The organism is Salinicola halimionae, assembly GCF_003206065.1.
GTDB classification, from domain to species: Bacteria; Pseudomonadota; Gammaproteobacteria; order Pseudomonadales; family Halomonadaceae; genus Salinicola; species Salinicola halimionae.
Genome location: NZ_PZJQ01000003.1, coordinates 1 through 57,671, shown reverse-complemented (window position 1 = coordinate 57,671; position 57,671 = coordinate 1). Strand labels below are relative to the sequence as shown.

The 57,671-nt window shown below is 60.5% G+C and carries 50 protein-coding genes and 1 other RNA gene (1 of these 51 running past the window's edge); 40 read left to right on the top strand and 11 right to left on the bottom strand.

The genetic code is table 11. The features are described 5' to 3' along the window. The 10 genes from truA to DOM27_RS05035 all read left to right on the top strand — a co-directional run. Positions 1–891, top strand: partial view of a tRNA pseudouridine(38-40) synthase TruA gene (truA, locus tag DOM27_RS05080; RefSeq protein WP_110654996.1) — the 3' portion only. The gene continues 75 nt to the left of window position 1, outside the view; the window shows 891 of its 966 coding nt (coding positions 76–966); its start codon lies off the left edge, out of view; its stop codon occupies positions 889–891. Further along, entirely contained in the window at positions 888–1,580 is a 693-nt protein-coding gene (locus tag DOM27_RS05075) for a phosphoribosylanthranilate isomerase (RefSeq protein WP_110654995.1), read from the top strand. The genes truA and DOM27_RS05075 overlap by 4 nt, the downstream gene beginning before the upstream one ends. 10 nt (positions 1,581–1,590) lie before the next feature. Next, positions 1,591–2,805: a tryptophan synthase subunit beta gene (gene trpB, locus DOM27_RS05070; protein WP_110654994.1), complete on the top strand. Its 1,215-nt coding sequence runs from the start codon at positions 1,591–1,593 to the stop codon at positions 2,803–2,805. 11 nt (positions 2,806–2,816) lie between these two features. Continuing rightward, positions 2,817–3,662: a tryptophan synthase subunit alpha gene (gene trpA, locus DOM27_RS05065; protein ID WP_110654993.1), complete on the top strand. Its 846-nt coding sequence runs from the start codon at positions 2,817–2,819 to the stop codon at positions 3,660–3,662. Positions 3,663–3,774: 112 nt separating this feature from the next. Further along, positions 3,775–4,710, top strand: a complete 936-nt coding sequence (accD, locus tag DOM27_RS05060; protein ID WP_110654992.1) for an acetyl-CoA carboxylase, carboxyltransferase subunit beta — start codon at positions 3,775–3,777, stop codon at positions 4,708–4,710. 14 nt (positions 4,711–4,724) lie between these two features. Continuing rightward, entirely contained in the window at positions 4,725–6,011 is a 1,287-nt protein-coding gene (locus DOM27_RS05055) for a bifunctional folylpolyglutamate synthase/dihydrofolate synthase (RefSeq protein WP_110654991.1), read from the top strand. Between the two features lie 58 nt (positions 6,012–6,069). Further along, positions 6,070–6,819, top strand: a complete 750-nt coding sequence (locus tag DOM27_RS05050) for an SPOR domain-containing protein (protein WP_110654990.1) — start codon at positions 6,070–6,072, stop codon at positions 6,817–6,819. Next, positions 6,819–7,454: a CvpA family protein gene (locus DOM27_RS05045; RefSeq protein ID WP_110654989.1), complete on the top strand. Its 636-nt coding sequence runs from the start codon at positions 6,819–6,821 to the stop codon at positions 7,452–7,454. The genes DOM27_RS05050 and DOM27_RS05045 overlap by 1 nt, the downstream gene beginning before the upstream one ends. 30 nt (positions 7,455–7,484) lie before the next feature. After that, positions 7,485–8,999: an amidophosphoribosyltransferase gene (purF, locus tag DOM27_RS05040; RefSeq protein WP_110654988.1), complete on the top strand. Its 1,515-nt coding sequence runs from the start codon at positions 7,485–7,487 to the stop codon at positions 8,997–8,999. Between the two features lie 86 nt (positions 9,000–9,085). Further along, entirely contained in the window at positions 9,086–10,288 is a 1,203-nt protein-coding gene (locus tag DOM27_RS05035; protein WP_110654987.1) for an O-succinylhomoserine sulfhydrylase, read from the top strand. A 736-nt stretch (positions 10,289–11,024) separates the two neighbouring features. Here the strand turns inward: DOM27_RS05035 and DOM27_RS05030 are convergent. Then, on the bottom strand, positions 11,025–12,014 hold the full coding sequence (locus DOM27_RS05030; protein WP_110654986.1) for a GGDEF domain-containing protein: 990 nt from the start codon (positions 12,012–12,014) through the stop codon (positions 11,025–11,027). Positions 12,015–12,665: 651 nt separating this feature from the next. Between DOM27_RS05030 and DOM27_RS05025 the strand changes: the two genes are divergently transcribed. Both DOM27_RS05025 and DOM27_RS05020 read left to right on the top strand, forming a co-directional pair. After that, a complete protein-coding gene (locus DOM27_RS05025) occupies positions 12,666–13,220 on the top strand; it encodes a cytochrome b (RefSeq protein WP_110655149.1) in 555 nt (184 codons plus the stop codon). 91 nt (positions 13,221–13,311) lie between these two features. After that, entirely contained in the window at positions 13,312–13,899 is a 588-nt protein-coding gene (locus DOM27_RS05020) for a YceI family protein (protein ID WP_110654985.1), read from the top strand. Positions 13,900–14,036: 137 nt separating this feature from the next. Here the strand turns inward: DOM27_RS05020 and DOM27_RS05015 are convergent, their stop codons facing one another. Further along, on the bottom strand, positions 14,037–15,242 hold the full coding sequence (locus DOM27_RS05015; protein ID WP_110654984.1) for an NAD(P)/FAD-dependent oxidoreductase: 1,206 nt from the start codon (positions 15,240–15,242) through the stop codon (positions 14,037–14,039). Between the two features lie 135 nt (positions 15,243–15,377). On the opposite strand from DOM27_RS05015, the gene dkgB reads away from it, so the two are divergent. After that, the gene (gene dkgB / locus DOM27_RS05010) at positions 15,378–16,190 is read left to right on the top strand and encodes a 2,5-didehydrogluconate reductase DkgB (RefSeq protein WP_110654983.1); all 813 of its coding nucleotides are present in this window, start codon (positions 15,378–15,380) and stop codon (positions 16,188–16,190) included. 202 nt (positions 16,191–16,392) lie between these two features. Continuing rightward, positions 16,393–16,809: an EF-hand domain-containing protein gene (locus DOM27_RS05005; protein WP_110654982.1), complete on the top strand. Its 417-nt coding sequence runs from the start codon at positions 16,393–16,395 to the stop codon at positions 16,807–16,809. Positions 16,810–16,949: 140 nt separating this feature from the next. Here the strand turns inward: DOM27_RS05005 and DOM27_RS05000 are convergent, their stop codons facing one another. The 3 genes from DOM27_RS05000 to DOM27_RS04990 all read right to left on the bottom strand — a co-directional run bounded on the left by DOM27_RS05000 (position 16,950) and on the right by DOM27_RS04990 (position 19,561). Next, positions 16,950–18,140 (bottom strand): amino acid aminotransferase, encoded by a 1,191-nt coding sequence (locus DOM27_RS05000; protein ID WP_110654981.1) that lies wholly within the window; start codon positions 18,138–18,140, stop codon positions 16,950–16,952. Beyond that, positions 18,133–18,480, bottom strand: a complete 348-nt coding sequence (locus DOM27_RS04995) for a 4a-hydroxytetrahydrobiopterin dehydratase (protein WP_110654980.1) — start codon at positions 18,478–18,480, stop codon at positions 18,133–18,135. Before DOM27_RS04995 ends, DOM27_RS05000 begins: the two co-directional genes overlap by 8 nt. Before the next feature lie 94 nt (positions 18,481–18,574). After that, positions 18,575–19,561, bottom strand: a complete 987-nt coding sequence (locus DOM27_RS04990; RefSeq protein WP_110654979.1) for an aldo/keto reductase — start codon at positions 19,559–19,561, stop codon at positions 18,575–18,577. A gap of 218 nt (positions 19,562–19,779) precedes the next feature. Here DOM27_RS04990 and ffs point away from each other — a divergent pair. The 7 genes from ffs to DOM27_RS04955 all read left to right on the top strand — a co-directional run bounded on the left by ffs (position 19,780) and on the right by DOM27_RS04955 (position 25,373). Beyond that, positions 19,780–19,876, top strand: an RNA gene (gene ffs, locus DOM27_RS04985) — signal recognition particle sRNA small type. Positions 19,877–20,113: 237 nt separating this feature from the next. After that, complete coding sequence (dnaX, locus tag DOM27_RS04980) at positions 20,114–22,342, top strand: DNA polymerase III subunit gamma/tau (protein ID WP_110654978.1); 2,229 nt, start codon at positions 20,114–20,116, stop codon at positions 22,340–22,342. Between the two features lie 39 nt (positions 22,343–22,381). Then, positions 22,382–22,708, top strand: a complete 327-nt coding sequence (locus DOM27_RS04975; RefSeq protein WP_075561717.1) for a YbaB/EbfC family nucleoid-associated protein — start codon at positions 22,382–22,384, stop codon at positions 22,706–22,708. Further along, complete coding sequence (recR, locus tag DOM27_RS04970; RefSeq protein WP_110654977.1) at positions 22,708–23,313, top strand: recombination mediator RecR; 606 nt, start codon at positions 22,708–22,710, stop codon at positions 23,311–23,313. The genes DOM27_RS04975 and recR overlap by 1 nt, the downstream gene beginning before the upstream one ends. An 85-nt stretch (positions 23,314–23,398) precedes the next feature. Further along, entirely contained in the window at positions 23,399–24,523 is a 1,125-nt protein-coding gene (rnd, locus tag DOM27_RS04965; RefSeq protein WP_110654976.1) for a ribonuclease D, read from the top strand. A gap of 17 nt (positions 24,524–24,540) precedes the next feature. Further along, positions 24,541–24,852 carry a YcgL domain-containing protein gene (locus DOM27_RS04960; protein WP_110654975.1) on the top strand — a complete coding sequence of 104 codons (312 nt, stop codon included), beginning with the start codon at positions 24,541–24,543 and terminating at the stop codon, positions 24,850–24,852. 65 nt (positions 24,853–24,917) lie between these two features. After that, a complete protein-coding gene (locus DOM27_RS04955) occupies positions 24,918–25,373 on the top strand; it encodes a YcgN family cysteine cluster protein (protein ID WP_110654974.1) in 456 nt (151 codons plus the stop codon). Positions 25,374–25,427: 54 nt separating this feature from the next. On the opposite strand, the gene DOM27_RS04950 is transcribed toward DOM27_RS04955, so the two are convergent. Next, complete coding sequence (locus tag DOM27_RS04950) at positions 25,428–27,566, bottom strand: S9 family peptidase (RefSeq protein WP_110654973.1); 2,139 nt, start codon at positions 27,564–27,566, stop codon at positions 25,428–25,430. Between the two features lie 277 nt (positions 27,567–27,843). Between DOM27_RS04950 and DOM27_RS04945 the strand changes: the two genes are divergently transcribed. The 14 genes from DOM27_RS04945 to DOM27_RS04880 all read left to right on the top strand — a co-directional run bounded on the left by DOM27_RS04945 (position 27,844) and on the right by DOM27_RS04880 (position 46,814). Further along, a complete protein-coding gene (locus DOM27_RS04945; RefSeq protein WP_110654972.1) occupies positions 27,844–28,350 on the top strand; it encodes a hypothetical protein in 507 nt (168 codons plus the stop codon). A 74-nt stretch (positions 28,351–28,424) separates the two neighbouring features. Further along, positions 28,425–30,227: a VWA domain-containing protein gene (locus DOM27_RS04940; RefSeq protein WP_110654971.1), complete on the top strand. Its 1,803-nt coding sequence runs from the start codon at positions 28,425–28,427 to the stop codon at positions 30,225–30,227. Positions 30,228–30,418: 191 nt separating this feature from the next. Further along, the gene (locus DOM27_RS04935) at positions 30,419–32,227 is read left to right on the top strand and encodes an AMP-binding protein (protein ID WP_110654970.1); all 1,809 of its coding nucleotides are present in this window, start codon (positions 30,419–30,421) and stop codon (positions 32,225–32,227) included. Positions 32,228–32,324: 97 nt separating this feature from the next. Then, entirely contained in the window at positions 32,325–36,386 is a 4,062-nt protein-coding gene (gene hrpA, locus DOM27_RS04930; protein ID WP_245392608.1) for an ATP-dependent RNA helicase HrpA, read from the top strand. An 85-nt stretch (positions 36,387–36,471) separates the two neighbouring features. Beyond that, positions 36,472–37,602 carry a beta-ketoacyl-ACP synthase III gene (locus DOM27_RS04925; protein ID WP_110654968.1) on the top strand — a complete coding sequence of 377 codons (1,131 nt, stop codon included), beginning with the start codon at positions 36,472–36,474 and terminating at the stop codon, positions 37,600–37,602. Then, positions 37,602–38,348 (top strand): MlaA family lipoprotein, encoded by a 747-nt coding sequence (locus tag DOM27_RS04920; protein ID WP_110654967.1) that lies wholly within the window; start codon positions 37,602–37,604, stop codon positions 38,346–38,348. The genes DOM27_RS04925 and DOM27_RS04920 overlap by 1 nt, the downstream gene beginning before the upstream one ends. A 4-nt stretch (positions 38,349–38,352) precedes the next feature. After that, positions 38,353–39,504, top strand: coding sequence for a PP2C family protein-serine/threonine phosphatase (locus DOM27_RS04915; RefSeq protein WP_245392591.1), 1,152 nt, complete (start codon positions 38,353–38,355; stop codon positions 39,502–39,504). Further along, the gene (locus DOM27_RS04910; protein ID WP_110654966.1) at positions 39,497–40,003 is read left to right on the top strand and encodes an STAS domain-containing protein; all 507 of its coding nucleotides are present in this window, start codon (positions 39,497–39,499) and stop codon (positions 40,001–40,003) included. Before DOM27_RS04915 ends, DOM27_RS04910 begins: the two co-directional genes overlap by 8 nt. 152 nt (positions 40,004–40,155) lie before the next feature. Continuing rightward, positions 40,156–41,370 (top strand): Bcr/CflA family multidrug efflux MFS transporter, encoded by a 1,215-nt coding sequence (locus tag DOM27_RS04905; protein ID WP_110654965.1) that lies wholly within the window; start codon positions 40,156–40,158, stop codon positions 41,368–41,370. Positions 41,371–41,688: 318 nt separating this feature from the next. Continuing rightward, a complete protein-coding gene (pstS, locus tag DOM27_RS04900) occupies positions 41,689–42,732 on the top strand; it encodes a phosphate ABC transporter substrate-binding protein PstS (protein ID WP_110654964.1) in 1,044 nt (347 codons plus the stop codon). 105 nt (positions 42,733–42,837) lie between these two features. After that, entirely contained in the window at positions 42,838–43,776 is a 939-nt protein-coding gene (gene pstC / locus DOM27_RS04895) for a phosphate ABC transporter permease subunit PstC (protein ID WP_188113686.1), read from the top strand. A gap of 16 nt (positions 43,777–43,792) precedes the next feature. Beyond that, positions 43,793–44,644, top strand: coding sequence for a phosphate ABC transporter permease PstA (gene pstA / locus DOM27_RS04890; RefSeq protein WP_110654962.1), 852 nt, complete (start codon positions 43,793–43,795; stop codon positions 44,642–44,644). Positions 44,645–44,664: 20 nt separating this feature from the next. Next, a complete protein-coding gene (gene pstB, locus DOM27_RS04885; protein WP_110654961.1) occupies positions 44,665–45,489 on the top strand; it encodes a phosphate ABC transporter ATP-binding protein PstB in 825 nt (274 codons plus the stop codon). Between the two features lie 215 nt (positions 45,490–45,704). Next, entirely contained in the window at positions 45,705–46,814 is a 1,110-nt protein-coding gene (locus DOM27_RS04880; protein ID WP_110654960.1) for an AI-2E family transporter, read from the top strand. Positions 46,815–46,897: 83 nt separating this feature from the next. On the opposite strand, the gene trxA is transcribed toward DOM27_RS04880, so the two are convergent. Beyond that, complete coding sequence (gene trxA, locus DOM27_RS04875) at positions 46,898–47,221, bottom strand: thioredoxin (RefSeq protein ID WP_075561732.1); 324 nt, start codon at positions 47,219–47,221, stop codon at positions 46,898–46,900. A gap of 240 nt (positions 47,222–47,461) precedes the next feature. Here trxA and cysB point away from each other — a divergent pair, with 240 nt between their 5' ends. Further along, the gene (gene cysB, locus DOM27_RS04870) at positions 47,462–48,430 is read left to right on the top strand and encodes an HTH-type transcriptional regulator CysB (protein ID WP_110654959.1); all 969 of its coding nucleotides are present in this window, start codon (positions 47,462–47,464) and stop codon (positions 48,428–48,430) included. A 134-nt stretch (positions 48,431–48,564) separates the two neighbouring features. Here the strand turns inward: cysB and DOM27_RS04865 are convergent, their stop codons facing one another. The 4 genes from DOM27_RS04865 to pabB form a co-directional block, all read right to left on the bottom strand. After that, positions 48,565–49,185, bottom strand: coding sequence for a phosphoadenosine phosphosulfate reductase domain-containing protein (locus DOM27_RS04865; protein WP_110654958.1), 621 nt, complete (start codon positions 49,183–49,185; stop codon positions 48,565–48,567). A gap of 167 nt (positions 49,186–49,352) precedes the next feature. Further along, positions 49,353–50,135, bottom strand: a complete 783-nt coding sequence (locus DOM27_RS04860; RefSeq protein WP_110654957.1) for an ABC transporter ATP-binding protein — start codon at positions 50,133–50,135, stop codon at positions 49,353–49,355. Continuing rightward, entirely contained in the window at positions 50,132–51,211 is a 1,080-nt protein-coding gene (locus DOM27_RS04855; RefSeq protein ID WP_110654956.1) for a FecCD family ABC transporter permease, read from the bottom strand. The genes DOM27_RS04860 and DOM27_RS04855 overlap by 4 nt, the downstream gene beginning before the upstream one ends. Before the next feature lie 52 nt (positions 51,212–51,263). Continuing rightward, complete coding sequence (gene pabB, locus DOM27_RS04850; RefSeq protein ID WP_110654955.1) at positions 51,264–52,679, bottom strand: aminodeoxychorismate synthase component I; 1,416 nt, start codon at positions 52,677–52,679, stop codon at positions 51,264–51,266. Between the two features lie 334 nt (positions 52,680–53,013). Here pabB and DOM27_RS04845 point away from each other — a divergent pair, with 334 nt between their 5' ends. The 4 genes from DOM27_RS04845 (at position 53,014) to prpD (ending at position 57,405) form a co-directional block, all read left to right on the top strand. Beyond that, a complete protein-coding gene (locus DOM27_RS04845; RefSeq protein ID WP_110654954.1) occupies positions 53,014–53,760 on the top strand; it encodes a GntR family transcriptional regulator in 747 nt (248 codons plus the stop codon). Continuing rightward, the gene (gene prpB, locus DOM27_RS04840; protein ID WP_110654953.1) at positions 53,757–54,656 is read left to right on the top strand and encodes a methylisocitrate lyase; all 900 of its coding nucleotides are present in this window, start codon (positions 53,757–53,759) and stop codon (positions 54,654–54,656) included. Before DOM27_RS04845 ends, prpB begins: the two co-directional genes overlap by 4 nt. Positions 54,657–54,693: 37 nt before the next feature. Further along, positions 54,694–55,815: a bifunctional 2-methylcitrate synthase/citrate synthase gene (gene prpC / locus DOM27_RS04835; protein WP_110654952.1), complete on the top strand. Its 1,122-nt coding sequence runs from the start codon at positions 54,694–54,696 to the stop codon at positions 55,813–55,815. A 105-nt stretch (positions 55,816–55,920) separates the two neighbouring features. Further along, positions 55,921–57,405: a 2-methylcitrate dehydratase gene (gene prpD / locus DOM27_RS04830; protein WP_110654951.1), complete on the top strand. Its 1,485-nt coding sequence runs from the start codon at positions 55,921–55,923 to the stop codon at positions 57,403–57,405. Positions 57,406–57,671: the final 266 nt, after the last annotated feature.

Here is a 57,671-nt window from a genome sequence, read left to right as displayed (position 1 = left end):
ACCCATTACTGCGGTTGGCAGCGCTTGCGGCACGCAGCCTCGGTGCAGGGAGCGCTCGAGACCGCATTGAGCAAGATCGCCGCCGCGCCCGTCCGAGTGCTCTGCAGCGGGCGTACCGATAGTGGCGTTCACGCCACGCGCCAGATCGTTCACTTCGACGCGCCTGTCCTGCGGTCCCAAAAAGCATGGCTTTACGGCGCCAACGCCAAGTTGCCGCGGGACATTGCCGTGCGTTGGCTGACGCCGGTCGCCGACGATTTCCATTCCCGTTTTTCCGCGTTGGCCAGACGCTACCGCTACATCATCCTCAATCAGCCGACGCGTCCGGTCATGGAACGCCACAACGTGACCTGGTGTCGTGAGCCGCTGGATGCCGAACGCATGCATCGAGCGGCCCAGGCACTGATCGGCGAGCACGATTTCTCGAGCTACCGGGCGGCCAGCTGTCAGTCGAACGTTCCGATCCGTCATCTCCATTTCATCGACGTCCGTCGATTCGGGCCACTGGTGATGATCGACGTCCAGGCTAACGCATTTCTTCATCACATGATTCGTAACCTCGCCGGGGTATTGGTGGCGGTCGGGCGTGGCGATCAGGACGAAGAGTATCCGGCGCGTCTGTTGGCACTCAAGGATCGTAAGCGTGGCAATGTCACCGCTCCGGCCTGTGGGCTGCATTTCGTCGATGTGCGTTACGATGAGCGCTTCGATCTGCCGGAAGAGCCGGTGGGACCGAATCTACTGGCCTTCCTGGGTGACTGGACCGGCGAGCGTGGCGAGATTCCGGATACGCCGCTGATGCGTCGCCGTCGTGTATGGCCAAAATGGATCGACGATCAGGGACAAGTCGTCGATCACCACCCGCAGGCTGACCTGGAGGTCCCATCATGAACCCGGTCAGAATCAAGATATGTGGCATGACCCGCCGTGAAGACATCGCGGCGGCCGTTGCCAGTGGGGCGGATGCGCTGGGTTTCGTGATGTGGTCCGGTAGCGCGCGGGCGATCAGTGCCGACACGCTGGCTGCGCTGAGTGTCACGGTTTCGCCATTCGTGACGCGCGTGGGCCTGTTCGTCGAGCCTAGCGTGGCGGATGTCGAGATCTGTCTGCCTTATCTCGACCTGCTACAGTTTCATGGTGATGAATCGCCCGAGTTCTGCGCGCGCTTCGGCAAGCCCTGGATCAAGGCACTTCGCATGCATGACGATATCGATATCGAGGCTGCGGTCGACATTTACGCCGGCGCCGGCGCGTTGCTGCTCGATGCCTATCGCCCGGGCGTGCCCGGTGGCACGGGAGAGACGTTCGATTGGCAGCGCATCCCGAGAGATCTGAGGAAACCTGTTATTCTCGCGGGAGGCCTGACGCCGGATAACGTCGCCGACGCGGTGGCGAAGGTTCGGCCTTATGCGGTAGACGTCTCCGGTGGCGTCGAGGTGATACCCGCCGCGGGCGACGAGGGCAGCCGTAAAGGCATCAAGGATCCCCGGCGCATCCGTGCTTTCTGCGAACGTGTGCACGCATCCAATATCGCACTCGCGGTGTCCGCTGACGCCCACTCATCCACTGCCACATCATGAGGGTCCCTTCGTGAGCCGATTCCACGATTTGACGCAACTGCCGGACGCTCGCGGCCATTTCGGTCCTTACGGTGGCCGCTTCGTCTCCGAGACCTTGAGTTTTGCGCTCGAAGAGCTCGAGAACATTTATGCGAGTCTCAAGAACGATCCCGAATTCCAGGCCGAGTTCGACCGTGATCTGACGCACTACGTCGGTCGGCCTTCGCCGCTCTATCACGCCGAGCGCTGGTCGCGAGAAATCGGTGGTGCCCAGATCTGGCTCAAGCGCGAGGATCTGAATCATACCGGCGCGCACAAGGTGAACAACACCATTGGTCAGGCGTTACTGGCCAAGAAGTCCGGCAAGCCGCGGGTGATCGCCGAAACCGGCGCTGGCCAGCACGGCGTTGCCACGGCAACCGTCGCTGCGCGGCTGGGGCTGAAGTGCGAAATCTACATGGGCGCCGAAGACGTCGAGCGTCAGAAGCTCAACGTCTACCGCATGCATCTGCTGGGCGCCAAGGTCGTGCCGGTGGAATCCGGCTCACGCACGCTCAAGGATGCGATGAACGAAGCGCTGCGCGATTGGGTGACCAACGTCGACGACACCTTCTACATCATCGGCACCGTGGCCGGTCCGCATCCTTACCCGATGCTGGTGCGTGACTTCAGCGCCATCGTCGGGCGCGAGGCGCGGCGGCAGTCGCTCGAGCAGATCGGCCGGCTGCCGGATGCGCTGGTGGCCTGCGTGGGCGGCGGCTCCAATGCCATGGGGCTGTTCTATCCATTCGTCGAGGATGACGATGTCATCATGTACGGCGTCGAGGCCGGTGGTGAAGGCGTTGCCACCGGTCGCCACGCCGCGCCGCTGACGGCCAACGCGCCGCGAGGCGTGCTCCACGGCAATCGGACCTACCTGATGTCCGACGAGGGCGGACAGGTCGCCGACACCCAGTCGATCTCCGCCGGCCTGGATTATCCCGGCGTCGGCCCCGAGCATGCGCTGTGGAAAGACGTCGGCCGCGTGCGCTACGTGGCGGCGGACGACGACGAGGTGCTGGCGGCGTTTCGCGAACTGACGCTCGTCGAGGGCATCATGCCCGCGCTCGAATCCGCTCATGCGCTGGCCCACGCCAAGAAGCTGGCGGGGGAGATGTCCTCGGACCAGCATATCGTCGTCAACCTCTCCGGGCGCGGTGACAAGGACATCCACACCGTCGCCAAGCTCGACGGCATCGAATTTTGACTGGGGCCGACATGAATCGAACCGTATCGAACCGTATCGAGCAAAATCGTATCGACCAGCGCTTTGCCGCGCTAAAGGCCCAGGGTCGCACGGCGCTCATTCCCTACATTACCGCTGGCGACCCGGCGCCCGCGCACACGGTCGATTTCATGCACGCCTGCGTGGAAGCGGGGGCCGACGTGCTTGAGCTGGGGGTGCCGTTTTCCGATCCGATGGCTGACGGCCCGGTGATTCAGAAAGCCTGCGAGCGGGCACTGGTCCACGGTACCCGACTGCAGCACGTGCTGGAGATGGTGGCAGAATTCCGGCAGCGGGACAGTGAAACGCCGGTGGTGCTGATGGGTTATCTCAATCCTATCGAGCGGATGGGCTACGACATCTTCACGCGTCAGGCTCAGGTTTCCGGTGTCGACGGCGTTCTGGTGGTCGATATGCCACCGGAGGAAGCCGGCGACAACGCGGCACTATTCGCCGAACATGGTCTGCAGTCGATCTTCCTGTTGGCGCCGACGACATCCGAGGCGCGGGCCAAGGCGATTTGTGAGCACGGCGAAGGCTATCTGTACTACGTTTCGCTCAAGGGTGTGACCGGTGCGGCCACGCTGGATGCCGACGCCGTGGGCGCGCAGTTGAGCAAGTTGCGCCGCGTCACCGAGCTGCCGCTTTGCGTGGGCTTCGGCATTCGTGATGGCGCCACCGCGGCCGCCATTGGCCGTGTTGCCGACGGCGTGATCGTCGGTAGCGCCCTGGTCGGTCGGATCGCCGAACGTGCCGATGATCCGGCGTCGATACCGGCCGCGCTGAAGTCGATTCTCGGCGAAATGCGCGAGGCTCTCGACCACGATGTGCCGAGCTGAGCCGACGTCGCCAATTTGGTATCATTCGGCATTCTAAGTTTGCATGACAGCCGTTCTAGCGACGGCTTTCGTTATCACTTTCTATTTTGGCAAATAGGGAATCGTTCCTGACATGAGCTGGCTAGACAAGATCGTCCCGTCGATGAGCCGCACCCAGCGCAACGACCGCCGTGCCAGCGTGCCGGACGGCTTATGGCGCAAGTGCCCGAACTGTGAAGCGGTGCTCTATCTTCCTGAACTGGAAAAGCACCAGAACGTTTGCCCCAAGTGTCAGCATCATCTGCGACTGACCGCGCGCAAGCGTCTCAACTGGTTCCTCGATGCCGAAGGGCGTGAAGAGATCGCGGGCGATCTTCAGCCGAGCGACCGGCTCAAGTTTCGGGATTCCAAGAAGTACAAGGATCGGCTGACCTCGGCCCAGAAAACGACCGATGAGAACGATGCGCTGATCGTTATGCGGGGCTCGCTCGATGGCCTGCCGGTGGTGGCGGTGGCGTTCGAGTTCTCGTTCATGGGCGGCTCCATGGGCGCCGTGGTCGGTGAGAAGTTCGTGCGTGCCGCCACGCTGGCACTCGAGGAAGAGATTCCTCTGGTCTGCTTTGCGGCATCCGGCGGCGCTCGCATGCAGGAAGCCCTGTTCTCGCTGATGCAGATGGCCAAGACCTCTGCGGCGCTGGAGAAGCTCAAGCTGGCGGGCGTGCCCTACATATCCGTGCTGACCGACCCGGTCTTCGGCGGTGTCTCGGCCTCGCTGGCGATGCTGGGCGATCTGAACGTGGCCGAACCCAATGCGTTGATCGGTTTTGCCGGTCCGCGTGTCATCGAGCAGACAGTGCGTGAAACGTTGCCGGAAGGCTTTCAGCGCAGCGAATTCCTGCTGGAGCACGGCACAGTGGACATGATTGTGGCGCGGCCTGAGTTACGCGAACGGTTGGGCAGCATCCTGCGCAAGCTCACACATCAGCCCGCAATCGGTCAGGCGGCGGATGAGCCCTTGGATTTCTCGCCGCTGGCCGACGAGCCGGAAGCGTCTCAGGCACCGCGTTAAGGAATCGCTCACCGATGAGTGCCACCCTAAACGACTGGCTGGCGCGTCTCGAGCGCCAGCATCCCGTTGCCATCGATCTTGGGCTCGAGCGGGTGGCCGTGGTCGCCGAGAGGCTGGGGGTGACCAAGACCTCCATTGCTCGACGTGTGGTGACCGTTGCCGGTACCAATGGCAAGGGGTCCACCGTGGCCATGATCGAGCGTCTGGCCCGGGCCCACGGCATGACCACGGCCAGTTACACCTCTCCCCACCTGCTGCGCTACAACGAGCGACTCTGCTTCGACGGCGTGGCAGCCGATGACGCCACGCTGATCGCCGGGTTCGAACGTGTCGAGACGGCACGTCTAGCCGGAGAACCTATCAGTCTGACCTATTTCGAAGCGGGAACGCTGGCGGCGCTGGTTGCGATCGGTGAGGCCCGTCCCCATCTTGCCATTCTCGAAGTCGGACTTGGTGGGCGTCTGGATGCGGTCAACGTGATCGATAACGATGTCGCCGTCATCACTACCATCGCGCACGACCACGCGGATTTCCTGGGTACCGATCTCGACGGCATCGGCTTCGAGAAAGCCGGCATCCTGCGGCAGTCCAAGCCGGCGGTGCTCGGTAGCCGTGAATTGCCCGCCAGTATTTCGCAGCGGATCGAAGCGCTGGCCGTGAGCGACTATTGGCTCGGCCGTGATTTCGACCACGTCGAGGGCGACGACGGCACATGGCACTGGCAGGGTCGATCGTCCACAGGAGAGCGCTATCATCTCGATAGCTTGCCCGACCCCAGTCTGCCGCTCGACAATGCCGCCGTCGCGCTTCAGGTGTTGGGCCTATGTGGCACCACGCCGCGAGCCGCCGAGTCTCGGCAGGCGATGTCCAGCGTGGGGCTGGCAGGCAGGCTGCAGTGGCGGGGGAATTGGTGTTTCGACGTGGCACATAACCCGCACGCGGCTCGATATGTGGCTTCACGTCTGGCCCGGCGTCCACGGCCTCGGCGACGCATAGGTCTGCTCGGGATGCTCAAGGACAAGGATGCTGAAGCACTGATCGACGCGCTGGGGCCCGCGGTGGATGTCTGGTTGCCAGTGGGATTGCCAGGACCTCGCGGTCGCTCTGGCGAGGAGCTGGCTGAATCCATCGCTCTCCGTGGAGGGGAATCGTTATCCCCCGCGTTGTCGCCGTCAGCGGCAGTCGATTGGCTGGTATCACGTCTTGCACCCGATGAAGAAGTGTTAGTATGCGGTTCGTTTCTTACCGTTGCCGGGGCGCTCGAAGCGTTTCAAACGCAATTGGATGACGAATTGCAGTGAATTCGATCACCGGATGATCGACTGGCTGTCGAAGCATGTCTAAGGAGGTCCAGGTCCTATGAAATATGGATGGCGTGAACGTATCAGCGGCGCGGTCATACTCGTCGCGCTGGGGGCCATTTTCCTGCCGATGCTGTTTGACGATCCCGAGCCGCGGCAGCAGGAGCCGGGACCGGTCATGGTCATCGAGCAGCCGATCGACGGCGGCGAGACACGTCAGCGCATCATCGAATCGCCTCAGCCGCCGGCATCGGTCGCCGCCAATGGGAACCAGGGTGCTCGCAATCAGGGCGGCAACGGTGACGATGGCGTGAGTTCAAGCGGTAGCGCGGGCGACAACGCCGTACCGGAGCCGGATACGAGCAGTCAGCTCGGTGCCGGTAGCGAGGATTCGTTCGGCCAGAGCGGTAATGGCTCCAAGAATGGCGGGGCCTCTTCGAATGGCGGCGACGATCCGATCGCCGACATCGCGCAAAGCAGCCAGTCTCAGCCGGCGCCGCGTGAGTCGACCGATAAGCCGGCCAAACCGTCTCCTGTGGCATCCTCGACACCCGAGCGCACCGCGTCCAGCAGCAGTGGAGGCTGGGTGGTTCAGGTCGGTAGCTTCGGCCAGTCGGACAACGCTTCACGATTGAGCGCCAAGCTCAAGGAGCAAGGCTTCTCGGCTTATTCGCAGCCGCGCGACAACAATCTGACCACGGTCTACGTTGGGCCCTTCGAGTCGTCGGACGCGGGCGAGAAAGCACGCGCCGAGCTCAAGCAGGCGGCCAATATTCAGGGACTGCTGATCCGCAAACCGGGTAGCTGATGACATTGACCTGGCTCGACTATGCCTTCCTGCTGGTATTGACGGTATCGATGCTGGCAGGTTTCATGCGCGGCCTGGTGAGGGAAGCGTTGGGTCTTGGTGCCTGGGTCGTGGCGCTGCTGGCGGCAAGAATCTTCGCCAAACCGATCGCCGATCTGCTGGAACCTTACATCTCGCATCCCGATGCGCGGCTGGTACTGGGGTTCGTGCTGATCATCTTCATCGTGGTGATGATCTGCGGTTTCATCATCCGGCTGCTCAATGCAGCGATCGAGTGGGTCGGCATGGGTTTTTTCAACCGCGTGGCCGGGGCGATCTTCGGCCTGGCTCGCGGTGCGGCGATTCTGGTCATCGTCACGGTGGTCATCGGGCTGACACCGCTGACGCAGCTGGGCGCGTGGCAACAGGCGCAGTTGCGGCCGTCGTTCGAATCGTTACGCGAATGGGCGGTCGTGCAGCTGCAAAGCTGGGACGTCGATGCCACGGCTGCCGAAGATGCCATGCGGCAATTGCCCATGACGTTGCCGGGAAGCGACAACGCTTCATTCAATTCTTCATCCAGCTCTTCAAACAGTCAGGACGGGCAAGAGGTGACGATTCCAGTCCCTGTCCCGGCCGAAAAACCGGCTCCCTGAAAAGGGCGCGACCAAGCGAGGTAAGGCGGCATGTGCGGTATCGTAGGCCTCATGGCCAATGAATCGGTCAATCAGTTGATCTATGACGCGTTGACGGTTTTGCAGCACCGCGGACAGGATGCCGCTGGCATGATGACCTGGGATGAGGGTCGCTTTCTGCTGCGCAAGAACAATGGACTGGTGCGTGACGTGTTCCATACACGTCACATGAAGCGCCTGCAGGGCCACGTGGGCATTGGTCATGTGCGTTACCCGACTGCCGGTTCGGCGAGCGAGGCCGAATCTCAGCCTTTCTACGTCAATTCGCCCTACGGCATCACGTTGGCCCACAACGGCAACCTGACCAATTCCGATCAGCTCAAGCAAGAGCTTTTTTCCTCTGACCTGCGCCATATCAACACCAGTTCGGATTCTGAAGTGTTGCTCAACGTCTTTGCCCACGAGCTGGGCAAGCAGGGCGTGACGCTGACGCCAGAGGATATCTTCGACGCCGTTCGACGAGTTCACCGTCGTTGCAGTGGCGGCTACGCTGCCGTGTCGATCATCAACGGCTTCGGGCTGGTGGCGTTTCGCGACCCTCACGGTATCCGGCCGGTGGTCTATGGTATTCGCGAAACTGCCGAGGGCCAGGATGTCATGATCGCTTCCGAATCGGTGGCGCTCGATGTCGCTGGCTTCGAACTGGTGCGCGATCTGGCCCCAGGCGAAGCGATTTTCGTCGACATGGACAACAACATCCATACGCAAATGTGTGCCGACAAGCCGCGCCTGACACCGTGTATCTTCGAGCACGTCTATCTGGCGCGTCCCGATTCCATGCTCGACGGTGCCTACGTTTACGGCACGCGGATGCAGATGGGTCGTAAGCTGGGCGATCGCATCCAGCGCGAGTGGCCGGACCACGATATCGACGTGGTGATCCCTATCCCCGATACCTCTCGGACCACGGCGCTGGAGCTGGCGCAGCATATCGGCGTGACCTTTCGCGAAGGGTTCATGAAGAACCGCTATATCGGCCGGACGTTCATCATGCCGGGGCAGACCCAACGCAAGAAATCGGTCCGTCAGAAGCTCAACGCGATCGCCAGCGAGTTCGCAGGCAAGAATGTGATGCTGGTGGACGACTCGATCGTGCGCGGCACCACCTGCAAGCAGATCATCCAGATGGCCCGCGATGCCGGTGCCAACAAGGTCTACTTCGCCTCGGCCGCACCGGCGGTGCGCTTTCCCAACGTCTACGGCATCGACATGCCGGTGGCCACCGAACTGGTCGCTCACGGTCGCACCGATGCCGAAGTGGGTGAACTGATTGGCGCCGACCGGCTGATCTATCAGGATCTCGATGATCTCAAGGCGGCTTGCCGCGAGGTCAATCCGGCGCTGGATGATTTCGACTGTTCGGTATTCGACGGCAACTACGTCACTGGCGATGTCGACGAGGCATATCTCGCGGCACTGGAAGCCGCGCGTAACGACGCCGCCAAGTCTGGCCGTGAGAGCCTCAACGCCGTCGTCGATTTGCACAACGATAGTGAAGACGATTGACAGCAAAGAAGATTGAAGGCTAGCACGATCGGTTCTTTCGACCCGGTGACATGTCTACCGGGTCTTGTCTTTTCAGGAGCTGCTGGATGAGTTTTGACGACGATCTCACACCGGGGTTGGAAACGTTAGGCTTGGAGACGCTGGCAATCCGCGCCGGACATGAACGCACTCACGAGCAGGAGCACGGCGAGCCGATCTTTCCGACCTCCAGCTTCGTTTATGGCAGCGCGGCGGAAGCGGCGCGTAAGTTCAAGGGCGAGGAACCCGGCAACGTCTATTCTCGTTTCACCAATCCGACGGTACGCACTTTCGAGCAGCGTCTGGCAGCACTCGAGGGCGGTGAGCGATGCGTCGCCACCAGTTCGGGCATGGCGGCGATCCTATCCACCGTGTTGGCGTTGCTCAAGGCCGGTGACGAGGTGATCGTCTCACGTTCGGTATTCGGCTCGACCATTGCCCTGTTCGACAAGTATCTGGCCAAATTTGGCGTCGTGCCCCGCTATGTCGAGCTGAACGATTTGGCGCAGTGGGAAGCGGCGATCACGCCCAATACCAAGCTGCTTTTCGCCGAGACGCCGTCCAATCCCCTCAACGAGCTGGTCGATGTGGCGGCACTCGCTGAGCTGGCGCACCGGCATGGCGCGTTGCTGGCAATCGACAACTGCTTCCTGACCCCGGCGCTGCAGCGCCCGCTGGATCTGGGCGCGGATCTGGTCATTCACTCGGCGACCAAGTATCTCGATGGTCAGGGTCGAGCCATCGGTGGGGCCGTGGTCGGGCGCAACGTCGAGCTCGAGCAGCTATTCGGTGTGGTGCGCACCTGTGGTCCGTGCATGAGCCCGTTCAATGCCTGGATCTTTCTCAAGGGGCTGGAAACGCTCAATCTGCGGATGCAGGCCCATAGTCGCAACGCCCAGACCTTTGCCGAATGGCTCGAGTCCGAGCCCGCCATCGAGCGTGTCTATTACAGCGGTCTCGAGAGCCATCCCCAGCATGCGCTGGCCAAGCGGCAGCAACAAGGGTTCGGTGCGGTCATGGGCATCGAGGTGAAGGGCGGACAAGAGGCCGCGTGGAAGGTCATCGACAATACCCGCGTGATGTCGATCACAGGTAACCTGGGCGACGTCAAGACGACGATTACTCATCCAGGCACTACTACCCATGGACGTCTCACAGACGACCAGCGTGCCTCTGCTGGCATCCGCGATGGCTTGATCCGCATCGCCATTGGGCTGGAAACGCTGGATGACCTCAAGGCAGATCTGAAGCGTGGCCTGGCGTTGCTCTAGCGGCGCTGACCGGCTTCCCCTCCGACAAGGCGCCGCTGCTAACGGCCGACCCGGAAAAACCGTGGCAGAAGGGTCTCGGCAGACAAGGCTCTGGCATTTTAGCCGGAGCTTTGCTGTTTCTGGTTGATAATCTCTACTCGTGTGACGGGGTAAACACGACAATCAGGCGCTAGACGCTATTTCTATCTATCGGACGTGCATGGGGCCATACTGAGATTGTCCGCCAACCTGACCGTCGGCAAGACGTCATCGCATCACGATGGCCATCGGGTCGGCCAACATCAGCTCTAGATTGAGGAAAATATCATGAGCAAAGGACAGGACAGTAAAAAGAACACTAAGAAGAAGCCACTATTGACGGCAAAGGAAAAGAAAGCCGCCAAGGTATCCAAGAAAACCACGAGCAATATTTTCGGCAGCTGAATACAGAATGGCCATCGAGTCAGTCGATGGCTTTTGTTTTAATCTCCGGTTGAACGTTATTAAATCAGCGCTCCAGCCGCCGGTGGCTGACGCACCCCGGCATCCGGTATTCAACGCGCCGGTATTCCTCCACGGGAGTAGCCCTCATCGATCAGTGTGTCTGGCACCTTCCTGTTAGGTGCTCTTCACCGATTTCTGTCAACGCCGTCTGGCCGGTTACTCGGTGAACGTAAGCATCGCCGCAACGAGCAGCCTAATAGCCACAGGGCGTGGCTCGCAGTCGTATGAGTTGCTCAGATCCTGAAAACTGGTTTCAAGCGGGGGGACATAGGCTGCCAGGATGATGTAAGGAGAAAGTCTCAGCCACTACGTTTTGCAATACTGCGGGCGGATATTGCGGCATGCCCGCAACAACGCGATTTCTGCCACTTCGCTTTGCGTCATACAGCGCACTGTCCGCACGTTTCAAGGTGTCTTCATATGACCTATCGGCAGGCAGCATGGCCGCTACGCCGATACTCACGGTTGTGTCGAAACCCTCGCCGTGAAACTGACTCAATTCACCGTTGAAGCTTTCGCGTAGCCGGTCGGCCAATTGTATCGCGTGCTCCAATTCAATGTTCGGCAGGCCAATAACGAATTCGTCCCCACCCAAGCGACAAGGGATATCCGTTTGCCTGAGTTCCGACAGACAAATACTGCCGACAGCCTTGATCATTTTATCACCCGCGTGATGTCCCAAGGTGTCGTTAATCTTTTTGAAGTTATCGAGGTCCAGCATCAAGATGGACGTTGGCACCGAATGTCGCTCAAACGCTTCGTAGTGTAGCGCTAGCTCACTCTCCAGTTTTCTACGGTTGTAAAGCCCTGTGAGCTGATCCGTTTCGCTTAGCTCGCGCAGCTTGATCTCCATTTCATGGCGCTCTGAAATGTTGCTGGCAACCCACAATACCACGGCCTCACCGTCGACCAGGAAATCGAGCCCTTGAACCCGGCCCTCGAACCAAATGGGTTGTTGAGGTCCTTCCTCAGGTACGCCATCGACCTCTTTGTTGCTGAGTTCGTATTCTTTGACCAGCAAATTTCCGGACTCAAGCGCCAGCTTGATCTGTTCGAGAAACCAGTCTGCCTTCGTTTTTTCAACGACGTCAGAAATATATAACCCGACGAGTCCACTACCGTCGTGATAATACCGAGCATCACGGCCACCGAACACCGCGACGTATTTTCCACTGCGTGACAGTATGAAAGCGGGGTCGGGTAGCGCATCGAGTACCAAGGCCATCTGCTCAATACTAATCATGAAGGCGCCCTGTAAAGTCGTTCCGAAAAATTAAGTTATAATATCTACTGCAATTAGCTAAGTTGTCTGATTCTTACTGCCTGACTCGTATTGTCTGATTCGGGCGCGTATTCAGCGAGGAGCCTCCATTCCGGATATCAGACGTCGGATATTGACGAGAAGTAGGCCTTTATGCATAAGGGCTTATGCATAGCGTAATTGGCTTCTCATCTCCATCGTCCGTTAACGCCCGGCTCATCGAGAACATGGTTACTATTGTTACTATTAGCGACTTCCATGGACGCTGATAAAAGGGCCACGAGAATACCTTCGCCTTGTCAGCGCCGCTTCTGACATCCTGGCGATTTCGTCCTGGGCTCCATTGCATGTTCAAGAATGACTGGTTCCCATTGATACTATGTCAATAAACGTTACGCAAGCGCCTTCAGGATCGATGCACCTCCCGGCATGGCCGAGATCAGACGTACTCGCGTCCTTTCCACGCCCCATTGTTCGTTTAGTGTCTTCATGTTGCTCCCGGGCCTGTGTTGGCAATACGGAGACGTTTTTTTCTGTATTGTTTCCCCACCGTCATCAATCGATTTCCCCTTAGGATCTAGCATCCCGTCCACCAAACCGTATGCTGAGTGAAGAACAATGGGGGGACGTACTGTGTGGGGCAATACGCGATCGGGTTGGGGGTGGGTGAGCATAGCCGTTCATTGGCTGAGCGCGCTGGCGATTTTTGGCCTGTTCGCGCTGGGTTGGTGGATGACCGGTTTGGGTTACTACGACCATTGGTATCACCTCGCCCCTTGGTGGCATAAATCGATTGGTATCGTGGTGGTGTTGATCAGCATCTTTCGGGTTGTCTGGCGGCTGCTGCAGCCAACACCGGTCGCCCACGGCAAACCGCTGGAGCAGCTTGCGGCGCTTATCGGCCACGGTCTGATCTACGCGCTGACGTTTATCGTCCTGATTTCCGGCTATCTGATCTCCACGGCGGAAGGCGAGGGGATCAGCGTTTTTGGCTGGTTCACCGTGCCGGCGCTGTTGTCCGGGCTACCGGATCAAGCGGTACTGGCAGGCGACGTACACTGGTATGCGGCCTGGGCGCTGGCCATTCTGGCCGTCGGCCATGGATTGGCGGCGTTCAAGCATCATTGGGTGGACCGCCAGGACACGCTGACCCGTATGCTCAGTACTCGCGCGGCCAAACGCCGCTGACAGTTTCATTCTCCCGCCTTGGCCAATGGTTGTCGTTGCTGGGGCCGGACCATTTGGCTAGATGACCCAAAACGCTTCGAGGAGCATGACGATGTTGAAGAAGACTGCACTTGCAACGCTTATCGCCGCCGCTTCGGCACTGCCGTTGGCCCAGGCGCAGGCTGCGGATTACAAGATCGACACCGAGGGCCAGCACGCCTTCATCCAGTTCAAGATCAGCCACCTGGGCTATTCCTATATTCTAGGAAGCTTCAAGCAGTTCGAGGGTAACTTCAGCTACGACTCCGAAGCCCCCGATGACGCCAGTGTCGACGTTACGGTGAATGTCGATAGTCTGGATTCCAATCATGCCGAGCGCGACAAGCACATCCAGAGTGCCGATTTCCTGAATGTGAGCGAGTATCCGCAGGCCACGTTCAAGTCCACCAGTTTCGACGTGGATGACGATGGCGACGAGGCCGAGATGAGCGGTGATCTGACCATTCATGGCGTGACCAAACCGGTCACGTTCGAGGTCGATCGCATCGGTGGCGGTGACGATCCGTGGGGCGGCTTTCGTCAGGGCTTCGAGGCGACGACCGAGCTGAACCTCGCCGACTTCGATATCGACATGAGTCAGTTCCCGGAGCCGATGCATAGCGTCGAGCTGTATATCGTGCTCGAAGGCGTTCGCCAGTAAGACGGCCGACCTTCACGAGTCGTTTTGGAACGCCCGCATTGAAAGAAGGATCCCGGCCGTGGCGCCGGGATCTTGCGTTATTTAACGTCGGCACGGAGTAGGTTGTCTGACGCGCCGGCTCAATGGTGAGGTGGCATTCACGTCTTGCCCAGATAATGCGCCACTTCGCGCCGATCACGGCGATGTTTCCAGCGCCGTACCCAGCGCCCGCGACACCACAGCGAACCGCGCCAGGCGATGTCGCGTAGATCACCCAGGTTGAGGGCTTTCCAGTGTTCGAATTGATCGTGACGTAGCGTGCGAGATTCGCCGCTGACCGCCTGGCTCAGCGACTCCAGCAGCAGGGCGGCCCGCTCGCGTTTCGTGGGTATATCAGCGTAGCCGGCGGGATTTTCCCTTGCCAGGAACAGTCGTGGGTCCTGTTGGCTGCGCAGTCTGGTGTCAATGGCAATCCCGCCGCTTTCGTCGTGTGACAGGTTGAGCAACACGATAGCCGGCGACGGCCGTAGATGATCGGTCACCAGCAGCAGATCGGCATCGACCGCGCTACCGTCGTCCAGAATCAATTGATTGTGATCGTAGCGGGTCGCTGTCGCCACCAGTTCCAGACGAAGCCCACGCTGATGCAGGCGTTGCATCAGCCACCGATTGGCGCGCCGGCAGGCTCCAGGTAGCGGACGGCGATCATTATCGATCAGCGTGACCGCTAGTCGGCGGCCGTAGCGTTCGCCCAGCGCCAGCAGATTGGCAGCGAGTTCGACGCCGACAGGGCCGTCACCGATGACTGCAACGCTGGGGAGCTTGGCATCAGCGCCAGCGAGCTGTGTCTCCAGTTGCTGGCGCAATGACCACAGATCTTCAGCCGAGGCTGTGAACACGCCTTTGGCGGTATAGAAGCCGGGAACGGCATGCTCGTCGACGACAGGGGGAAGGTCGACCGATAACCAGTCATAGTCGAGCTGACGGCCGCCGTCGAGTGTGATTCGGCGCTGCTGCCGGTCGACTTTCAGCACTTCTGCGAAGATATGCGTGCCACCGTGTGCGGCGATTCGATCTGCGGGGAGGCGGACATCATCGAGCTGCCATTCCCCACCGAGCATCCCGCCGAGCCAGTCGGGGAATGCGAAGTCTTGCTGCGTCACCAGCGTCACGCGAGCGCCTTGCTGAATGAGGCGTTCGGCATGAGCGGCGACATGCAAGTGGGAATCGCCGTTACCGACGAGCACCACATGTGAGCGCTGCGTGTCAGGACGGTGCACATCGGAACGATTCAGATCGGGGAGTTCCCTATCGAGGAAGTCCGAGTGTGAGCGATCAGTGGATGAAGACGGGGTCTCTGGCATGCCTCGATCCGGGCAGGAAGTCGAACTTCAGTCTAGCATGGACATCGGGCGGGACCTGAAAGCGTCGTTTTTCGTTCGCACTATTTTCCATCTGGTTTTCGGTCCCGATCGATTTTGAATCCAAGGAGAGTCTTCATGGCACGTCATATTTTGCCGCAACCGGGTCTAGGTACTTATCGTCTCAAGGAGCAGGCGGTGATCGACTCGGTGACGTCTGCACTCGAACTCGGCTATCGCCATCTCGATAGTGCGCAGATGTACGAAAACGAAGTCGCCGTGGGTAAAGCTATCCAGCAGAGCGGTATTGCTAGAAACGAGCTGTTCGTGACCACCAAGATCTGGTGGGACAAGCTCGAGCCGAAACAGTTGACCGCCGCCATCGAGCAGAGCCTGGAGAACTTCGGTCTCGATCAGCTCGATCTGATCTTGATCCACTGGCCGTCACCCGACGGTGAGGTGCCGATGGCCGATTACATTGCTGCGCTCGACGCCGCTCGGGCTCGCGGCCTCACCAGATATATCGGCGTTTCCAACTTCACCGTTGCTCAGATCGATGAGGCACTGGCGTTGCCGGGCGGCGAAAATATCGTGACCAATCAGATCGAGGTGCATCCGTTCCTCGCCAATCGCAAGCTCGTCGAACACTGCCAGGCCAAGGGTCTGGAGGTGACTGCCTATATGCCGCTGGCGGTAGGCAAGGTGATGGGCGATCCCGTACTCCAGCGCATTGCCGAGGCTCATGACGCGTCTGCGGCACAGATCGCCCTGGCTTGGATTGCGGCACGAGATATCATCGTGATTCCATCCTCGACCAAGCCGGCCAACCAGAAGTCGAACCTCGAAGCGATGACTCTTCGCCTCAGTAACGATGAGATTGAACAGATCGACCGTCTCGATCGTGGTGATCGCCAGGCCAATCCGTCGTTCGCCCCTCAATGGGATGAATGACGCCCGCTCGCGTGGCGAAGGTTTAGCCAAGGTGTAGGGCCGGTAGGGTATCGGTGCCCGCTTGAGTGGCGGGCACACTCGTGGCTTGCGCTCGTGCCACCTCAAAATTCGATTGCGGCGAATTTTCGCCGCTTTTTCAGGTCTCAGAAACGTTGTCATCTCAAGAGGAACAGCGATGCGTGCGTGGACGATGGGAAGACGAATGGCGTCTTGTCTGTGTGTTGGTTTGCTAGCCGCGGGTCTGACATTGCCGGTCTGGGCTCAGAATAGTGAAAGCGGTGACAACGACTCCAGCCTCGAGGTTCGGCAGGATAGCGACCAGCCTCAGGCACCTGCCAATGCCTCGCAGGTCGATCACGATTCGATCGAGAAATCTGGCGGCGTGGGTCGTGAAAATGCAGGCTTTACCGATGGTGGTGCCCAGACTCCGGTCGATCAGCGCCCCAATGCCTTGAGCTTCGATCAGTTGGACGTCAACGGTGATGGCGTCATCGATCAGGATGAGGCAGTGAGTGCCAAGCAGGAGACGATGTTCGAACAGCTCAGCGACTCGGAAGCGGGTGGTATCTCCCGTGAACGCTTCGAGCAGGCGATGGGCTCCGACACTCTGGGCGAATGATGACACTTTGGCCGAATAATGACGCCGCGGTTTCAGGCGTCGCAAAATCGTCGATCAGGTGCAAAAAATCCCGGCCTGAGCCGGGATTTTTTTTGATTCGCCACCGTGTGGCGCATCGCCAGTTTTTCGTCGTTGAGCCTTCAGTCGACGACGGCAGCGATCGCCTTGGCCACATAGGGCAAGTTCTCGCTGGTGAAGCCAGCGACGTTGGCGCGGCCCGAGCCGACCATGTAGATGCTGAACTCGTCGCGTAGCCGTTTGACCTGTTCCGTGGAAAGACCGGTGTAGGAGAACATGCCTCGCTGCTCGGCCACGTGCGCAAAGCGCTGGTCCAATCCGTACGGCTTGAGCGAGTCGACCAGATCGCGACGCAGCGTGTTGATGCGATCACACATTTCGGTCAATTCGCTTTTCCAGAGCTGGGTCAGTTCCTCGGATTCGAGAATGTCGACCACGATGGCAGCGCCGTGCGACGGCGGTGTGGAGTAATTCTCGCGTGCGACGATCGCCATCTGCGAACGCACGTTCTCCATCTGCTCCGCGGTCTTGGCGATCACGATCAAGCAACCGGTGCGCTCGCGATACAAACCGAAGTTCTTCGAGCACGAGCTGGTGATCAGCATTTCGTCGAGATTGTCGGCCAGCAGGCGGGCGCCGAAAGCGTCGACATCCAGACCGTCACCGAAACCCTGGTAGGCGAAGTCGACCAGCGGCAACAGTCCGCGCTCCTGAACCACCGCCAGCACCTGGCGCCACTGGTCCTGATTCAGATCGAAGCCTGACGGGTTGTGGCAGCAGGCATGCAGCAGCACGACATCACCACGAGGAATCTGCTTGAGCGCAGCCAGCATGCCGTCGAAGTCGAGGCGATTGTCACCGTCGACGTAGGGATAACGCTGGATCGGGATCTCGGCGCCTTCGAAAATGCCGATGTGGTTGGGCCAGGTCGGGTTGGAGAGCCACACGCTCTTGCCCGGCAATTGGGTGCGGATGAAATCCGCGGCCAGACGCAGGGCACCCGTGCCGCCCGGTGACTGGGTGGCACTGGCCCGATTGGCCGCCAGCACCGGCGAGCCGGCTCCCAGCACCATCGGCAGAATCGCCTTGCCGTAGCGTGGATCGCCATGGGAGCCGATATAGCTCTTGGTCTTCTCGCTTTCCAGCAGGCGTGCCTCGGCTTTTTTCACGGCACGCATGATCGGCGTATTGCCATTCGGATCCCGATAGACGCCGACCCCGAGGTCGACCTTCTGAGAGTTGGAATCCTGATTATAAGCTTCGATCAGCCCAAGGATGGCGTCCCCGGGAACACGCTCGATCTTCTCAAACATGGGAGTGCGCTACCTCGTCGGTTTTACCGGCCATGATGAAATCATTGCGATGCAGGCCTCTGATCTTGTGCGTCCACCAGGTCACGGTGGTCTTGCCCCATTCGGTGGTGATTGCCGGGTGATGGCCTTGCGACTCGGCGAGTTCGCCCACACGATTGGTGAAGTTCAGAGCCTGCGCGAAAGTGCGAAACGTGAAGCTTCGCTGCAATTGCATGATGCCATCGCACTCCACGATCTGCCACTCGGGCAGTTCGAGCATCAGTGGGGCGACTTCCTCCGGTGTCAATGTCGCTGCATGCCTATCACAGGCGACGCAGTGCTGCTTGGCAAGTGCCGTCATGGCTGGGTCTCCCTGCAGGAACGGTAAGCGTCATGCGGCTTTGTCATGACAAACGGTGCGGGCGAGGAAAAATCACGCGAGCCTTGAGGGCTGATCACTCGAACCCGACGACTTCATGCGGCACGTAAGGCGCTTCGAGTGTTTCGACCTCATCCGCCGTCAACGAGATATCTAACGCACCGAGCGCCTGATCAAGATGATGCGATTTGCTGGCACCGATGATCGGAGCGGTGATGCCGGGCTTCTGCAGCACCCAAGCCAATGCGATCTGGGCAGGTGACACGTTTCGGGATTCGGCAACTTGCTGCAGCGCTTCGATCACCGGGGCGTCACGATCGAGCCCCAGTTTCCAGTTGCGCATTTGCTCGTCGCTCTTGGCGCGGGTGGTGCCGCCTTCGCTACCGACCGGCTTGCTGCCGGCAAGAATGCCACGGGCAAGCGGACTCCAGGGGATGACACCCACACCTTGGTCCAGACACTGAGGGATCATCTCGCGCTCTTCCTCGCGATAGATCAGATTGACCATCGGCTGCATGGTGGCGAATTTCGTCCATCCGTTGCGCTCCGCGACATGCTGGGCCTTGGCGAACTGCCAAGCATGCATGCTGGAAGCGCCGATATAGCGCGCCTTGCCCGCTTTGACGACCTCGTGGAGCGCTTCCATGGTCTCTTCGATCGGCGTGTCGTAATCCCAGCGATGAGTCTGGTAAAGATCGACGTAATCCATGCCGAGGCGTTCAAGCGATGCGTCGATGGCATGATGGATATGCTTGCGTGACAATCCGCGCTCGTTGGGAGATTGGTTACCGGTCGGGTTGTAGACCTTGGTTGCCAGCACGACCTCTTCTCGGCGTGCGAAATCCTTGAGCGCCTTGCCGACGACTCGCTCCGACTCGCCATTGGAGTACATGTCGGCGGTATCGAAGAAATTGATCCCGGCGTCGAGTGCCTGCTGAAGGAAAGGGCGGCTCTGTGTGTCGTCCAGGACCCAGTCGCGCCACTGTGGTGTGCCGTAGGTCATGGTGCCGAGACATAAAGGAGAAACCTTGAGGCCGGTGCGGCCGAGACGACGATAATCCATGTTGCAACTCCCGATGACGTATGGGTTTAGGGCGTCATTCAACATAGCAGTCATTTCGTCTCGATGAGTGGCGATTCGTCCACGAGTATTGGCACGCTGGTTGCTCAAGCATCATCACGCTGATATAGTGCGTCCCGCTCGGCAACGTCTTGAAGAAACAGACTTTGTCGGCATTCGAAGCCACGCTTGGCGTTGAAGCTTCGAACTATGGTGGCCCTTACCGGTCCTCCCGCAACGCAAAACCGCAAACCCCGCCAGGCCCGGAAGGGAGCAACGGTAGTGGTGGTCGCGTGTGCCGGGATGTGGCTGGTCGGGGCCGCCTCCATTTTGGGGCTCTACTCAATTTGGCCCGCTATGGATTCAGGCGACCAAGTCGCTGCTACCCGCCTCGTCAGTTTTCTCCCGACCCTGCTAGAATGGCCCGATTACTATCGGATCATCCGGATCATCGACGTTGGCACGCACCTCTAGACCTGGGTTTTGATCGTGTCCGCGCCGGCTCCTTTCGATCACGTCCAGCCGCGAGCCTATCTGCGAGGAGTATCGCGCCGCATGAGTTATCAGGTTCTGGCCCGTAAATGGCGCCCGCGTACCTTCCATGAATTGGTCGGTCAGGAGCATGTCAGCCGCGCCTTGGTCAATGCTCTCGATCAAGGGCGATTGCATCACGCCTATCTGTTTACCGGCACCCGCGGTGTCGGCAAGACGACGCTGGCGCGAATTCTGGCCAAGTGCCTCAACTGCGAGCAGGGCGTAACGTCCAAGCCGTGTGGCCAGTGCCAGACCTGCCGCGATATCGATAGCGGCCGCTTCGTCGATCTGATCGAAGTCGATGCCGCGTCACGCACCAAGGTGGAAGATACTCGCGAGCTGCTGGACAACGTTCAGTACGCGCCGACTCAGGGGCGTTACAAGGTGTACCTCATCGATGAGGTTCACATGCTATCGACACATAGTTTCAACGCGCTGCTCAAAACGCTCGAGGAGCCGCCGCCCCACGTCAAATTCCTGCTGGCGACCACGGATCCGCAGAAATTGCCGGTGACGGTACTCTCGCGTTGTCTGCAGTTCACACTCAAGAACATGCCGCCGGAGCGCGTCGTCGAGCATCTGACTCGCGTTCTCGAAGCCGAGCAGGTCGCTTTCGATCCCCAGGCGCTATGGCTGCTCGGCAAGGCCGCCGATGGCTCGATGCGTGATGCCATGAGTCTGACCGATCAGGCCATCGCCTTTGGTGACGGCGAGGTACGGCGGGAAGACGTGGCCGCCATGCTAGGCACGCTGGATCACGCCCATCTCATCGCGCTGGCTCAGGCGCTGGCGGATGTCGATGCAGAACGACTATTGGCTGAGGTGGCGGCGCTGGCGGAGCAGGGGCCCGATTTTGCCGGCGTACTCGATGAGCTGTCCGGCCTCATGCATCGCCTGGCGATCGCGCAGATGGTGCCCGGCGCCCTGGACAATGGTCACGGCGATCGTGACGAGCTGCTGGCACTGGCCGGGCGTTTCACCGCGGAAGATGTTCAGCTTTACTACCAGATCGCGCTGCAGGGTCGGGGGGACATCGACAATGCTCCGGATACCCGCTCGGCGCTGGAGATGACACTGCTGCGGATGCTGGCGTTCCGGCCACAGGGCGTGCCGACTCCGCCCCAGGCCGACTTGCCGCTGCGCGGCGTTCAACACTCGCATAGCCAGTCGGAAACGGGTCAACAAGCGGCTGTTCAGCCAGAAACCAGTCGGCCAGAGCCTAGTCAGTCAGAAGCTAGTCAGATAGAGCGTAGCCGCGTGCCTGCTGCAACCCCTGATGACAGCCCTGTCGCGCCGGCTGACGCCGAGCCCTCGGCAATGTCAGGCGCCGCGTCAGCGTCTGCGGAGAGGGCGGTGATCCGTTCTGACACACCGTCGCATGACAGCGCCCCGACGATGGATGACCGACCACCCTGGTCGATCGAACCGGAATCGACGCCGATCGATACGCCACCGACGCAAGGTCTGCAAGCGACGCCGACTGCCCGTGAGGAAGAGCCGGGCGCCGCTCCCCAGAGCCAGGAGACTGGCCCAAGTGAGGTCGGGAGTACCGAGATCGACGATGCTCCATTCAGCGGTGAGGCCAGCTACGGTGACGGGGCTTCGTTAGACGAGGAGTCCAGGTTCGATGGCGGTGCCCGGTTCGACGACGATACTTATGCCTGGGCCGGCCAAGCAGAGAAGCCTGCCGACGATTCGGCGATGATCCCATCGGAGGCGGCGGACTCGAAAGACTTGGCCGATAGCGGCGCCGATGCCGATATCGACGGCCGTGTCGCTCGGCTGGCAGATACACCGGCCATGCAGTCACCAGCGCCGAGCGACATGGCTCAGGCCTCGCCGTCCGCGGCGGAAAATACCCTCGACCACGCGGGGTGGTTGGAGCAGTTCGATCAGCTCGACATCGGCGGTCTGACTCGCAATCTTGCCGCGCACTGCGTCGTCGACAGCGACGATGGCAGCGTGCTCAGGATCACGCTGGATCCCGGGCAGTCGGCAATGCTGTCGGAGCTTCATGTCGAACGTATCACCAAGGCATTGGCGGGGCTCGGCTATGTGCGTCGTCTCGAAATTGACGTTGCCGAGCTGGATGGCTCTCGGGAGACCGCCAAGGCCAAGCGCGATCGCGAATCACGCGAGCGCCATGTCCGTGCCGTTGAAGCGTTACGGGGCGACCCGCATATCCAGGAACTGGAGGCGCGTTTCGGCGCCCGATTGATCGAAGAGAGCGTCACCACCGCTCGTGTGTGACGCTCTCAAGCCATACTCTCAATCTCCAAGGAGTTCGTCATGTTCAAAGGTGGCATGGGCAACCTGATGAAGCAGGCTCAGGAAATGCAGGAAAAGATGCAGCAGGTTCAGGAAGAGATCGCCCAGATGGAAGTCTCGGGCGAGGCCGGCGCAGGCATGATCAAGGTCACCATGAACGGTCGCCATGATGTCAGTCGGGTCGAGATTGATCCCTCCCTGATGCAGGAAGACAAGGAGCTGCTTGAGGATCTGCTGGCCGCGGCCGTCAACGACGCGTCACGCAAGGTCGAGACGCAGTCCAAGGCGCGAATGGAAGAAGTCTCTTCCGGGCTCGATTTGCCCGCCGGGATGAAGTTGCCGTTCTGATGAGCTTTTCTCCGCTGGTCGAGCAATTGCTGGACAGTCTGCGAGTACTGCCCGGCGTCGGGCCAAAGACCGCTCAGCGCATGGCGTTGCATCTGCTGGAGCGAGATCGCGACGGCGGGCGGCGGCTTTCCCAGGCGTTGACTCAGGCTATCGAGCGGGTCGGTTATTGCGAACGGTGTCGCACGCTGACCGAGGAAGCCCTGTGTGGCGTGTGCCAGGATCCGCGTCGCGATTCGGCGCAGCTATGCGTGGTCGAATCGCCGGCCGATATGCTGGCGATCGAGCAGGCCGGCGGGTATCGCGGTCAGTACTTCGTACTGCACGGTCATCTGTCGCCGCTCGATGGTATCGGGCCCGATGATATCGGCCTTGACCAGTTGGAGCTGCGACTCTCCCACGAAACCGTCGGCGAGATCATTCTGGCGACTAATCCGACGATCGAAGGCGAAGCTACCGCACACTACATCGCCGAGCATCTGGTGGGTCGAGAGGCGACCGTTTCACGTCTGGCCTACGGCGTGCCCATGGGCGGCGAACTCGAGTACGTCGACGGGGGCACCTTGAGCCGGGCATTCCAGGGTCGGCAGCCGTTTTCCCACGAATGAGACATTGCCGCGATGCCCGTGCTCCTGTCGAGACGGGTCATCCCGTGCCTTCTCGCAGGGCCGCGCTCGTGGCCAAGGAACCTGAATGAGTTTTGAGTATTCGCTACGTTGGGTCGATACCCCGGAAGAGTTGCAGGCCGCTCATGACGCGCTGATCAAGGCGGATATCGTGGCGCTGGATACCGAGTTCTTCCGCGAATCCAGTTTCTTTCCGGTGCCGGCGCTGCTTCAGCTGACGGCAGGAGACGTGGTCTATCTGATCGATCCGAAGGCGGTGGCGGTGAGCGAGGCGTTCCAGCAGTTGCTGAGCGGAGGCCCGCTGAAGCTGATTCATGCGTGTAGCGAGGATCTCGACGTGCTGTCGCTATGGGCGGGCGTCACTCTGGCACCACTGGTGGATACCCAGGTTGCCGAATCCTTCCTGGGCACCGATGCGGCAATGGGCTATCGAAGGCTGGTCGCGCAGCGCTGCGGCGTTGATCTGCCCAAGGAAGAGACGCGTTCCAACTGGCTCGACCGGCCGTTGACACCGGCCCAGCTCGATTACGCCGCGCTCGACGTGGTGTTTCTCCCGGCGATCTGGGAGCAGCAGCGCCAGGCGCTGATTCAACTGGGGCGCGAGGATTGGCTTGCAGAGGAGTGCGCGGCGCTGAGCCTGGGGCGCGATGAGGCTTCCCACGAACAGTGGTACACCCGACATCGCCAGCTATGGCGCCTGACGCCGCGCCAGGTCGAGGCGTATCGTGAACTCACGCTCTGGCGCGAGGGCGAGGTGCGGCGCCGCGACGTGCCGCGCGGGTGGCTGGTCAAGGACAACCTGCTGTTCGCGATCGCCGAAGCGATGCCCCAGAATCGCTATGAGCTGGCGGCCATCGACGGCATGACACCCGGTCTGATCAAGCGCGAGGGCGACGCTCTGCTGGCGCTGGTGAAGACGGCTCAACACCGCGACGAAGCCGAGCTTGGCAAACCGTTGCCGGTGCCGACCACTCCGGCGTTCAAGCGTCGGCTCAAGGCATTGAAGCAGATCGTGCAGGCTTGCGCCGAAACGCTGGGCGTGGCCCCCGAGCGACTCGCCAATCGGGCGGAAATGGAAACGATAGTCACCGCTCATCTCGACCAGGCGCCGTTGCCGTTGCCGAGCGGATGGCGCGGACAACAGCTTTCGGCGGACTGGCAGCAGGCGCTCGCCGAGCAGGCCTCGGCATGAACGAGTCTGGTCATGGCATGAGTCAGCCTGATCATGGCGTGAACGGGTCCGATCGGTTGATTTGCGAGGTGGTCAAGAGTCCGCGGCGCGATGAAATGTATCTCTACCTCGACAAGACCCAGGGCATGGCGCCAGTGCCAAAGGCGTTACGCGAGCATTTCGGCCCGCCGATTCCCGTGATGACGATGTTGTTGCGGTCCGAGCGCCCGCTGTCTCGCGTCGACGTGGTCCGCGTCATGGCTGACATTCGCGAGCAAGGCTTCTACCTGCAGATGCCGCCGGCCAAAGACCCCGAAATGCTGGACTTGTTCACCCCGCGAGATGTTTGATCCCGACGGAACATGACGCAGATTCGCGGCAAGACCAGGTTCCCAACCCCAGTGAGGAGATCGATATGCGCGAACGATTCTGGGAGCGCTTTTCTCTCGAGGAACTGACGCAACCCGAGTGGGAGGCGCTCTGCGACGGTTGCGGCAAGTGCTGCCTGGTCAAGATGGAAGACGCGGATACCGGGGATGTCGCCACTCTCAACGTTGCATGTCGTCTGCTGGACATCGATAGCTGTCGCTGCAGTGACTACGATCATCGGTTTGAAAAAGTGCCGGAGTGCACTCAGCTTAGCCTGAGCAATATCGATGAATTCCACTGGCTACCGCATAGCTGCGCTTACCGACGTCTTGCCGAGGGAAGGAAGCTGGCGAGTTGGCATCCGCTGCGCAGTGGCAACGATCGCCGCATGCACGAGCGCCAGATGAGCGTTCGCCATTTTGGCGTCAGCGAAAACGATGTCGATGAGGCCGACTATGAGGGGCATATCATCGACATCATTCCGCTCGACGAGCGGCCCTAGGCCCGGGGCGAAACGACCTGCGCTTGGCCGTATTGGGCATGGGAGCACGGGGGGTTAAAGGTCGCTCCCTGGGGCGTTTGCGGCCGGCTTCTCCTCTGCCGAGTCAGACGATGCCACGTCCAGTCCCAGTGCCCATAGCACGAAAGCATCCTGCCGCGCGTTATCCCGCCACGCCTTGAATCGGCCTGAGGCACCGCCATGCCCGGCCGCCATGTCGGTTCGAAGAATGACGGGTCCTCGGGCACTGCCGAGTTCGGTCATGCGCGCGTAGAGCTTGGCGGGCTCCCAGTATGGAACGCGCGAATCGTGCCAGCTGCCCTGCAGCAGTACGCTGGGATAGGGCTGGGCGGTGAGGTTGTCGAGCGGTGAATAATCGCGAATGCGTCGTCGGGCCGCGGGTTCGTCCGGATTCCCCCATTCGGTATATTCCGCCGTGGTCAGCGGTAGGTCGGGGTTTTCCATGGTGCGCAGGACATCGACGAAAGGCACGTCGAGGATGGCCGCGCAGAATGCCTCGGGCTCGAGATTGAGACTTGCCCCGACCAGCAAGCCGCCGGCGCTGGCGCCGTAGGCTGCGATCCGGTCCGGATCGGAAAGGCCGTCCTGCACCAGGGCATGACGCGCTGCGAGAAAGTCTTTGAAGCTATTTTCCTTGTGTTCGAGTTTGCCCGCCAGATACCACGGTTCGCCACGATCGCCGCCACCACGCACATGAGCGACGGCGAAGGCGACGCCCCGTGAGAGTAGCTCCAGACGCGCAATCGAGAACCAGGGGTCCAGCACTTCGCCATAGGCCCCGTAGCCGTAAAGTAGCGTTGGCATCGGCGACTGGCCGAGCATGTCGGCTCTCGCCACCACCGAGACGGGAACCCGTTCGCCGTCGTGGCCCTCTGCCCAGAGCCGGCGGCAGGCCAGGTCTTCCGGCCGCAGATCGCCATAGAGAGGCTGGGTCTTGAGCAGGCACTGCTCTCCGCTGTCGAGATCGTGCTCGAGCCAGCGTCCCGGCAGCGTGAAGGACTCTTCGCGCAGTAGCAGCTTGCGGGTCTGGAAGTCCGGCGTATCGCCGAGCGCCAGACTGCAGGGCGCATCAAACAGGGGAAGCCGCTCGCCGAGAAGCTCGTTCTCCGGCAATGCGGCGACGGCAGGCTTGTCACTGGACTGTCCGTCGTCGAGCGTCAGTTCGATTACACGCAGATAGACCTGAGCCTCGTGATGGTCACGCTCGGTAACGACGAGGCCCCAGTCAAAGGCATCGACGCCCTCCAGCGTGACGTCGTCTCGGTGTGGGATCAGCGGCGTCCAGGCGTCCGGCCGGGAGACCGGCGCGCTATCCAGTCGAAAATGCGAGCCGTCGCGGTTATGCAGCACATAGAATGTGTCGCCGCGATGCTCGAGCGCGTATTCGATCCCGGTTTCTCGCGGTCGCACGCAAGCCGGCGGCGTCAGCGGGGCATGGGCCGGAATCAGGTGACACTCGGCAGTGTCCTTCGAGGCAGTTTCCAGCATCAGCCACTGGCGCGAGCGGGTCTTGCCCAACCCGACCCAGAATTCGACGTCGGTCTCTTCGAAGACCTTCTCGCTGTGATCGTCCTCGGGGCGCAGTAGCCACACGCTGGCTGGACGCTGCGTGGCGTCGTACCGAGTGAAGAACAGGGTGCGGTTGTCTTCCGCCCATACCAGATCCGGACCGATGCGCCGGCGCAACCGTTGCGGTTCGCCGTCCGGCAATCGTTTCAGGTAGAGATCGAAATACTCGTTGCCGCTGGCATCTTCGGTCCAGGCTAGCCATTGCTCGTCCGAGGAGATCGCCATCTCGCCGAGCTCGAGAAAGTCATGAGCCTGTGAGCGCGCCTCGAGATCGAGCAGCAGCTCGGAGGCACCGGTGCTGTCTACTGGCTGGCGCCACCATAGCGGATAGTCGGCGTCGCCGGCGGTTTCACTCCAGTAACGAAAGCGTTTCAGCGTCGTCGGCAGACCGATGACCTTGAGTTCCCGACGGGCCAGATGGCCGTCGTAGAGGGCGTCCTCGAGCGTCTTGAGGGGAGCGAAGAACGTGTCGCTCTCGCGGTTGGCGGAGCGCAGAAAAGCTTTGACCTGGGGATCGTCCCGCGACTCCAGCCAGTGCCAGTCAGGATCGTCACTGCGGCGAAAGTGAATCGCGGGAGGCGTCGATGTTGTCTGCGAGCGGGGCATAATCGGGCTGGATCCTTGCGAGCAGGGTGGGTCAGACCCGGCGTGTTGTGATGAATTCGGACAGAGGTATGTTCGAGTCGTGATAAGTTCGGGACGATGAAGTTCGAAACCCTGTCCAGTGAAAAAACGGCAACGCATCGCCAGCCACGTGGTCCGCATCCCGAGAGAGGTTCATGCCGCTCAAACGCCATTGCGGCTGTGCTTTCCCGCCTTGAGCTGTGCTTTTTCGGCCTGAAGTGTACCATGGCACAAATCGTATGAATCGAGAGTCATTACCATGCTGTTTTCCGATTCCCTGCCGCAGCTCTGGCTGAGTTATGGCGTGTTGTCTCTGATCGTTCTGGTCACCGGTTATCTCGGCGTGCGGCTACTGCCACGGTTGCCGCGCTTGATGCTGTTGGGCGCCGTCGCCGGTAGCTTGTGGATGGTGGCACCCTTTTCGTTGCCGCTGTTGCAGCCGGGGGAGACCTACTCCGGTATGGCGCCGGCTATCGTGGTGATGGCGGTGGGGGTCGTTCAGCATGATGGTGGCCAGGTTGGCAGTGCGGCTCCTCTGTTGCTGCTGGGCGCGGCAATCGGCGCCGCCCTCGGGCTTGTGGCCTGGCGCCTGCTGCGTCGCCGCCACGATGATGATGCTAACGACGGTCCGGGCGCCGGGCGCAAGCAAGCCCGGCGCAAGGGCGTGGAGGCGCGGCGGAAGACGGGCCCGAGGCGCGCGGCCCGCGGCAGAGACGAGGCGGGACGAGGCAAGCCTGGCGGCCGGCGCGAGCCAGTCGTCAACTGATTGCGCGGCTATGAGTGCGTGGACGGGGCGATTTTCGTCTCGTTCTGGTGTGGGTTTCGACAAGGAAGCGAGAAATGCGGGCGTTGCTGTTGATTGTGATCCTGGTGGCAGGGCTTGTTCCCACCTGGGCGTCGGCGCAGTCCGCGCCGGACGTTCGGATGGTCGTCGACGTGTCCGGCAGCATGAAGCAGAACGATCCTCGAAATCTCCGTGTCGACGCGCTGGGACTTGCCGCGACACTGCTGCCCCCCAGCGCCCGCGGGTCGATCTGGACGTTCGGCACGACAGTCTCCAATCCACTGCCGAGCGGTGAGGTCGTCGATGCCTGGCGCCAGCGTGCCAGCGATATGGCTCCTCAACTGACCGATTATCAGCAGTTCACCGATATCGAGCGCGCGCTACGCCAGGTGGCGAACGCCGGCCCGGATAGCGCCAACCGGCATCTGATCCTGTTGACTGACGGCATGGTCGATCTGCCAACCGTCGGTAGCGACAAGACTCGTCAAGACAGCGACTCCCGTCAGCGCATCATCCGCGAGCTGGCGCCGGAACTGGCCTCACGCGGGGTCGTCGTCCATCCTATCGCGCTTTCCGACAACGTCGATCTGCCGCTGCTCGAGCAGATCGCGCAGACCACTGGCGGGCTGGCAGCGGTCGCCAACACGCCGGAAGAACTGTTGCGGGCGTTTCTGGATGTACTCGACCGTATTCTTCCCGGCGATCAGGTGCCCATCGATGAGCAGCAGCGATTCAGCGTCGATGACGATATCGACGAGTTCAACGCCTTGCTGTTTCACGCGCCGGGCGTGGATTCGCCGGTTCTGGTCGGTCCCGATGGTCGACGCTACTCGCGCGATGATCACCCGGGCTCGGTGGAGTGGCAGAGCAGTGATCGGTACGACCTGATCACAGTGCCCGATCCGACCCCGGGCGAATGGCGAGTCGAGGGCGACATCGGTGCCGACAGCCGAATCGGTATCCAGGCCGACACCGTACTTCGGGGTGATCAGCTCCCGGCGACTCTCTACCGAGGTTTCTCGACACCGCTGGACGTATGGCTGGAAGCCAGCGGCGAGACGTTGAACGTCGACTCACGTCCCGAGGGGCTGAGTGTTAGCGCCGAGCTCCGTGATCTCGACGGTACCTCCCTCGCCGAGGCGGCGCTGCCGCCGTCCGACGATCATTTCCGCGGCGCGTTACCGGGTGTCGAGCAGCTCGGCAATGCGCGTCTGACCATCACCGCACGCAGCGACCGCATGATTCGTCAGCAAGTGCAGACCGTAAACGTGGTAGCGGCGTTGAGCGCCGTGCTGAGTCCCGATGGCACCACCATTGTGGTCCGCGCCAATCACCCGGATCTCAACGTCGACAATACTCAACTCAGCGCAAGCCTGACTGGCCGGTCGCTCGGCGTTCGCCAGACAGGCGATCGTGAATGGACGATCGCGGTACCGCAGACGGACCCCGGACAGTCGTTGCCGGTGGAGATTGCCGCCGATGCTCAGCTTGATGGGCGCAAGCTGCATTTCGACCTTCCGGTGGTGCGGCTCAATCCCGACGCCGCCGTCGGCTTGAGCGGCGCGGATCTCGAGCGCGGCATTACCAGCGAATCTCGCGAGCAGGATGACAGTGTGGGGAGTGGTGACGACGACAGTGACCATTTCGCCGATGGTCTGACCGCTTCCCAGATGGCCGACATTGCGGTCGACAAGACGCGGCAAGGCTGGCGATTCGCCAAACCCTACCTGGAAACTTATGCGCAACGTCCTGTCACGTGGATCGTCATCGCGATCATTCTTCTGTTATGGGTGCTGCTTCGCTGGCGGGGCGCGGTCAAACGGCGCCGACTGGCCCGGCGTTCGGAGCCGTCGATCTGACGCTGGCGTTGAGCGTTAGACCTTGACGCCACGGTAGACCCGAGCGTCGGCAGGAGCCACGATCGACAACCGGGTCCAGTGAAGATGGGCCTTGCAGGCAGCGTTGTCGATCGCCTACCACCTTGGTGGCAGCGCCTTGCTGTCGTGATCCTGTTATAAGGACGATAACCGTCACGAATCAAGGAGATCCTATGAGCGATAGCGTCAGCCCGTGCATCGAAACGGGAGCGCCGCTGGATGGCATGGAGGCGTTCGAGTCGATCAACGACATCATCGCTGAAGCGTGCCGTCGCTTTGCGGACAAGCCGGCCTTCAGCTGTCTGGGTCATACCTTGCATTATCGTGACATCGATCGGCTCTCGGGCCACTTTGCCGCCTGGCTGCAGCAGAAGACCGATCTGGAGCCCGGCGATCGAATCGCGATACAGCTGCCCAACGTGCTGCAGTTCCCCGTTGCGGTATTCGGCGCCCTGCGCGCGGGGCTCGTGGTGGTCAACACCAATCCTCTCTACACCGAGCGCGAGATGCGCCACCAGTTTCGCGATGCCGGGGTCAAGGCTGTGCTGGTGCTGGCCAACATGGCTCACAAGCTCGAGAAGGTTCTCGATCAGACCGACATCCGACACGTCTACGTGACCGAAATGGCGGACCTCCATCCGTGGCCGAAGCGATCACTGATCAACGGTGTGGTACGCCACGTCAAGAAACTGGTGCCGGCCTATTCGCTTCCCGCTGCAGTGAGCTTCCGTGAGGTGCTCAAGGCGGGTAGCCGGCATTCGGCCGAGGTCGTGGCCAGTCGCGGCGATGACGTGGCGGCGCTGCAGTACACCGGTGGGACCACCGGCGTCGCCAAGGGTGCGATGCTGACCCACCGCAACCTCATCGCCAATATGCTGCAGACCCAGCAGCTTCTCGGCAAGACGCTCGAGGAAGGGATCGAGACCATCGTCGCGCCGCTGCCGTGCTACCACATCTACACGTTCACGGTGAACTGTCTGTTCGCGATGACGACGGGGCAACACAATATCCTGATCCCCAATCCGCGTGACATCGCCGGATTCGTCAAGACGCTGTCGAAGACGCCGTTCACGGTGTTCGTCGGGCTCAATACGCTGTTCAACGCGCTGTGTCAGCGTGACGATTTCAAGGCGCTCGATTTTTCGCGGCTCAAACTGACAATCTCCGGTGGCATGGCGCTGACCCAGACGGTAGCGCAGCGCTGGGAGCAAGCCACCGGGCATGGCATCGTCGAAGGTTATGGTTTGACCGAAACGTCGCCGATCGCACTGGTTAACCCTCCAGATGCCGCGCAGATCGGCACCATCGGCAAACCGGTGCCGGGCACGTCGATTCAGGTCGTCGACGATGACGGACGCGCCTTGCCACGCGGCGAGCGAGGGGAGCTCTGCATCAAGGGCCCGCAGGTCATGAAGGGGTATTGGAATCGTCCCGAGGATACCGCCAAGACGATCGATGACGATGGCTGGTTGCGAACCGGCGACATGGCCATCATTCAGGATGACGGCTACGTGAAGATCGTCGATCGCAAGAAGGACATGATTCTGGTTTCTGGCTTCAACGTTTATCCCAATGAAATCGAAGAAGTCGTTGCGAGTCATCCGGATGTCGTCGAAGTTGCTGCAGTCGGCGTGCCCGACGAGGAAACCGGGGAGGCGGTTAAGCTGTTCGTGGTGGCACGCGACGGCAGTCTCGATCCTCAAGCACTACGTCAGTGGTGCAAAAAGGAGATGACCGGCTACAAGGTGCCCAAGTTCGTGGAACTACGCGACGAACTGCCGAAGAGCAACGTTGGCAAGGTGCTGCGTCGAGAGTTGCGTGACGAGCCATCAAACGGCGATTCTTCGCGATCCGAGAAGCTTGATGACTTGGCCGGTGAGAAGACCGGTGACATGGCCGGTGAAAAGACCGATGCAACGGTCGATGAAAAGCCCGGTGATGGGCCGACAAAAACGAGCCGATCCTCTTCGGACGTGAGTTGATCCGCTGACGGCGCTACAATGACAGGTTCGTCACCGCCGTTGGTGGCGACCCTGTTTTCGCCGTTGTCTCGTCGACGTAGAGGATCTCTTGAGCGCTATCGCTTCCCCGTCTCTGCAATCCCTGAATGATCTGCAAACTCGCCTGGACGCCTGCCTGCTGCGCGATGCTCATGAACAGCGCCAGCGCCTCGAGCGCCTGGCTCGGCGTGCCCGTGACGGTAAGCCGATCGATCGATCGCTGAAGGAGATCGAGGCACGCCTGACAGCATCCAGCGACGCCGTCGAGCGTCGCCGGCGGCAGCCGGTGACGCTCGAATACCCTGAATCGCTGCCGGTCGCCGCCAGGCGCGAGACCATTCTCGAGGCGCTGCGCGAACATCAGGTCGTGGTCGTGGCGGGCGAGACCGGTTCCGGCAAGACCACTCAGCTACCCAAACTGTGCCTTGAACTGGGGCTGGGCAGGCGCGGGATGATCGGGCATACCCAGCCACGCCGGCTGGCGGCGCGCTCGGTGGCATCGCGGCTGGCCGAGGAGCTTCGGGTGCCGCTTGGCCAGCAGGTCGGTTATCAGGTGCGCTTCACCGATCAGAGCAGCGACGACACGCTGGTCAAGTTGATGACCGATGGCATTCTGCTGGCCGAGACGCAGCACGATCCGGATCTCATGCGCTACGAGGCGATCATCATCGATGAGGCTCACGAGCGCAGTCTCAACATCGATTTTTTGCTCGGTTATCTCAAACGCCTGACGGCGCGGCGCCCCGATCTCAAGGTGATCATCACCTCGGCGACCATCGACGTCGAACGGCTGTCCCGTCACTTCGCCATCGAACGCGACGGCAGGACGCTGCCAGCACCGGTGGTGGAAGTGTCCGGCCGGGCCTTTCCGGTGGAGGTGCATTACCGCCCGCTGGTGCGAGAGTCTCGGGAAGAGGAAGACCTGACGCTGCAGGAGGGCATTCTGGCAGCGGTCGACGAGATAGAACGCATCGAGCGCGGAAAACGCTGGTACAGCGGGCCGCGTGACATTCTGATTTTCCTGCCCGGGGAGCGGGACATTCGAGAGACTGCGGACCTGCTGCGGCGTGCCGAGCTCAAGAGCACTGAAATTCTGCCGCTGTATGCGCGGCTTTCCAACGCCGAGCAGAACCGGGTGTTCCAGACTCATGCGGGGCGGCGCATCGTGCTGTCCACCAACGTTGCCGAAACCTCGCTGACGGTACCGGGAATACGCTACGTGATCGACCCTGGCCTGGTCCGCATGAGCCGCTACAGCGCGCGCGCCAAAGTCCAGCGACTGCCGATCGAGCCGGTCAGCCAGGCCAGCGCCAATCAACGCAAGGGTCGCTGCGGACGCGTGGCCGATGGGGTCTGCCTGCGGCTCTATAGCGAAGAGGATTTTCTCTCCCGGCCCGAGTTCACCGAGCCCGAGATTCAGCGCACCAATCTGGCTTCGGTAATTCTATCGATGCTGTCGCTCAAGCTCGGTGACATATTCGATTTTCCGTTCGTCGACGCCCCCGATTCTCGCTTCGTCAAGGATGGCTACCGCTTGCTGTTCGAGCTGGGAGCGGTCGATGGCTCCGAGCGGATCACCGACCTGGGGCGGCAACTGGCCCGACTACCGATCGATCCTCGATTGGCGCGAATGGTGCTGGCCGGTGAGCGATTCCGGTGTCTGCGCGAAGTGCTGATCGTGGTCAGCGCACTGGCGGTCCAGGATCCTCGCGAGCGGCCGGCAGACAAACGCCAGGCTGCCGATCAACGTCACAAGCAGTGGGAGGATCCCAATTCAGACTTCGTGGCGCTGTTGAACCTATGGCATGGCTTCGATGCCACGCGCGAGACTTTGTCCAGCAGTCAGCTGCGACGCTGGTGTCGCGATCAGTATCTGAACTATCTGCGCCTCCGCGAGTGGCATGATACCTACCGCCAGCTGCGCCAACTGACCCGCGAGATGAAACTCGAGCTGTCATCCGCCATGCAGCCTCGCGAAGCCGCGTCGGTGCCGCCGACCGAACTCGATCCGACCACCTCGAACGGCGTTGCGGCGGCAGCTGGCCCTGGCGTTAACGCCGAGCCCGAGGGGCTGCCTCAGGTCGACACCCAGCGCTTGCATCAGGCGCTGCTTGCCGGTCTGCTCTCCAATCTGGGGCAGTTGCAACCGGAAAGCCGCGAGTTCCTGGGCGCGCGCAATCGACGCTTCCTGATTCATCCTTCATCCGGGCTGTCACGCAAGCCGCCCAAATGGGTCATGGCCGGCGAAATGGTGGAAACCAGCCGCCTTTATGCTCGCGACGCGGCGAGAATCAAGCCCGAATGGATCGAGCCCCAGGCGGCGCACCTGGTCAAGCACAGCTACAGCGAACCGCATTGGGAGCGCAAACGCGCCCAGGTCGTGGCGCTGGAGCAGGTGACGCTCTTCGGACTGCCGATCGTGACCGGACGCCGGGTCGACTACGCCAAGGTGGCGCCGGAAGAAGCGCGCGAGATCTTTCTGCGCCGCGCGCTGGTGGAAGGGGATTATCAGACCCAGGCGGCCTTCTTTGAGCACAATCGGGCGATGGTCGCCGAGGTCGAGAATCTTGAGGACCGGGCACGCAAGCGCGATATCCTGATCGACGAGGAAACGCTGTTCGGGTTCTACGACGGGCGGGTGCCATCGGAGGTCTCCAACGGGCGCAGTTTCGAGAACTGGCGCAAGCTCGCCGAGCGCGAGTCGCCGGACATCTTGAAGTTGGACAAGGCAGCGCTGATGGCGCGGGAGGCCGATGACGTCAGCGTCGAACAGTATCCGGATGAGCTTACGTTCAACGGCGTGCGCTACCCGCTGAGCTATCACTTTGCGCCAGGGGCCAACGATGACGGCGTCACCCTGACCGTGCCCGCGGTGATGCTCGCCCAGCTACCGGAAGGTCGCTTGTCCTGGCTGGTGCCGGGGCTGTTGCGGGAGAAATGCATTGCATTGCTCAAGGCATTGCCGAAGGCCATGCGCCGGCAGGTGGTGCCGATTCCGGATTGGGTCGATGCCGCGTTGGCAACCTTAGTGCCGGATGAGCGCCCGGTCGAGGAGGCACTGGGTGAGTTTCTGCGCATCAAGACCGGCACACGCCTGGACGCATCGACCTGGCGCCATGATCAGCTCGAGCCGCATCTGGTAATGAATCTGCGCGTCGTCGATCATACTGGCAAGGTGCTGGGCGAGGGACGCGACCTGCGCGCGCTGCAGACACGATTCGGCGAGGCCGCGGCGGAAGGGGCCAGGGCGCTGGCGGCAACGCCGCAAGAGATTACTGAACGTCTCGAGGACCTTCCCGAGACGGCGCTGCCAGCGTCACGCACGACTAGCCAGGCTGGTATTCAGGTCGAGGTCTATCCAGCCATGGTGGCAGAAGGCGATGGGTTGCAGATCGCCTGGTTCGATCATGCGGAACGCGCCGAGGCCGCACATCGTGACGGTATCGTTCAGCTGGGTCGGCGTCGGCTTTCCGACACGCTGCGCTACATCCAGCGCGAGCTGCCTGCGCTCAAGCAGTGCGCGTTGCTGTTCGCCAAGGTCGGCACGCAGGAACAACTTGCCCGTGATGTGATCGATGCCTGTCTGGCGCAGACATTGGGTGCCGATCCGCTGCCGCGTTCCCGCGAGGCGTTCGAGGTTCGTCTCGAGGCCTGGCGGGGTGAGTTGGTGGCCTATGCCGAAACACTGCTGAGCGATCTGCACAAGGCGCTCAAGGCGCATCTGGCGGTGACCAAGGCGTTGAAAGGCAATGTCACGCTGTCGCTCGCCCTGACCTACAGTGACCTCAAGGCGCAGATGCAGCGTCTCGTCTATCCCGGTTTCGTGCGCGATGCCGGGCCGTGGCTGTCGCACTATCCGAGATATCTGGAGGCGGCAGAAATGCGCCTCGAGAAAGCGCCTCGCGATCTGCGCCGTGACCAATTATCGATGCAGCAGGTCCAGGCTTGGGAGGCTCGGGTCGACGCCCGACGTCAGAGCACGTATCGCGACGGTATCGTCGACGCCGACCTGGTCGAGTTCGGCTGGTGGCTCCAGGAGTGGCGAGTCTCGCTATTCGCGCAGCAGTTGGGCACGCTCGAGAGCGTGTCGGAAAAACGGCTGGCGCGACGCTGGCAGGAAATAACCGGGCACGCCGTGTGAAAAGCAGGGTTCGCCACTGTGCATCCACCGGAGGTGGGTGCGCGTAAACCGTAAAAGCGGCGGATGCCGCGGGAGGTAATAGTCGATGACGCAAGCCGTGATTACCGCGACGGGCCTGTTCACCCCGCCGGACTCGATCGGTAACGCCGAGCTCGTCGCCAGCTTCAATGCCTGGGTCGATGCGGAAAACCGTCGTCAGACGGAAGCGATCACACGTGGTGAGCGTGAGCCTTTAGCGCATTCCAGCGAAGCGTTCATCGTCAAGGCGTCCGGTATTGAAAGTCGCTACGTGATGGAAGCCAGCGGTATTCTGGACCCTGAGCGCATGCGGCCACGGATTCCCGAACGAGCCAACGATGCGCTGTCGATGCAGGCTGAAATGGGCAAGGCGGCCGCCCAGCAGGCGCTTGGCAAGGCCGGGGTTCGTGCCGATCAGCTCGATCTGATCATTGTTGCCTGTTCCAATCTGCAGCGGCCCTATCCAGCGGTGGCCGTGGAATTGCAGGCGGCGTTGGGCGCGGGTGGCTACGCGTTCGACATGAACGTAGCCTGTTCCAGTGCGACGTTCGCCATCGATATGGCAACCAATGCCATTCGCGCCGGCAGCCTGGAGCGGGTGTTGGTGGTCAACCCCGAGATCTGCTCGGCGCATCTCAACTTTCGTGACCGGGATAGCCATTTCATTTTCGGCGACGCCTGCACTGCCATCGTCCTGGAAGCCGACCACCTGGCCCGGGATCGGGAACATTTCACGGTGCTTGGCACGCGCCTGGTCACTCAGTTTTCCAACGCCATCCGCAATAATTTCGGCTTTCTGAATCGTCTCGCGGATCAAGGTGGAGATGCTTTGGACAAGCTTTTCGTCCAGGAAGGGCGCAAAGTGTTCAAGGAAGTCTGTCCGCTGGTTGCGGCATTGATCCTCGAACATCTGGAAAGCCAGTCGTTGACGGGGGACTCCGTCAAGAAACTATGGCTGCATCAGGCCAATCGCCATATGAATGACATGATCGCTCAGAAGGTGCTGGGAAGAGAGCCGTCGTTGGAAGAAGCACCGATAATTCTGGACCGTTACGCCAATACCAGCTCAGCCGGATCGATCATCGCCTTCCACCTTCATCGGGATGACCTACAGGACGGGGACGTAGGGGTGGTGTGTTCCTTCGGTGCGGGCTACAGTGCGGGCAGTGTGATACTGCGTAAAGGGAATGCGTGTTGATGAAATCGATTCATTGGCTGGGCGGCGTCTGCATGGCAGCGGCGCTGAGTGGCTGCGCCTCGACGGGGGAGGAGTCCAATCCTCAAGATCCGTGGGAAGGCTTCAACCGGGGTGTCTATCAGTTCAACGATACTCTCGACCGCTATGCGCTGAAGCCGATTGCGCAGGGCTACGACACCGTGACACCGGATCCGGTTCAGGACGGCGTGGGTAACTTCTTCTCCAATCTGGGTGAGATTCGCACCGCTTTCAACAGCATCCTGCAGTGGCAGTGGGGCAATGCCGGCGTCGCGTCCGGGCGGTTCGTGGTCAATACCATTCTGGGCGTTGGCGGCGTGCTCGATCCGGCAACGCGAATGGGCCTTAACGAAAACGAGGAAGATTTCGGCCAGACCCTGGGCGTCTGGGGCTTCGATTCCGGCCCCTACCTGGTGCTGCCGGTCTTTGGTCCCAGTACGGTTCGTGATGCCAGCGGATTGCCGGTCGACGCTTACACCTATCCGGTGACTTACGTCGAGGATGACAAGTGGCGCTATGGCCTCACCTTCCTGCGCTTCGTGGATCTGCGAGCCGGTCTGCTCGAGCAGGAGAAGCTGATTCAGGGAGATCGCTACAGCTTCATTCGCGATGCATATCTGCAGCGTCGTCAGTTCGAGGTCACCAACGGTGCGGCGGGCAAGGATCCGTTTGCCAGTGGCGGTTTCGGTGACGATTTCGAATACAGTGAAGACGACTTCGCCGAGTAGACCTGTGCCCAATACGCTGGTGGACGAGTTGCCCGTGATCGGTTTGATCGACCTGCCCGGGCCGGATCGTGAGCGGTTGGTCGAAGCCCTCTCTCGCCTCGACGTTACGGTATGTGTTGCCGTGTCGGTCTCGACGTTACCGGTACACTGCGATCTGGTCGTGGCGCACGTGCATGCGGTTTCTCATGAAGGCTGGGAGCAGCTGGCGAAGGGGCAACCCACCATCGTCATCAGCGAAAGTCAGCGCGATGGCGATCTGCACAAGGCGATCGATGCCGGCTTGATCGATTACCTGGTCGAGCCGTTGAAACATGCGGATATTCTGCGACGGCTGGTCGAGCGGGCGCTGGAGCAGGATCGTCTTTCGCGTGAACATACCCAGAGCCGGGCGGAGCTCGAGGCATTGAATGGCCGGCTCGAGAAACATCTGGAGATGCTACGGGACGATCAGCGCGCGGGTGGCCACGTGCAACGCAAGCTATTGCCACCGTCGGGAATTCGGCATCTTGGTGTCCGCTGCGACTACTGGTTTGCGCCCTCGCTTTATCTGTCGGGTGACTTTCTGGATTTTCAGCGCTGTGACGAGCGCTACAGTTTTTTCTATTTCGCCGACGTGGCCGGGCACGGTGCGTCGTCGGCATTCGTCACCGTACTGCTGAAATACCTTTGCAATCGCTGGCTGGCCCAGTGGCGCACGCTGCTACCGGAAGCGTTTCCGTCGCGCTGGCTGGGCGAGCTCAATCGAGAGCTCCTGGAAACCGGCATCGGCAAGCACGCCACGGTCTTTGCCGGAGTGCTGGACCATGAGCGTCGTTTTCTGCACTATGCGCTCGGCGCGCAGCTACCGATGCCGATTCTTCAGGCCGAGGGGCGTAGCGCTTATCTCGGCGGGGAGGGGCCGCCGGTAGGGTTGTTTCCCGATGTCGAATACCCCATCTATGGTTGCCCACTGCCCGAGTCTTTTCGGCTCTGGTTCTGCTCCGACGGCGTACTGGAATGTCTGCCGGAGAATTCATTAAGCGCGCGGCTCAAGGAACTCGAGCACCGCACGACACATTGCACCGGCGTTGATGACCTGAGGGACGGGTTGGCGCTGGGAGATCAACTGCCGGATGATCTCAGTATGATGACACTGAGTGGTTTCGACCATGATTGAAGGGCGGATCAAGGCGGCATTCGAGTCGGGCGTATTCGTGCTCAAATTGTGCGGTGACGTGCGACTGACACTGTGCGCTACGCTGGATGCCGAAGCGCAGCGACTGGCTGAGCTGCCCGGGTTGCGGGCAGTGATGGTCGATTTGCGTCAGGCGACCAATGTCGACTCGACCGCTTTGGGATTTCTCGCCAAGGTGGCGATGGCGGTACAGGGGCGGCTCGACGATCCGCCGACCATCATTGCCGAGCATCCGGACGTGCGCCGCATGTTGGACGTCATGGGGTTCGCGCGCTATTTCACCCTGCTCGAAGCGCCTCTGACCGAGCCGTCGGAGCTGGATGAGCTGCCGCACGTCGAGGCCGATGAAAGCGCCATTCAGAAGCGGATTCTCGAGGCTCATCGTATTCTGATGCATATGAGCGAGCACAACCGTCATGAATTTCAGCCCTTCGTCGAGCTGCTCGAATCACAGCGGGCCAACGCCTCCTCGCGCAGCTGATTGCGAGCCCATCTCGCGCTTTTGCTGTTCGCTGCCAGTGATTCCTTGAATCTCTCACGCCTTGCCGATCCGGCGAGGCGTTTTTTGCGTCATGCGCCTGGCTTTCGCCGGCCCGCCCTCGATGACGTCCGTCTCGTCCTGAAGGAGACCGTGTGACGACCTTGACCGCTCGCCGCCTGGCTTTGCTAGTTGCCGCCAATACAGCACTCGCGCCACTGGCGATCGATGCCTATCTGCCGGCAATGCCCTCTTTGGCGGCCTCTATCGGTGCCAGCGTGCATCATACCGAGCTATCGCTCAGCGTGTTTCTGCTCGGTTTCGCCTTCGGGCAGTTGATCTGTGGGCCGTTATCGGATCGTTTCGGACGCAAGCCGGTGCTGATGACCGGCCTGGTGGTGTTCCTGATCGCCAGCCTGGCGCTGACACAGGTAGGATCACTGGCTTCATTGTGGGGCTGGCGCTTCGTACAGGCTCTGGGTGGCGGTGCCTGCGTGGTCAATTCCGCTGCGATCGTGCGTGACCGCTTCAGCGGTCGCGAGGCCGCCAAGGTGATGTCCACCATGATGATGATCCTGATGATGGCGCCACTGATTGCACCGGCCATCGGCAGCGCTTTACTGCACCTGGCGGATTGGTGGTTGATCTTCCTGTTTTTGGCGGTCTACGCCGCTTTCGTGCTGTGGCTACTCGGGCGGCACCTTCCCGAGACCCATGGTCGCGATCCGCAGGCGCCGTCGGCACGCCAGATTCTGGGTAATTACAGGAGCGTGCTGCGCCATCGTGAGGCAATGGGTTATATCGGGGCGGTATCGATGTCGTTTGCCGGCATGTTCGCCTTCATCACCGGCTCTCCGTATCTCTATATGGAACACTATGGTTTATCGACCACGCTGTATCCCTTCGTCTTTGGCGCCAATATTCTGATCATGGCCTCGTCCAGTCGGCTCAATATCCGGTTGTTGAAGATACGCACGCCCCAGCAGAATCTGCTCCTGGGTCTGGGGGTTCAGCTGACTGCCGGTCTATTGCTGGTCACCATGGTCGCGACCGGCCAGGACTCCATCTATACGATGGCACCGTTGATGGTGGTGTTCGTCGGTATGCAGGGACTGATCAGCCCCAATGCCATGTCCTCGATGCTCGATCATTTTCCCCACATGAGCGCCACTGCCACGGCCCTGCAGGGGTGTCTGCAATTTACCTGCGGTGCGATTACCGGCGCGCTCGTCGGTGCGTTCGAGCTGGCCAGCGCCTGGCCAACGGTATTGACCATGTTGGGGGCAACGCTGCTGGCCAATATCGGCGTGCGAGTACTGGCAGGGCGGGCGCTCAACCATCGAGTCGCTCGCGACGAAGGCGCTTCCTGAGCCGTTACCTGAAACGGCATGATCGTTACCCGGCTTGACGATTGTCATCCTGTTGTCATCAAACCTTGTCATCGTGACTGCGCGAAGGTTGCAACACTCACGTTCCAGATTCTCCGAAGGAACATCGCCGACCCATAGAGACGGGCGATCGCGCGGTGGTTTTTCAGAGGGAGCGCTCGGACTCGAGATCTTCGCCAACGTTGCAGCTGGGTGTCATAAAACTGTCACGACACTGAAGTACGGTGTGCTCTGAGAGTGTTGGCAACCTTCGCAACGTCGTTATCGCTCACGCATTCAAGGTGGAAACAGGATATCGCTATGCTTAAACACGTCTTCGCAACGCTCATTTCCGGATCGCTGGTTCTGGGTGCCGCTGGTGTCCAGGCTCAGGATGCCATCACTGGCGCCGGCGCAACGTTCCCGTATCCCGTTTACTCGCAGTGGGCAGATGCCTATCAGGACGAGTCCGGTATCGGCCTCAACTATCAGGCGATCGGTTCTGGCGGTGGCATTCAGCAGATCATCGCCAAGACGGTCACCTTCGGTGCCAGCGATGCGCCGATGACCAAGGAAGAGCTCGACAAGAATGGCCTGATGCAGTGGCCGATGGTCATGGGTGGCGTGGTCGCCGCATTTCACGTCGAAGGCATCGAGGGCGGCTCGCTCAATCTGGATGGCCCCACGTTGGCTGACATCTACCAGGGCAAGATCACCAGCTGGGACGACGAGGCGATTGCCAAGTTGAATCCGGACATGGATCTGCCGGAAACCCAGATTACCCCGGTCTATCGTGCGGAAGGTTCCGGCACCAACTTCCTGTTCACCCACTATCTGGCCCAGGTCAGTGAAGATTTCGCCAACAGCGTGGGCGAAGGCAAGTCCGTTGCTTGGCCGGCCGGTGTCGGCGCCAAGGCGAACGCCGGTGTGGCGAGTCAGATCGCTAGCACCAACGGTGCGATCGGCTATGTCGAGTATGCCTACGCCGCGCAGAACGACCTGAGCCTGATCCATCTCGAAAACCAGGCAGGCAAGGTCGTGGCGCCGAGCATGGAATCGTTCATGGCCGCTGCCGCCAATGCCGACTGGAAAAACGCGCCGGGCATGTATCTGGTACTGACCAATCAGCCGGGTGACGAAAGCTGGCCGATCACCGGTGCCTCTTTCATCCTGATGCACAAAAAGGTTCAGGACGCCGATGCCGCCCGTCAGGCGCTCGAGTTCTTCGATTGGGCCTACAGCAATGGCGGCGATATGGCGCAGGAGCTGGACTACGTGCCGATGCCGGAGAACGTCGCAGAGATGGTCCGTAATAGCTGGAGTGAGATCAAGGGATCGGATGGCGAGGCTGTCTGGAACCAGTAATCTCCAAGTGACATGCCGCGACGGTGGGCGCATACCGCCCCCGTCGCGGTGCTGTATCGAATGCCGCCGGTTGGCGGCATGTTGGCAAGTCGATGAGGAATGAAGATGTCCACCTCCAACGCGATCCCAGCCAGCGGCCTGAAGCATCTCAGCGATGCCACCCGCAAGCGGCTACAACGCAAGGCACGCATCGATGTGTGGTTCGAGCGGACGTTGTTCGCTTTTGCTCTTGCTGTGCTGCTGCTGCTCGGGGCGATCATCGCGTCGTTGATGTTATCCAGCTGGCCGGCGATCCAGCGCTACGGAATCGACTTTTTCACCGAAAATCGCTGGGCGGCCAATGTCGAAGTCTTCGGTGCACTGCCGGCCATCTACGGAACGCTGTTGACCTCGTTCATCGCGATCGTCATTGCCGTACCGGTCTCCTTTGGCATTGCCATCTTTCTGACCGAGCAATGCCCCGGATTTCTACGTCAGCCGCTGAGTACCTTGATCGAGCTGCTGGCGGGCATACCCTCGATCATCTACGGCATGTGGGGCATGGAAGTATTGGCGCCTTTGCTGCGCACCTGGTTCCCCTCTGTCTTTCCCGCCGGTACCGGCCTGGCGACGGCGGGTATCATTCTGGCGGTGATGATCATCCCTTTCATCACCGCTGTGGCCCGCGACGTCATCAATACGGTCCCCGCGGTCATGCGTGAATCTGCTTACGGCCTGGGATGTACCACCTGGGAAGTGACGCGGCGTGTCATTCTACCTTCGGTAAAGGGCGGTCTCGTCGGCGGCGTCGTGCTCGGCCTGGGTCGTGCGCTAGGAGAAACCATGGCGGTGACCTTCGTCATCGGCAATAACCTGTTCCTGAATACCACCTTGACCGGGCAGGGCACGTCGATCGCAGCGCTGATCGCCAATCAATTCTCCGAGTCTGATGGCAACCAGCGCTCGGCGCTACTGGCGCTTGGTCTGATTCTGTTCTTGATCACCTTTGCGGTACTGGCCTTTGCGCGCTATCTGCTGCGCAACAGCACCGGTCGACACGCCTGAGCGGCGGGAGAAAGCCATGAATATCAGTCAAACGCCGCTTTATCGTCGTCGCAAGCGGCTCAATCAGTTGGTGATGGTGCTCTGTCAGCTAGCGACCCTGATCGGTTTCGCGTTTCTATTTGCCATTCTCTTCACGCTGGTGACAAAAGGATTGGGGGCGATTTCGCCGTCGACGTTCGTCGAGCGCACGCGCATGACCGGGGGCGGGCTGGGCAATGCGATCTGGGGAACCTTCGTGATGACCTGCGCGGCGACGGTGATCGGCACCGTGATCGGGGTCGCTGCCGGCACCTGGCTGGCGGAGTATAGCGGTAAGGGCGTGATGGCCAAGATCATCCGGTTCATCAACGACATCCTGCTCTCGGCACCGTCGATCATCATCGGGCTGTTCATCTACGCCGTGGTGGTGGTGCCGATGGGCAACTTCTCGGGCTGGGCCGGGGTGTTGGCGTTGACGGTGATCATCGTACCGGTGGTGATTCGCTCCACCGAAGATATGCTGCGGCTGATCCCGAACTCGCTGCGCGAAGCGGCGGCGGCGCTGGGCGCCCATCGCTGGTGGATCATCGTGCGGGTCTGTTACAGCGGGGCCCGGGCCGGCATCCTGACCGGCATTTTGTTGGGTTTCGCCCGGATCAGCGGTGAGACGGCGCCCCTGCTGTTCACTTCGTTGAATTCCAACCAGTGGAACTTCTTCGACCTGGGTAGCGAGATGGCCAACCTGCCGATGACCATTTATCAGAACATGACGATCAATGCGTTCATCCCTGACCTTGTTGCACTGGCCTGGGGCGGCGCCTTGATTTTGACCGCTGCCATTCTGATTCTGAACATCGCGGCGCGTTATTTCTCGCGCCAGCGTTCCTGATTTTCAGCTGTGAGACTGCCATGACTGCCGAATTCAATCTCAAGCAGAAAAGCGATACTCGTGAAGTCGAGGCGCCGCCGGTAGCCCAGATCGCTACCAAGTTGCGCGTCGACGACCTGAATCTCTATTACGGAAAGTTCCAGGCGATCAAGAACGTCTCCATGGAAATTCCCGAGCGTCAGGTTACGGCTTTTATCGGCCCCTCGGGCTGCGGCAAGTCGACGTTGATTCGCTGCTTCAACCGCATCCACGACCTCTACGAAGGGATCCGGACCGAAGGACAGATCCTGCTCGATGATCATGATATCTACGATTCAGGGGTCGATCTCAACCTGCTACGTTCCCGCGTCGGCATGGTTTTTCAAAAGCCGACGCCGTTCCCGATGTCGGTCTTCGATAACGTGGCCTTCGGGATTCGACTGTATGAGAAGCTCTCCGCGCGAGAACTGGAAGAGCGAGTGGAGTGGGCCCTGCGCAAGGCGGCACTCTGGAATGAGGTCAAGGACAAGCTCAAGCAGAGCGGCCAGGCACTATCCGGTGGTCAGCAGCAACGTCTGTGTATCGCCAGGACCATCGCGGTCAAGCCGGAAGTGATTCTGCTCGACGAGCCGACCTCGGCGCTGGATCCGATCTCGACCGGTTACATCGAGGACCTGATCAACGAGCTCAAGAAGGACTATACGATCGTTATCGTGACCCACAACATGCAGCAGGCGGCGCGTATTTCGGACATCACCGCCTTCATGTATCTGGGTAGCCTGATCGAGTGTGACGACACGACCAAGATATTTACCCAGCCGAGGGAAGCTCGAACCGAAGATTATATTACGGGCCGCTACGGCTAGTTAGGAGGCGATGAACGACTTGCCGAAATAGACGGATCGCTTGGGATGATCGAGCGAGCCATTCGATTAAAGACGACCACATGCNNGCATGTGGTCGTCTTGATTGGTTAAATTGCCAATAACGATATTTTCGACACTTTGCATTACGGCAACGAACCTGCATCGCGATCGTGCTACTGTCTCGCCTCACAGGATGTGTCACTAGGATTACTACTATGTCGCCCGGGCAGGAACCCTCGTTTCGGACCGCTCCCGTCAATCTGATGCTGACCCTGGCGTCGCTGACGATCATCATTGCCGGGATACGTGCCGCCGAAAGTCTCATCATTCCGATACTGCTATCGCTGTTCGTTGCCGTGATCTGTACGTCGCCGGTTCACTGGCTCTATCGTCGTGGCGTCAACTCTCTGGCGGCGGTGCTGATCACGCTACTGATCCTCGGTGGCGTGTTGGCCTTGCTAGGCACATTGTTGGCCAACAGCTTCGCGATGTTCATGGACAGCTGGCCGGAGATGCAGAAACAGCTGGAGGGGCACTATCTGAACCTGCTGCAGTGGCTGGCGAATCAAGGGTTTTCGGTCTCGCCGCAGCAGCTATCCAACATGGTCGACGACTCCGGCGATAAGAGTTGGGTCTCGGGATTTATCAGCGGTCTCGGCCTGGTGCTCTCGCAAAGTCTGGTGATTCTGCTGCTGGTCAATTTCATGCTGTTCGAGACACTCGATTTCCGTCAGAAGGTCGCGAGAGCGCTAACCAATCCCGGCCCTAGCCTGGAGCGGTTTACAGAGTTCAGTTATAACCTCAAGCGCTACATGGCGGTCAAGACGGCGATCAGCCTCATCACTGGTGTTCTGGTCACCATTTCGGCCTGGCTCGTCGGAGTACAGTTTGCCCTGCTATGGGGCGCGCTGGCTTTCATTCTCAACTATATCCCCAACATCGGCTCGGTGCTGGCAGCGGTCCCCCCCGTCTTGCTGACTCTGGCGATGCCGGATGGCGGGGCGGTGAAAGCCATGACGCTGGCGGGCGCCTATCTCACCATCAATTTCGTGCTGGGCAATATCGTCGAGCCGCGCGTCATGGGGCGAACGATGGGCCTCTCGACGCTGGTCGCGTTTCTGTCGCTGGTGGTCTGGGGTTGGATTCTAGGACCGGTGGGAATGCTGCTTTCGGTCCCGTTGACCATGACGCTCAAGATCGCATTGGACAGCCATCCCGAGACACGCTGGATTGCCAAGATGCTTAGCCCCTCGGAGCGTCGGCGTCGGCGTCAACGCAAGGCACAGAAAGCGTTGGATGAGCTTGAGGACGAGATTGAGCAGTAGGTAACAAGAGCGGTATGGAAGAAGAGCAAGCATAAAAAAGCCGCACTCGATCGAGTGCGGCGGGCAGAACCGTCTTGGACGGATCAGCCATTCTGTTCGAGGAACTGCGTCAACTGGGACTTGGATTGCGCGCCGACCAGCGAGGCTACCTTGGCACCGGACTTGAAAAGCATCACGGTGGGAACGCCACGCACGCCTTGCTCGGAAGCGATTTCCGGCGCGTCATCGACGTTGACGCTGACGACTTTGATGTCATCGGCTTTTTCATCGGCCACTTCATCCACCACGGGCGCCATCATCTTGCAGGGGCCGCACCACGGCGCCCAGAACTTCAGCAGAACGGGCTTGTCCGCGTTAAGCACTTCCTGCTCGAAGTTGGCAGTGGTGACATCGACGTTGTTGGACATGACGTTAACTCCTGTAGATATTGCGCTCTTACCGAGCCTATGGACGCGATGTTAGCCCTTGCACCCAGTGCTGGCAAATATCGTGGCTTATCGCAACGATAGCTCCAGGTTATTAAAGACCGGTTCTTCATACCTGGTCGCAGTGGTTTTTGCCTTCACGCTTCGCCACTTATTGCGTAAAGTAATCTACACGCCGCTCTTTATGCCGTTTTGGTGAGTCTGGAAGTCACGAGGTTGCTTATGAAGCTCCAACAGTTGCGCTACGTATGGGAAGTGACGCGGCATCAGCTCAACGTCTCCGCGACGGCACAGAGTCTGTTCACGTCGCAGCCCGGGATCTCCAAGCAGATTCGGCTGCTGGAAGACGAGCTTGGCGTCGAGATATTTGCGCGCAGCGGCAAGCACTTGACTCGCGTGACGCCTGCTGGAGAGGCGATCGTCGAATTGGCCGGCAAGGTGCTGCGAACGGTCGATGACATCAAGCACGTGGCGCAGGAACACAGCGATGAGCGCCGTGGCAGCCTGGCGATTGCCACGACTCATACGCAGGCGCGCTACGTGCTACCCGGGGTAATCGGTGAGTTCCGCCAGAAGTATCCGGACGTTGCTCTGCACATGCAGCAGGGGACACCCAAGCAGATCGCGCAGATGGTCAGCGAAGGCACGGCGGATTTCGCCATCTGTACGGAGTCGCTCGAGCTGTTCAACGATCTGGTGCTGCTGCCGTGCTACCGCTGGAATCGTTGCGTGCTGGTACCCAAGGGGCACCCGCTGGTGACCGGAAAGTTGACGCTGGAACGTGTCGCCGAGCATCCGCTGGTGACCTACGTCTTCGGTTTCACCGGGCGTTCACAACTGGACGATGCGTTCAAATCCCGTGATCTGACGCCCAACGTGGTGCTGACGGCCGCCGACTCCGATGTGATCAAGACTTATGTCCGGCTGGGTTTGGGCATCGGCATCGTCGCCCACATGGCCGTCGATCCGGTGGCGGACAGCGATCTCGTTGCCGTGGATGCCTCCCATCTGTTCCAGAGCTCCACCACCAAGATCGGCATCCGTCGAGGCACCTTCATGCGCACTTACATGTATGACTTCGTCAAACGTCTGGCACCACATCTCGATCGGGATACCGTGGAAGCGGCATTGGCGGCCGGGCCAAGGCACGAGGCCGAGCTGTTCAAGGGAATCCAACTACCGGTCCTGTAACGAGGCGTGTCGGAATTGGCCTTTTTTGACGAGCCGTGCTGTAACGAATGGCTCGATTGTGGCGTGACAACGCATAAGCCCCGCCATTGGCGGGGCTTATGCATCAGGGCTCACGCATTAGTGGCAGCGCGGGTTCAGTGTTGTAGATGCAAACCGCACTCCCGCTTGTCTTCCACCTTGGTCGGGTCGAAGTAGTCGAAATTGTTGGGCAGGTCGTGCTGTTGAAGGTAGTGGTACATCTGCTTGGCGGTCCAGTGCAGGACAGGAGCCACTTTCAACAATCCATCGGCATTGCGGGATAGCGGTTGCATGCGTGAACGCTCCGCAGTGTCTTCGGCTCGAAGTGCCGTGAACCAGACGTCCGGAGCCGTTTCGGATAGCGCGCGACGGAAGGGTTCGAGCTTGACCTCTTCGGTGAACGCGGCATGGCGGGGGTCGCTGATTTCCGGCGTCGGGCCCTCGACGGCTTCCCGGTGCGCGCGCGAGCGATGCGGATGGTAGATGGTCAGATTCAGATCGAGACGCTGCGTCAGTTCCTCCGCGAAGCGGTAGGTGGCCGGCGTGTTGTAGCCGTTATCCATCCAGACGACAGGAATGTCCGGACGCACACGGGTAACGAGGTGCAGGATTACCGCCTCGAACGGGCGAAAATTGGTCGTGCAGATCGCTTTTTGATCCAGGTTCAGAGCGAACTCGGTAATGGCCAACGGATCTTGGCCGATGTCGCGGTTGAGAGCGTCGAGATCGAACGCCATGGTTGACTCCTTCAGGGCGATTACGCCGCGCGGTGGACGAAACCCGACAGGGGGGGTTGAATGATGGTTACTGTAGCAATCCGCCGGGAACGTCGACCAATACCCTTTGGTTAGATTGATATATAAGCAGACTATTCATCCAGTTCAGAAGGTAAACGCTTCGATGGCTAGCAACCCAGAGGGCGAGTTGCCGATAGCGGCGTGATGTGCAGCGGGCCATCAACTGGTCGTTCCACGTGGGCCTCGATGGCATAGATCTCGCGCAGGCGTTCGGGTGTCAGCACTTCGTCTGGTGTACCACTGATGATATGTCGACCTTCCTTGATCACCCAGAGATGGTCGGCGAAGCGGGCGGCAAGATTGAGATCGTGAATCGCGAGAATGATGATCACACCATTCTGTCGTGCGAGACGCTGAAGATAATCGAGCACCTGCAGTTGGTGGTGCAGGTCCAGGGCGCTGGTCGGTTCGTCGAGCATCAACAGTCGCGGCCGCCGTGCGATGGCCTGAGCAATGGCGACACGTTGACGCTGGCCACCGGACAGCGCCGCCAGTTCGCGCTCGGCCAGCGGATCGAGCTCCAGCGACTGGAGTGCCTGCTCCACCGCGGTCAGGGCAGTGCCATTGGACTCGACGACCTGCGTTCGACGTGCGAGCAGGACCGCTTCGAAAACGCTCAGCGCCGCCTGGGTGCTGGTATCCTGGGGCAGATAATAGAGCTTGCGGGTACGTTGCTCGAGAGACAGCATCTCGAGGGGGCGCCCATCCAGAGTCAGGTGGCCACTGGAGGCCTCGATCCCGGCAATAGCTTTCAGCAGCGTCGATTTGCCGGCACCGTTGGGGCCGATCAGCGCGGTGATCTCTCCCGGCTGCGCCTCTAGCCCCGCCAGATCGTGGAGGACACGGCGCTTCCCCAAAGCGCAGTGGAGCTGGTCGATTCGTAGGGTCATCGCCAGATTTCCCTGCGTGAGCGCAGGATTAGCGAAACGAAAAAGGGCAGCCCGATCAGCGCGGTCAGGATACCAATCGGCAACAGAATGCCGGGTATCAGGGTCTTCGAAAGAATCGAGGTCAGCGACAGAATCAATGCCCCTGTCAGGGCCGACATGGGCAGGAATACGCGTTGATCCTCGCCGACCAGCAGCCGGGCGATATGCGGCCCAACCAGGCCGACGAAACCGATGGTCCCGACAAAGGCGACCGCCGTCGCCGAGAGCAGCGCGCAGCACAGCAGCATGCGCAGCCGAAGTCGGCCGACATCAATACCCATCGCCTTGGCTTGAACGTCACCCAGGCGCAGGGCGGTCAGCGGCCAGCGGGCACGGATGAAGATCGGAATCGTCACCATCAGTGCCAACCCCGCCAGACCGACTTTGCCCCAGCTAGCCTTGCTCAAGCTCCCCAGCGACCAGAACACCAATTGTTGCAGGGATTCGGCGGAGGCCACGTACTGCAGCATTCCCAGCAGCGCGTTGAAGAAGAACATGATGGCGATGCCCATCAACACCATGGTCTGCACGCTGACGCCGCGCAATCGACTAAGTCCCCAGATCATCAGCGAGGCGAGCATCGCCAGCACGAAAGCATTGCCAGTCAGCAGCAGGGTGCCAGCAACCGGTAGTACGCCGAAACCCAGCACGATAGCCAAGGCGGCACCGAAGCTGGCGGCGGAAGAGATGCCCAGGGTGAAGGGATCGGCGAGCGGGTTGTTGAGCAATGTCTGCATTTGCGCGCCGGCGATGGCCAGGCTGGCACCGACGACGATGGCCATCAATGCCACCGGTAGCCGGATATCCCATACCACCACCTGCAGGACGCGGGAGACCTCCGAGGGCGCCAATAACGCTTGCATGACGTCACTCAGCGCGTAGGCGCCGGGGCCGGTGGCGATATCGAGCAGCAGCGACAACAGAGTTGCCAGAGCGGTCGCGGCGATCAGCCAGCGTTGACGGCGCTGACGAGCCAGGTAGCGGCCAACGGTGGTATCCGAAGCCGCCGTGACGGGCGAAAAAGTCGTGGCTTTCAAGTCATGGGTCGTTGTTTGGCGATGGCGTCAGGCAGCGTAAACCAATGACATGTTATTGGGAATCGTTCTCGTGGTCGGCAGGTGTCTCTAGCGCCTGCATCAGGCGTTCGATCTTGGTGAGTGTCTCCTGATACTCGGAGGCCTCTTCCGAATCGGCGACCAGGCCACCCCCGCCCCAGATATGCAACGTATCGCCATCGGCGATGACGGTACGAATGGCGATCGAGGTGTCCAGGCGACCGCGTCGGTCGAGATAGCCCAGACTGCCGCAATAGACACTGCGTCGGCTGGCTTCCAGCTCGTCGATGATCTGCATGGCACGATGTTTAGGGGCGCCGGTGATGGAGCCACCGGGGAACGCGGCGGCCAGCAGATCCAGCGGTCTCGCATCTGCTGCCAGTTCGCCACGCACGATACTGACCAGGTGATGAACGTTGGCGTAGCTTTCCAGCCCACAGAGCTGTGGGACCGTGACGCTACCTGGAAGGCAGACGCGACCTAGGTCATTGCGCAGTAGATCGACGATCATGACGTTCTCGGCGTGATCCTTCGCACTTTGCTGTAGCTCGGTTGCGAGTCGCAAATCTTCTTCGACTGTCGATCCTCTGGAGCGGGTGCCCTTGATCGGCCGGGTCTCGACCTGCGAGTCGACCACGCGAATGAAACGCTCGGGCGACAGCGACAGAATGGCCTTTTCATCCCACGCGAGATAGCCGCCGAAGGGGGTCGGGGTGGCACGGCGCAGGCGCCGATACGCCTGCCAGGTACTTCCTTGAAACCTTGCGGTAAAACGCTGTGCCAGGTTGATCTGGTAACAATCGCCGGCTTGGAGATAATCCATGACCTTCTGGAAACGCCGGGCATAACCGTCGCGGTCGATATCCGCGGTGAAGGGCCGTGTCAGCTGGAAATCGATCTCTCGCCGGGGCGGATCGGCCTGCAGCCACGTCAGAACCTGGCTACGCCGCTGTGCGGTGGCGATGAGAAAGGCGCGCTGGCATTGATGATCCTGGATCAGCGCCCAGTCGTAGAGCCCTAGCCTGGCATCGGGTAGCGCTGGCCCCGGCTGCCGATCTGCCGGTTGACGAGGATCGTGGGTCGCCGACTGCGGATAGCCCCAGTAACCAAGCAGCCCGCCGAGGAAAGGAAGTTCCGTCGCCCGTTCCGCCAATGTCGTCGGTACTGACGGGAGCAGAGCGGCCTCGGCGTGATCCAGCAGCGCCTGCTGAGCCGCGAAAGGGTCGGGCGGCAAAGGCAAGGCGGGGTCGCAGGTAGGACGGCCGTGATTGATGGTTAGCATGACCAGCGGATCGCTGGTGATAATATCGAAGCGCCCACCCGGGGCATTCGGTCGGCCGCTGTCCAGCAAAACGGCGTTAGGTCGATGGCGTAGACGCTCGAATGGCGTCGACGGGTTGGCAGCATAGGGGATGTCGGCTATCTCGAGCCACGCTCTCGCGTCAGCCATGAATGCTTATTCCTGACCAATGAAACGGCAACTCGGCGATGAAGGCCTTGTCGTTCGAGATCGGTTATTCGATGCAGGCGGCGAGTTTATCGGGAGTCATGGGAATGGGCGAGGCCTTTGACGTTACTAGGGTGCGGTTGCCCCCTATCGGGGGCGCGCCGCAAGATTTGTCCGGTAGGTAAACAAGCGTCGTAGCCGTACCGTTGTCGACAATCATCGATGTCGAGATTTTTGCCTATCGACTAAAGTGCCATCATGGCGACGTTTTTTCCATTGCCCGAGGAAAACGTGACGCCTATGATGAGCCCTTCGCTCTCAAATTGTTAACAACTTCATGTCTCAGCCTATTTTCGACACGCAGGACGCCGATACCGAACTCCCCGTGGTTCGCACATTGGCCGAGCGAGTCTTCCATCAGCTTCAGCGCGCCATCGTTCGGGGCGAGTTACCCCCCGGCACTCGCATCACCGAGCCCGAACTTTCCACTCATTACGGTATCTCCCGAGGTCCGTTGCGGGAAGCCATGCGACGGTTGGAAACTTACCGGCTGATCGAGCGTGTTCCCCACGTCGGTGCGCGAGTGGTCAAACTCTCGATGGATGAGCTTCTGGAGCTGTTCGATGTACGCGAGGCGCTGGAGAGCATGGCCGCAAGGCTAGCCGCGAAGTCGATGACGGCGGAAGAGATTGCCGGGCTTCGCGACGTCCTTGCCTTTCACGAGCGTCAGGAGGATCTGGCGAGCGGGGAGGCGTATTACCAGCGCGAGGGCGATCTCGATTTCCACTATCGCATCGTCCAAGGCAGCCATAACCGTATGCTGATGACGCTGCTGTGCGATGACCTCTATTACCTGGTACGGCTCTACCGCACTCAATTCAGCGCCAAGGGTTCCCGTCCGCAGCGAGCCTTTGTCGAACATCACCGGATCGTCGATGCGATCGAGGCCGGCGATGCCGAACTGGCCGAGCTGCTGATGCGTCGTCATGTCAGTGCCTCCCGTGAGAACGTTGCGACTCATTACGCCCGCACGCTGGGTGGTGAAGCGGGCCATTCACCCGAAACCTCGAGGATCGAATCATGACGCAGTCCAGTCCCGGTGCGCGTTTTCGCGCTGCACTCGCCAATCACCGCCCGTTGCCCATCGTAGGTGCCATCAACGCCTATAGCGCGATGATGGCTCAGTCGGTGGGGCATCATGCCATCTATCTCTCCGGCGGCGGTGTGGCCAATGCCTCCTACGGCCTGCCCGATCTGGGCATGACCACGCTCAACGACGTGACGGAAGACGCGCGCCGGATCACCGCTGCTTGTGATTTGCCGCTGTTGGTGGATATCGACACCGGTTGGGGGGGCGCTTTCAATATTGCCCGCACGGTCAAGGAAATGGAGCGGTCGGGCGTCGCTGCGGTCCACCTCGAAGACCAGGTGGCGCAGAAGCGCTGCGGTCATCGCCCTAACAAGGAAATCGTCTCTCAATCGGAAATGGTTGATCGAATCAAGGCGGCATCCGATGCTCGGCTCGATCCGGATTTCTATCTGATTGCGCGAACCGATGCGTTCCAGAAAGAGGGGCTCTCGGCCGCGGTCGAGCGTGCCAACGCTTGCGTCGAGGCGGGCGCGGATGCCATTTTCGCCGAAGCGGTGCATACCCTGGATGATTACCGGGCATTCTGCGAGGGTGTCGATGCGCCGATTCTTGCCAATATCACCGAGTTTGGAGCGACGCCGTTGTTCACTCAGCAGGAGCTGGCGGAGGTCGGTTGCCGCATGGTGCTGTATCCACTCTCTGCATTTCGGGCGATGAACGCAGCGGCGCTCAAGGTCTATCAGGACATTCATGCCAAGGGACATCAGCGAGATGTCCTGGATCTGATGCAGACGCGCGAGGAACTCTACGAGTTCCTCGACTATCACGCCTTTGAACGCAAGCTCGATACGCTTTTCGAGAGTTCGTCTTTCGAGAAAGGGCACGACTGAGCCGTTGCCGGGAACGAGACCATCGGAGGAGATCATCATGGCGGAAATGACCCAGAGCACGGGGCTGCGCGGGCAGAGTGCGGGAACTACCGAACTTTGCACCGTTGGCAAGAGCGGCTCCGGCCTCACCTACCGCGGATACGACATTCAGGCGCTGGCCGAAAACGCGCGCTTTGAAGAAGTCGCCTACCTGTTGTTGAAGGGAGCACTGCCCAATCAGCAGCAACTGGACGACTACATCGCTGTGCTCCAGCGCTCGCGATCGCTACCGGATTCGCTTAAAAAAGTACTGGAGCAGATCCCCTCCGACGCTCATCCCATGGACGTGCTGCGCACAGGCACCTCCATGTTGGGCAACATCGAAACCGAGCAACGCATGGAGGACCAGCAGCGTCATGCCGATCGACTGCTGGCCGTGATGCCGTCGATCCTCAACTACTGGTATCGACACTCACGATACGGCGAGCGTATCGAGACCGAGACCGACGATGCCTCCATCGGTGGCCATTTTCTTCACCTTCTGCACGGCAAGCCGGCCTCCGATCTGCATGCGCGGGTGATGAATGTGTCGCTGATCCTGTATGCGGAGCACGAATTCAATGCCTCGACGTTTACCGCGCGGGTCTGCGCGTCGACGCTCTCGGATCTGCATAGCTGCGTGACCGGGGCGATCGGGTCTTTACGTGGACCGCTCCATGGCGGTGCCAATGAGGCCGCAATGGAAATGATCAGCCGCTGGTCGAACCCTGACGAGGCGGAGCGCCGTCTTCTCGAAATGCTCGAACGCAAGGACAAGGTCATGGGTTTCGGGCATGCGATCTATCGAGAGTCGGATCCGCGTAGTGGCATCATTCAGCAGTGGGCCAAACAGCTGGCAGGGGATGTCGGCGATACTCATCTTTATGAAGTGTCCGAACGCGTCGATTCTGTGATGGCGAGGGAGAAGGGGCTGTTCCCCAATGCCGACTTCTACCACGCCAGCGCTTATCACTTCATGGGCATTCCCACCAAGCTCTTTACCCCGATCTTCGTCTGTTCCCGGCTGACGGGATGGTGCGCGCATGTCTTCGAGCAGCGTGCCAATAACCGCATCATTCGTCCGAGCGCAGACTATGTGGGTCCGGAAAAGCGTGATTGGGTGCCGATCGAACAGCGATAGTCCGGAAGACGACAGTCCGCCAATCGATAGTCCCGCTTTGTCCAGTCGAGCATTGGAGTGGCGCGGGCGAGAAGTCTTTACCGTCATAGCCAAGGACGCCATTTAATGAGTGCCAACGTCGATCTCAATCAACGCCCCGATTACGATCCGGAGCTTCAAACCATTGCGGATTACGTGCTCGATTATCGTATCGAGAGCCGTGAAGCGTTGGATACGGCTCGCCATTGCCTGATGGATACGTTGGGTTGTGGTTTGCTCGCGCTGCGTTTTCCGGAGTGCACCAAGCATCTGGGACCGCTGGTGGAAGGCACGGTTGTCCCCAGCGGTGCTCGAGTCCCCGGTACTCAGTTGCGACTGGACCCGGCGAAGGCCGCCTGGGATATCGGCTGCATCATTCGTTGGCTGGACTACAACGACACCTGGCTGGCAGCGGAGTGGGGACACCCATCGGATAACCTTGGTGGCATTCTGGCGGTCGCGGACCATCTATCGCAACGGTGCCTGACGAAGGGCGAGAAGCCATTGGTCATCCGTGACGTGCTCGAAGCGATGATCATGGCGCACGAGATTCAGGGTGTGCTGGCGCTGGAGAATTCGTTCAATCGTGTAGGTCTGGATCATGTGATGCTGGTCAAAGTGGCATCCACTGCAGTGGTCGCGAAGTTGATGGGAGCCAATCGCGACCAGCTGCTCTCGGCACTTTCACATGCGTTTGTCGACGGCCAAAGTCTGCGCACCTACCGTCATGCGCCCAACGCCGGTTCGCGCAAGAGCTGGGCGGCGGGAGACGCGACGTCCCGAGCGGTGAGGTTGGCCGACATTGCCATGCGCGGCGAGATGGGAATTCCCGGCGTGCTCTCAGCGCCTCAGTGGGGGTTCTACGATGTGCTGTTCAGCAAGACCAACAAGGACCAGGCGATCAAACCCGAATCGGAGCGCCGTTTTCGGATTTCTCAGTCTTACGGCACTTACGTGATGGAGAACGTGCTGTTCAAGATCAGTTTCCCGGCGGAATTTCATGCCCAGACGGCAGCGGAGGCAGCCGTCACGTTACATCCACAGGTACGCGACCGTCTTGATGAGATCGAGCGCATCGTGGTGACTACACATGAGTCGGCCATTCGTATCATTTCCAAGGTGGGAGATCTCGCTAATCCTGCTGACCGGGATCACTGTCTGCAGTACATGATCGCCGTGCCGCTGGTATTCGGAAATCTCGTCGCCGAGCATTACGAGGACGACTTTCATCTCGCGAATCCGATCATCGATGCCCTGCGCGGCAAGATGGAGGTGGTGGAAGACGAGCGCTATAGCCGCGAATACCAGGAGGCGGACAAGCGCTCTATCGCCAACGCGGTTCAGGTCTTCTTCAATGACGGGACGCGAACCGATCAGGTAGCGGTAGAGTATCCTCTAGGGCACCGACGGCGCCGGGAAGAGGGGGTGCCGCAACTCAAAGAGAAACTTCGGCAAAATCTGGCAACACGCTTCCCTGTAAAGCGATGTGAGCAGATATTCGCCTTGTACGAAGACAAAGCCCAACTCGAATCGATGTCGGTCGATGCTTTCATGGAACTCTGGGCTATATAGATAAGGAACGTTCTTGCCCGAGAGGGCGGAGTGGTAGTGATCTACCCCGGCCACCGGTTTTTTGTTCTCTTGGGGTTGCCAACTGCCGTCGAGAATCGTAAAGTACGCATCCGCTGCCGCCGAGAGAGGTTTTCGGTGACAGCGAGAAGAATTCCAAGCGTTTGATTTGATTGAAGAAATCGGTTGACGCAAGGCGGTGAGGCAGTCAGAATCGCTTCCCAGTTCTTCAAGGATCGGCACCGCAAAGCAGTCGCGGCGCCAGGCAG

Bases quoted from the DNA above. Each gene is read 5' to 3' on its own strand.
- DOM27_RS05075 (WP_110654995.1), top strand. From the start codon at position 888: ATGAACCCGGTCAGAATCAAGATATGTGGCATGACCCGCCGTGAAGAC.
- trpA (WP_110654993.1), top strand. From the start codon at position 2,817: ATGAATCGAACCGTATCGAACCGTATCGAGCAAAATCGTATCGACCAG.
- accD (WP_110654992.1), top strand. From the start codon at position 3,775: ATGAGCTGGCTAGACAAGATCGTCCCGTCGATGAGCCGCACCCAGCGC.
- DOM27_RS05055 (WP_110654991.1), top strand. From the start codon at position 4,725: ATGAGTGCCACCCTAAACGACTGGCTGGCGCGTCTCGAGCGCCAGCAT.
- DOM27_RS05050 (WP_110654990.1), top strand. From the start codon at position 6,070: ATGAAATATGGATGGCGTGAACGTATCAGCGGCGCGGTCATACTCGTC.
- DOM27_RS05045 (WP_110654989.1), top strand. From the start codon at position 6,819: ATGACATTGACCTGGCTCGACTATGCCTTCCTGCTGGTATTGACGGTA.
- purF (WP_110654988.1), top strand. From the start codon at position 7,485: ATGTGCGGTATCGTAGGCCTCATGGCCAATGAATCGGTCAATCAGTTG.
- DOM27_RS05035 (WP_110654987.1), top strand. From the start codon at position 9,086: ATGAGTTTTGACGACGATCTCACACCGGGGTTGGAAACGTTAGGCTTG.
- DOM27_RS05030 (WP_110654986.1), bottom strand. From the start codon at position 12,014: ATGATTAGTATTGAGCAGATGGCCTTGGTACTCGATGCGCTACCCGAC.
- DOM27_RS05020 (WP_110654985.1), top strand. From the start codon at position 13,312: ATGTTGAAGAAGACTGCACTTGCAACGCTTATCGCCGCCGCTTCGGCA.
- DOM27_RS05015 (WP_110654984.1), bottom strand. From the start codon at position 15,242: ATGCCAGAGACCCCGTCTTCATCCACTGATCGCTCACACTCGGACTTC.
- dkgB (WP_110654983.1), top strand. From the start codon at position 15,378: ATGGCACGTCATATTTTGCCGCAACCGGGTCTAGGTACTTATCGTCTC.
- DOM27_RS05005 (WP_110654982.1), top strand. From the start codon at position 16,393: ATGGCGTCTTGTCTGTGTGTTGGTTTGCTAGCCGCGGGTCTGACATTG.
- DOM27_RS05000 (WP_110654981.1), bottom strand. From the start codon at position 18,140: ATGTTTGAGAAGATCGAGCGTGTTCCCGGGGACGCCATCCTTGGGCTG.
- DOM27_RS04995 (WP_110654980.1), bottom strand. From the start codon at position 18,480: ATGACGGCACTTGCCAAGCAGCACTGCGTCGCCTGTGATAGGCATGCA.
- DOM27_RS04990 (WP_110654979.1), bottom strand. From the start codon at position 19,561: ATGGATTATCGTCGTCTCGGCCGCACCGGCCTCAAGGTTTCTCCTTTA.
- dnaX (WP_110654978.1), top strand. From the start codon at position 20,114: ATGAGTTATCAGGTTCTGGCCCGTAAATGGCGCCCGCGTACCTTCCAT.
- DOM27_RS04975 (WP_075561717.1), top strand. From the start codon at position 22,382: ATGTTCAAAGGTGGCATGGGCAACCTGATGAAGCAGGCTCAGGAAATG.
- recR (WP_110654977.1), top strand. From the start codon at position 22,708: ATGAGCTTTTCTCCGCTGGTCGAGCAATTGCTGGACAGTCTGCGAGTA.
- rnd (WP_110654976.1), top strand. From the start codon at position 23,399: ATGAGTTTTGAGTATTCGCTACGTTGGGTCGATACCCCGGAAGAGTTG.
- DOM27_RS04960 (WP_110654975.1), top strand. From the start codon at position 24,541: ATGAGTCAGCCTGATCATGGCGTGAACGGGTCCGATCGGTTGATTTGC.
- DOM27_RS04955 (WP_110654974.1), top strand. From the start codon at position 24,918: ATGCGCGAACGATTCTGGGAGCGCTTTTCTCTCGAGGAACTGACGCAA.
- DOM27_RS04950 (WP_110654973.1), bottom strand. From the start codon at position 27,566: ATGCCCCGCTCGCAGACAACATCGACGCCTCCCGCGATTCACTTTCGC.
- DOM27_RS04945 (WP_110654972.1), top strand. From the start codon at position 27,844: ATGCTGTTTTCCGATTCCCTGCCGCAGCTCTGGCTGAGTTATGGCGTG.
- DOM27_RS04940 (WP_110654971.1), top strand. From the start codon at position 28,425: ATGCGGGCGTTGCTGTTGATTGTGATCCTGGTGGCAGGGCTTGTTCCC.
- DOM27_RS04935 (WP_110654970.1), top strand. From the start codon at position 30,419: ATGAGCGATAGCGTCAGCCCGTGCATCGAAACGGGAGCGCCGCTGGAT.
- DOM27_RS04925 (WP_110654968.1), top strand. From the start codon at position 36,472: ATGACGCAAGCCGTGATTACCGCGACGGGCCTGTTCACCCCGCCGGAC.
- DOM27_RS04920 (WP_110654967.1), top strand. From the start codon at position 37,602: ATGAAATCGATTCATTGGCTGGGCGGCGTCTGCATGGCAGCGGCGCTG.
- DOM27_RS04910 (WP_110654966.1), top strand. From the start codon at position 39,497: ATGATTGAAGGGCGGATCAAGGCGGCATTCGAGTCGGGCGTATTCGTG.
- pstS (WP_110654964.1), top strand. From the start codon at position 41,689: ATGCTTAAACACGTCTTCGCAACGCTCATTTCCGGATCGCTGGTTCTG.
- pstC (WP_188113686.1), top strand. From the start codon at position 42,838: ATGTCCACCTCCAACGCGATCCCAGCCAGCGGCCTGAAGCATCTCAGC.
- pstA (WP_110654962.1), top strand. From the start codon at position 43,793: ATGAATATCAGTCAAACGCCGCTTTATCGTCGTCGCAAGCGGCTCAAT.
- pstB (WP_110654961.1), top strand. From the start codon at position 44,665: ATGACTGCCGAATTCAATCTCAAGCAGAAAAGCGATACTCGTGAAGTC.
- DOM27_RS04880 (WP_110654960.1), top strand. From the start codon at position 45,705: ATGTCGCCCGGGCAGGAACCCTCGTTTCGGACCGCTCCCGTCAATCTG.
- trxA (WP_075561732.1), bottom strand. From the start codon at position 47,221: ATGTCCAACAACGTCGATGTCACCACTGCCAACTTCGAGCAGGAAGTG.
- cysB (WP_110654959.1), top strand. From the start codon at position 47,462: ATGAAGCTCCAACAGTTGCGCTACGTATGGGAAGTGACGCGGCATCAG.
- DOM27_RS04865 (WP_110654958.1), bottom strand. From the start codon at position 49,185: ATGGCGTTCGATCTCGACGCTCTCAACCGCGACATCGGCCAAGATCCG.
- DOM27_RS04860 (WP_110654957.1), bottom strand. From the start codon at position 50,135: ATGACCCTACGAATCGACCAGCTCCACTGCGCTTTGGGGAAGCGCCGT.
- pabB (WP_110654955.1), bottom strand. From the start codon at position 52,679: ATGGCTGACGCGAGAGCGTGGCTCGAGATAGCCGACATCCCCTATGCT.
- DOM27_RS04845 (WP_110654954.1), top strand. From the start codon at position 53,014: ATGTCTCAGCCTATTTTCGACACGCAGGACGCCGATACCGAACTCCCC.
- prpB (WP_110654953.1), top strand. From the start codon at position 53,757: ATGACGCAGTCCAGTCCCGGTGCGCGTTTTCGCGCTGCACTCGCCAAT.
- prpC (WP_110654952.1), top strand. From the start codon at position 54,694: ATGGCGGAAATGACCCAGAGCACGGGGCTGCGCGGGCAGAGTGCGGGA.
- prpD (WP_110654951.1), top strand. From the start codon at position 55,921: ATGAGTGCCAACGTCGATCTCAATCAACGCCCCGATTACGATCCGGAG.